Below are 52402 nucleotides of genomic sequence, written 5' to 3'. Positions count from 1 at the left end.
GCGCAGTGTGACGGGATGGTCCACCAAGATCGTCGCCATGACTGACGCCCTGGGCAATCTGGTCCGCTTTACGCTTATCCCCGGCCAGCATTACGACACGGTCGGGGTCGCGCCTCTTCTCGAACCAGCGGATTTCGAGGGACTTCTTGCCGACAAGGCGTTCGATGTCCACTGGATCGTGGACACCATACGCGCGCAAGGGGCCTGCGTGGTCATTCCCCAGCGCAAAAACCGCCTCGACAGACGCCCGTTCGATGGAGCCATGTTCAAGGCACGCCACCTCATCGAGAACTTTTTCTGCAAGCTCAAGGAGTTCAAGCGTATCGCCATGCGGAGCGACAAGACCGACAGATCATTCGCAGCGATGATTTATCTCACCGCCGCAATCATCAATTCGCGTTAATTCCCAACAGACCCCAAAAAGCTTCGAAAGACGCCGCCTTTTTCGATCAAAAGGCGGCACCCGGAAACTTTTATTCCTTTTTCTTATTCTGCCGGGGTCTGCGGCGTCTCGCGCGTGCGGGTACGCATGGTCACGAATTCCTCGGCCGAGGTCGGGTGGATGCCGATCGTGCGGTCCCAGTCCTGCTTCGTCAGGCCGGCCGTCACCGCGATCGCCAGTCCCTGCATGATTTCCGGCGCGTCATCGCCCAGCATATGCGCACCAAGCACCTTCTGGCTGGCCTGATCCACCACCAGCTTCATCACCGTGCGCTGCGGACTGCCGCCAAGCGTGTTGCGCATGGGGCGGAACCGGCTGAGATAAATATCCACCGCGCCCTGATGCGCCGCTTCCTCCTCCGTCAGGCCAACGCTGGAGACGGGGGGTGAGAAGAACACGGCCTTGGGTGTCGTGGCGAACGACCATTCGCGCACATGATCCGCAAACAGGTACTCGGCCAGGATATGCCCTTCGGCAATGGCGACCGGCGTCAGGTTGAGCCGGTTGGTCACGTCCCCGATGGCATAGATCCCCTCCACCGAGGTCTGGCTGTGGCGATCCACCACGATTCGCCCGCCAGAAACCGTTTTCACGCCCACATCCTCAAGCCCGAGCTGCGCGATTTTCGGCCGCCGCCCGGTGGCGAAGAAGACGCAGTCCGTCTCGATCGCCGCCCCATGGTTGAGGGTCACGACAAAGCTGCCATCGCTCCTGCGTTCGATCGCGGTGGGCGTCGTGCCACGGTGCTGGCGGATGCCGCGCAGGTCGATCGCCTCATGCAGGGCGGTGCGCAGGTCCGCATCAAATCCGCGCAATGGCTGGTGCGGGCGATAGACAAGGTCAACCGTGGAGCCAAGCCCTGCGAAGATCCCCGCGAATTCCACCCCGATATACCCGCCGCCAACAATGCAGACCCGTTCGGGCCGCTGCGGCAGGTGGAACGCCTGATCGGATGTGATGGCATGTTCGATGCCGGGGATGTCGGGCACGAAGGGCGTCGATCCGACGGCGATCACGATCCGCCGGGCCGTGACGCGGCGGGGTGCGGCATCGGGGTCCAGCGCCGACGGCCCGATGGACAGGGTGTGCGCATCCTCCAGCCGGGCATGGCCGGTAAACAGCCGCACCCCGGCCTTTTCCAGCATGGAGACATAAATGCCGTTAAGGCGCGAAATCTCGCGGTCCTTGGCGGCGATCAGCGCGGCCCAGTCATGGTGCCCGCGCTGCGTGTCCCAGCCAAAGCCATGGCTGTCATCCACATCCGCGCCATACTCGCTGGCCTGCACCATCAGCTTCTTGGGCACGCAGCCAAGGTTGACGCAGGTGCCCCCCCAATGGCTGCTTTCGGCCACGCCGACACGCGCGCCATGCGACGCCGCGACACGCGCGCACCGCACCCCGCCGGAGCCTGCGCCAATCACAAACAGATCAAAATCATATGCCATGGGAAGTGCTGCACACTGCTGGAAAAAGGCCGCGCAAGAAAGATAAAAAGTTTTTGGTGAAGCTTTTTCCAAAAAGCTTCGGGAAACGTCGCCTTTTTGGAAAAAGGCGACACCCAAAAACTTTTATTCTTATCAAGAGAGTGTTCAAAAACAGTCTCTTATGGCCGGATGCACAATCTCAGCACATCCGACAGGCCGCAACCGCCTCCCCCGCGCAACAAGGGAGAAGGTCGCGGCCATCGTTCAATCAGCGCTCCGCGAACGCCTTTTCAACGACATAGGCACCGGGCTTCGAGTTGTTGCCCTCGTCAAAGCCACGCGCCTGGAGCATCTTTTCCGTATCGGCCAGCATTTCCGGCGAACCGCAGATCATGACGCGGTCATGTTCGGGGTCGAGTTCGGGGATGTTGAGATCCTTGAAGATCTTGCCCGTCTCGATCAGCTTGGTGATGCGGTCGGTCACGGCGAACGGTTCACGCGTGACGGCGGGGTAGTAGAGCAGCTTGCCCGACACATCCTCGCCCAGGAACTCGTGATGCGGCAGTTCGTGGCGGATATGGTTGGAATAGGCCAGCTCGCCAGAGATACGAACCGTGTGGCTCAGGATCACATGGTCATAGCGCTCATAGCATTCCGGGTCCTTGATCAGGCTCATGAACGGGGCGAGGCCCGTGCCCGTGGACAGGAAATACAGGTTGCGGACCGGACGCAGGTTGTCCAGCAGCAGGGTTCCCACCGGCTTGCGCCCGATCAGGACCTTGTCGCCCACCTTCACATGGCGCAGGCGCGAGGTCAGCGGGCCATCAGGCACGGCGATGGAGAGGAATTCGAGGTTGTCCTCGTAATTCGCGCTGGCGATGCTGTAGGCGCGCAGCAGCGGCTTCCCCTCGACCTCGATGCCGATCATCGTGAACTGCCCGTTTTCGAAACGAAGCGCGGGGTCACGCGTTGTAGTGAAGGAAAACAGGCGATCCGTCCAGTGATGGACCGTCAGCACCGTTTCCGCGTTCAGGTGGCCATATTCCTTGACCGGCGGGGCAAGATGATAAACCCCCGGCTGCCCCTCCACCGGTGCCAGACCGGACGGGACTGCATCAGCGGCGGGCGTGATCAACGTATCCGACATAAGGTCATTATTCTCCCGACTGACGCGGACGCGCGACAGGTTCCCCTGACATATGCGTCCGGCGACAATTTTTCCAAGGCGGGAATGTTTAGGCATCTGGCGCGTGGTATTCCAGCATAAACCTGCATAAATCGCCCCGCAGGAGGCAGAATTGCGTCTGATGCGACCCAGATGCGCCCCCAGCATGTGGATTTCATCCCGCCATCACACGCCCGGGGGCACGAATTCGCGGCCATGTTGCACGCACGCAACATTGTCGTGCGCGTGCGAATGACGCACATAGTCAGGCATGACATCTGATCTTCCCGCCCGTGCGGCGCCTGCCCTGATCGCCATGGACGCGGCCATCGCGGCCACCGGCCTGAATGTGGAAACCCGCGAACGCCAGAAGCTGGAACGCATCATCGCGCGCCTGCTGCAGCCGGGTGCGGAACATATCGACGCGGCCACGTTCCGCACCGCGCTGTGCACGCTGCGGCGCAAGCCGTGGGGGTCGCGCCTGATGGACATGACCCGCCGGGCGGGACAGGTCTGGGTCACCCGCGCGGATGCGGAGGCGGCGGCCACGACGCTGGACGATCCCGAACCCGACGATGCCCGCCTGCTGGCGGCCCTGCGCCCGGTCATCCGCGCGCGCCTGCGTGAACAGGGCGACAGCGCGCAGGCGGCGGTGGACAATGTGCGCACCGACCTGTTCGACGGGACGGGCCGCGTGCTGGCGGCCGCCGAACTGCGCACGCTTGCCCTTGCGGCGGCGGATGCGTTCGACCTGCCCGATGCCGAGGCCTTCGCCCGGCAGGTGGAGGACGCCGACAGCCGCACCCGCACCCGGCGCGAGGAAATCGAGCAGACCGCCCGCGCCCGCCGCAAGGAAGAGGTGCAGCGCCTGCGGGAGTGGGAGACGAAGCTTGTCCCCTTTGCCGAGGTTCCGGGCCTGCTGCGCTGCTCCCACCGTGAGGCGTTGCGCTGGATCGCGGAAAAGCGCCTGCCGGTCGCGCGCCGCGTGCCGCAGAAGGATGGGCAGGAACGCTGGGAATTCGACCCCGCCGAACTGATCGCCCTGCGCCCGCAGGTGCAGGCATGGCGGCAGGAACGCCCCGACCGTGGCACGCCCGCCCCCATCGCCCCCGACATGGGCGACCGGCGCGTGGGCAACGCCGTGATCGCGCAGGTCGCAGCCCTTGACCGCTATGCCGCGCATTTCACCACCGCACGCGCGCTCAAGCGCCGCATCACGCTGGTGACCGGCCCGACCAACAGCGGCAAGTCGCACACCGCGCTCGATGCGCTGGCACGGGCCGAAAGCGGTCTGGCGCTGGCGCCGCTGCGACTGCTGGCGCATGAATTCCGCGAATCCCTGACCGCGCGCGGCGTGCCCACCTCCCTTGCCACCGGGGAGGAACGCATCGACGTCCCCGGCAGCCGCCACCTTGCCGCCACGGTAGAGATGTGCCCGCTGAACAACCCCGTCGATGTCGCCATCATCGACGAGGCGCAGATGCTGACCGATCCCGACCGCGGGGCGGCATGGACGGCGGCGATCATGGGGGCGCCGGCGCGGCACCTGTTCATCCTTGGCGCGCCGGACTGCATCCCGATGGTCCGACGCATCGCCGAACTGTGTGGCGACCCGGTGGACGAGGTGCATCTGGAGCGCAAAAGCCCGCTTGTCGCCGCCGACACGCCCGTGCGCATCCAGGACCTGCAGCCGCATGACGCGCTGATCGCGTTTTCCCGGCGCGAGGTGCTGGACCTGCGCGCGCTGCTGCTGGCGCATGGCAAGCGGGTGGCCGTCGTCTATGGCGCGCTCAGCCCCGAAGTGCGGCGTGCGGAGGCCCAGCGCTTCAACCGGGGGGAGGCCGACATCCTGATCGCGACGGACGCGATCGGCATGGGGCTGAACCTGACCATCCGCCGCGTAATCTTCGCCGCCCTGCGCAAGTTCGACGGCACGCAGACGCGCGACCTCAATGCGCAGGAGGTCAAGCAGATCGGCGGCCGTGCCGGGCGCTTCGGCAAGCATGAAAAGGGCGTCGTCGCGGTGCTGGAAGGCGTGGGCAGCCCGTCCTTCATCCATGCGATGCTCGCCGCCCCTCCCGCCCGCCTTGATGATCTGCGCCCGCAGGTGCAGCCCGACGCGGACATCGTGCAGGCGGTGGCCGCCGAAATCGGCTCCGACAGCCTGTTCGGCGTGCTGGTGCGCATCCGCCGCGCCGTGCTGCGCCGTGATGACCCGAATTACCGGCTGGCCAACATGGAACATGCTTTCGCCATCGCAACCGCGCTCGAAGGGGTGGAGGGGCTGACGCTGGCGCAGCGCTGGGTCTATGCCATGTGCCCGGTCGATGACCGTGACAACGGCATACAGCGCCTGGTGGGCTGGGCCGCCGACCATGCGGCGGGCCATGCCGTGCCGCCGCCGGGCACCGGCCGCCTGCCCCCCGCCGAACGGGCGGAGCGCAGCGAACTGGAACGCGCGGAAAAGCGGCACAAGCGGCTGGTGGCATGGCGGTGGCTGGCGCTGCGGTTTCCCGATGCCTATCCCGACCGGGAGAATGCGGAGATCGCGACCACGCGCCTCAATGACTGGATCGAGGACGTCCTGCGCCAGCAGAGCACACGCACGCGCGCCGAAATGCCGCAGATGTCCCCGCGCCGCCGCAACCACGACCGCATGGATCGCGGCCCCCGTGCGGAGGACCGGCCCCGCGGCAGGTCACGACGGAGGAAATGAACGTCCTCCATGCACCGCAATCGGCGCATGGAACATCCGGGCTCTGCCCGGACCCGGCAGGGAGCGCGGCTCCCTGCACCCTGATTCGTTAAGAAGTCACGGTTTCCAAAGGGCAATGCCCTTTGGTGGGGGTTCGTGGGCAACGCCCCTGAGACGGTCGGCGCGTGCGACATCCGGGCTCTGCCCGGACCCGGCAGGGAGCGCGCTCCCTGCACCCTGATTCGTTAAAAGTCATGGTTTCCAAAGGGTAATACCCTTTGGTGGGGTTTCAGGGGCAAAGCCCCTGAGCGAAACCTACTTCGCGCCGCCCCTGATGACGTCCGTCCCTCCCATATAGGGCCGCAGCACCTCCGGCACCGTGATGGAGCCATCCTCGTTCTGCCCGTTTTCCATCACCGCGATCAGGGTACGCCCAACAGCAAGCCCGGACCCGTTGAGTGTATGGACAAAGGCGGGCTTGCCATCCGCCGCGCGGTAACGGGCATTCATGCGGCGGGCCTGAAAATCGCGCGTGGTCGAACATGACGATATTTCGCGCCATGCCTTCTGCCCCGGCAGCCATGCCTCGAGATCGAAGGTGCGGGCAGCGCCAAAGCCGGTATCCCCCGCGCACAGCAGCATCCGGCGATAGGGCACGCCAAGGCGTTCGAGCACCATCTCCGCACAGCGGGTCATGCGTTCATGCTCCGCCTCGCTGTCCTCCGGCGCGGTGATGGACACCATCTCCACCTTCTGGAACTGGTGCTGGCGCAGCATGCCGCGCGTGTCACGCCCCGCCGCCCCGGCCTCGCTGCGGAAGCACGAGGACAGGGCCACCATGCGGCGCGGCAGCGTGTCGGCGGCAAGGATTTCACCCGCGACGGAGGCCGTCAGCGGCACCTCCGCCGTGGGGACCAGCCAGCGACCATCGGTGGTGCGGAAGGACTGGTCCGCGAATTTCGGCAGCTTGTCGGTGCCGTACATCGCCGCGTCATGGACCAGCACGGGGACAGAGGTTTCATCATACCCGTTTTCGCGCACATGCAGGTCCAGCATGAACTGCCCCAGCGCGCGTTCCATCCGTGCCAGCGCGCCACGCAGCACCACGAAGCGCGCACCCGACAGGCGCGACGCGGTTTCGAAATCCATCAGGCCCAGCGCCTCGCCCAGTTCGAAATGCTCCTTCGCGGGGAAAGCCATCTCCGGCACGCTGCCCCATGTGTGGCACACGACATTGCCGCTTTCGTCACGCCCGTCGGGCACGTCCGCCGCCAGCCGGTTGGGCAGGCATTCCAGCGTCCCGCGCAGCTTCGTATCCAGGTCGGCCACCTGCGTGGACAGTTCCTCCATCCGCGCGCGCAGGGCGGCGGATTTTTCCTCCACCGCCGAACTGTCGGCCCCGGTGCGACGCAGGGCGCCCACTTCCTTCGACAGCGTCTTGCGCTGGGCCTGGCATTCCTGCAACGCGGTTTCAGCGCCGCGCCGTTCGCGGTCCAGTTCGAGGATGGCGCTCGCGACAGGCGGTTCGCCCCGGCGCTTCAGGTCGGCGTCGAACGCGTCGGGATCGGCGCGAAGGGCGCGCAGGTCGTGCATCAGGAATCCTCCTCGGTCTCATCCGCGCGGCGGGGTGCGACCATACGCGCGCAGACGATGGAAATTTCGTAAAGCCCGATCATCGGCACCGCCAGACCGGTCTGGGTAATCACGTCGGGCGGCGTCAGGATCGCAGCAATCACGAACGCCCCGACATAGGCATACCGCCGCACCCGCGCCAGTCCGTCCGCCGTCACCAGTCCCACGCGCGCCATCAGCGTCAGCACGACCGGAAGTTCGAACGCGGTGCCGAACGCCAGGATCAGCTTCATCACCAGCGACAGGTATTCCGACACCTTGGCCTGCAGTTCGATCTGGATGCCATCGGCCCCGTGCCCGCCCGTGCTCTGGAAGGAAAGGAAGAACTTCCACGCGGCGGGAAAGACGAAATAGTACGCCAGCGACGCGCCCAGCGCGAACATCACCGGCGTCGCCACGAGGAACGGGGCAAAGGCGCGCTTCTCGCTGCGGTACAGGCCCGGCGCGATGAAAATCCATGCCTGAATGGCCACCATGGGAAAGGACAGGCACGCCGCGCCGAAGAACGCCACCTTCATGTAGGTGAAGAACGCCTCCGCCAGCGCGGTATAGATCAGGTGCGGCTGTTCCCCCTGCTGGCGCATGATGTCGGCCAGTGGCCGGGCAAGGAACATGTAGATCTGGGTCGAATAATAATAACAGATCGCGAAACAGACCGCGAAGGTCACGACCGACCACAAAAGCCGGCGTCTGAGTTCCACCAGATGCTCAAGCAGTGGCATGGGCTGGTCATCAAGCGTATCGTCGTTCAGCGTCGTATCCCCCGGCATGGGCCAGACATTCAGGAACTGGGCGTATCGGCCGCACGCGCCGGGGCGACGCGGTGGCCTGCATGGATCACGCGCACCGGCGGCAGAAACGCCGGCGGGTGCAGGCGCGCACGTTCATCGGCAATCCGGCGCGCGACCTGCGGCGGCACGAAATCGGGCGCGGGCGGCCCGGCCATCACGGGCCATGCGACAGGTTCATCATGCAGCGACGGGATCGTCGGCGTCCCGCGATAACGCGACGGCATCGCCACCTCGTCCAGCGGGGGATGCGCCGCATCACCTGCGGGCGGCGGCGGGGTGATGGTGGGCGGCGACAACGCCGTTTCCGCATCAAGCGGGCGTTCATCAAGCGTCCGGCGCAGGCTGCCATCGCCATCGACCGCGCGCATGATCTGGTCACGCACATTCATCCGGCGCAGGCGCCCCAACTGGTCGCGGGCCTCCGTCAGGTCGGCCTCACGCACCATTTCATCGACATGGGTCTGGAATTCGGCGGCCATCTTGCGCGCCTTCTTGATCAGGCCGGTCACCGTGCGGATCGCCACCGGCATGTCCTTCGGCCCGATCAGCAACAGGCCCACGGCCCCGATCAGGGCGAATTCAGACCACGCGAAATCGAACATGACACCCTGCCCTCTCCTGCCCCCGCACGCGGCACAACCGCCCGCCTGGACCAGAATTCCACCAACCCGTCGCATTGCGCGAAAAACCTGTCCGCAGACCTATCACGCATCGGGCGGGGCGCAAACCGCATCGTCGGTTCCCTCCTGCGCGCCGTCCTCCTCCGCGGCGTCGGATCCTGCATCGAACATGTCCCCACTTGCCTGCCCCCCGCCACCCGGGGGCTGCAGGTCGGGCACATCGACCAGCAGTTCCTCCCGACGGGGCAGGTCACGCAGGTCACGCAGCCCGAAATGCCGCAGGAACCCGGCCGAGGTCCCCCACAGGATCGGTCGGCCCGGCACCTCCTTGCGGCCAAGCGGCACCACGAGTTCGGCCTCCAGCAGGGTGTCGAGCACCTGCTGGCTGAGCGAGACACCGCGTATCCCCTCGATTTCCGCACGGGTGCAGGGCTGGTGATAGGCGATGATCGCCAGCGTCTCCATGGTGGAACGCGCCAGCCTGCGCGGACGGCGCAACACGCGCGTCAGGCGCGGCGCAAGGTCGGGCGTGGTGCGGAACTGCCACCCGCCCGCGACCTCCACCGGCATGACGCCGCGCCCTGCATACAGCGCCAGCAGCGCATCGAGCGTCGCGCGGGTATAGGCCGCAAGGTCATCGACACCGGCCGGGATCTCCCCCTGCGTTTCCAGCAGTTCCGCAATCGCGCGTTCGCTGACAGGTTCGGCGCGCGCGAAAATCAGCGCCTCGACCAGGCGCACGGACATGTCCGACACCACCATGTCCACCAGGGCGGCACGGGCCGCATCCACCGGCGCGGCCTCTGGCTGCGGGGCCTCCGGCAGGGGCAGTTCGGGGGTCTGGTCCCCGTCGGGCGGGATAGTCGTCATGCCGTCTCCACTCCTGTTTCCACTCCTTCGGCCTGCGGGTTGCGGCGCAGTTCGATCCGGCCGAATTCCTCGTCCTGGCGCAATTCTATGACGCCGCTCTTGGCCATTTCCAGCGAGGCGAGCAGGGTGCCCGCCACCGCCGCACGCTGCTGCGCGCGGCGTTCGTCCTCCCGCGCCGCATCCATCCGCCCCGCCTCATGCACACTGGGCAGGAACGCATCGAGGCTGCACCAGTCGGGCACCATGTCCGCACCCAGCAGGTCGCGCAGGCGGCGCAGCGCATCCTGCACCGTCCAGAAATGGAACTGGCGCGGGCGATAGGCGCGTTTGCGCGCGTGCCGCCGCATGGCCGTCATGTAGCCACGCATCAGTTGCGCGATATCCACCGCAAGGCCGGAGCGGTCGATTTCCACCAGGTCCTCGGCCTCCCCGCGTTCGAACACGTCATGGCCAAGGCAGGGCCGCGCCGCAAGCCAGCGCGCCAGCAGCCCGATCCGTTCCAGTTCCACCAGACGCGCCTGCAGCGCACCCGCCGCCTCTTCGGCGTCGAGGGCGTCTTCCTCATGCGCGGGCAGCAGCAGGCGTGATTTCAGCCACGCCAGCCATGCCGCCATGACCAGCCAGTCCGCCGCAAGTTCCAGCCGCAGGCCGCGCACGGAATCGACGACGGCCAGATACTGTTCCACAAGCTGGAGGATGGAAATGCGCGCAAGGTCCACCTTCTGCGCACGCGCCAGTTCCAAAAGCAGGTCCATCGGCCCGTCGAACCCGTCCAGATGCAGGATCGGGGCCATGACGGACGGGACGTGCGCCTGTGCGGTGTCCTCAGCGGACATGCGCACGTCCCCGGCCACCGGCATGAAAAACGGTCATGGCCCGGGGCTCAGAACCGGACCGGGTTACAGGCCAGTCCGTGCGCCTTGACCTGCTGGCAGAAGGCGGAAGCCTGCGCGGTGGAGGCAAATCCCTTCACCCGCAGGCGGTAGAACACCGTTCCGTTATGTTCGGCACGCACGATCGCAGGCTGCCGGTCCCCGAACAGGGAGGCATACTGGCGTTGCAGGCGGCCCCAGCTTTTCTGGGCCGCGGCCTCGCTGTCGAGGGCGGCAAGCTGCACCCCGTACTGCCCGCCCGCCGCATGGGTGGCCGCGGCGGCATGATGGGCGGCCGGTGCCGGGGCGGGCGCATGCTCGTCCTCATCCGGGGATGCCTCCTCCTGCGTGGCCTCGGCCTGCGGTGCGGGGGCGCCCTGTGGCGGCGGGACGGGTGCGGGTGACGGGCCTGCATCCGACTGGGCCGAGGCTAGGGGCTGGGCCTGTACGCCCGGTGCCGCAGGACCGGCCTGCGCGGGGGCCGCCCCGTCGCCCGCTGCCGGGGCCGGTGTCTCCGCCTGCCCGTACTGGCGGGCCATGTCGTCGGGTCGTGGCTGTTCCGGGCCGGGGGCCATGTGCGCGCCATCGCCGCCATCGCCCGCGCCCGGACCATCGGCGCCAAGCACCTGCATCCCGCCCGGATCCGTCGGTTTGACACGCAGCGGCCCCGGCGGCGGCCCGATCACGGGAATGCCGTTCTGGTGATGGCCAAACAGCGACCATCCGCCCACGAACACGATCAGGAGCCCCCCAAGGCCCGCAGCCCCGAGCAGCAGCTTGCGCGTCATGGGATCGTTGCCGCCCAGCAGCCCCGATCCCACGCGCGTCAGGGAGGACAGGATCCCGCGGCGCCCCCGGCCCGTGGGGCCATCGGCGTCAGTGGGCTCCATCGGGGTGCGTGGCCCGATATCGTCGTCCTCATCATAATCGCGGCTCATACGCTCGCGCTGGCGGTTCAGCCGGTCTTCGGGCGGGGTCCGATCGGTGGGGTCTGCTGCGCTCATCGCATCTCCTTGACCGGCTCGACGCCAAGGACGCGCAGACCCGACCGGATCACGCTCGCCGTGGCTTCGACCAGTGCCAGTTTCGTACGCGTCAGTTCGGCGTCATCCTCATGCAGGAAACGCAGGGCGGCATCGTCACGCCCACGATTCCACAGCGCATGGAAATCCGCCGCCAGTTCCTGCAGGTAGAAGGCGATGCGATGCGGTTCATGCGCGATGGCGGCACTTTCGACCACGCGCGGCCACTGCGCCATACGGCCCAGCAGCGCGAGTTCCGCATCCGACGACAGCCCCGACAGGTCAAGGGCGGACAGCGCCTCCACCGACAGGTCGCCCGCAAGCCTGCCCGCCTGCGCCAGTTCGGCCGCGCCACGCAGCACGGAGCAGCAGCGTGCATGGGCATACTGCACGTAGAAGACGGGATTGTCGCGGCTCTGTGCGACGACCTGGTCGAGGTCGAATTCCATCTGCGCATCGGCCTTGCGCGTCAGCATGGTAAAGCGCACGGCATCGCGCCCGACCTCGTCAATCAGATCGCGCAGGGTGACGAAGGTGCCCGCGCGCTTGGACATGCGCACCGGCTGCCCGTCGCGCACGATGCGCACGATCTGGCACAAAAGCACGTCAAGCTCGGGCTTCCCGTCCTGTCCCAGCGCCGCAACCGCGGCCTTCATGCGCGTGACATAGCCGCCATGGTCCGCGCCCCACACGTCGATCAGCACATCCGCGCCGCGCGCGATCTTGTCCGCGTGGTAGCCGATATCGTTGGCGAAATAGGTGTTCGACCCGTCGGACTTGCGCAGCGGGCGGTCCACATCGTCGCCGAATTCGGTGGAGCGGAACAGCGTCTGCGGCCGGGCCTCCCAGTCCTCGGGCAGCTTGCCCTTGGGGGGCTCCAGCACGCCTTCGTAAATCAGGCCCTTCGCCGCCAGCCGGTCGATGGCGCGGTCGGTCTCCCCATCGGCAAGGATCTTCGCCTCGCTGGTGAAGACGTCGTGATGCACGCCAAGGGCTTCGAGGTCCGCGCGGATCATGGCCATCATGCGCGCGACCGTCTCGGTCCGCACGGTCTTCATCCACACATCCACCGGCGCGGGGCGGCCGCCTTCGGCCGCAAGCGACGTGCCGTGGCGCTGTGCCAGTTCCTCGCCCACCGGCACGAGGTAATCACCGCCATACTGGATGCCGCCGGGGACGAGGGCCGCGAATTCATCCTGCGTCAGGGGCGTGCCGATCGCCTGCAGGTACCGCCAGTACGCCGCCCATGCCAGTGCGGTGACCTGCGCGCCTGCATCGTTGATGTAATATTCCTTGGTCACGCCATAACCCGCCTTCGACAGCAGGTTCGCCAGCGCGTCGCCCACCACCGCGCCACGGCAGTGCCCGACATGCATCGGCCCCGTGGGATTGGCGGAGACATATTCGACATTGACCGTGGTGCCCGCGCCCACCTGGCTGTCGCCATAGGATTCGCCCGCGCGCAGCACCTGTGCCGCGACCTCCTGCAGGACCGACGGCGCAAGCTTCAGGTTCACGAATCCCGGCCCCGCCGCCTGCGCGGAGGCCACGCCGGGCACGGATTCGAGCACGCAGGCAAGGTCCGCCGCGATGTCTGCGGGTTTGCGCCGCGCGACCTTCGCCACCAGCAGCGCCGCATTCGTCGCAAGGTCCCCATGCGACGGATCGCGCGTGGGCGTGACCTCCACCCGCGCCACGATGGCGGGGGGCAGGTCGGGCACGACCTGGCCCAGTGCCTCGCGCACATGCGAAAGATAGCGGACGAACAGACTGTCAGACATGTGGTGCGGTTTCCCAAAATTGACACCCGGAGCCACAGGCCCGGAAAACAGAACGCGGCGGAGCGGCCACATCCCGGAATGGAACATGGCGGCATGATGCCATGCTGTTTCACCCCGGCGAGGACAGGTCCGTCAACCGCCGATATTCCTCCATCGCGAGGCGGTCGGTCATCCCGGCTATATAATCCGCCACGACGCGGTGCGCATCGGCCAACTTTTCGGCGCTCTGCGCGGCCAGCGCCTGTTCACGCCAGCCATCGGGCAGCAGCGTCATGTTTTCCGACAGGATGGTGAAGATCGATTCGACCGTCAGCCGCGCCTTGCGCGTCATGCGGTTCACCCGCCAGTGGCGGTACAGCCGTGCATACAGGAACTTGCGGATCTCCAGGTTCGCGGCGCGCATGGCATCGCTGTATTCCACCACGGGCCACGGCGCATGGCGGATGTCGTCGGCGCAGGTGGGGGAGAGGCGTTCAAGGTTGCGCTGCGTCTGCGCCGTAAGGTCGGTGGCCAGCACGTTGATGACCCGGCGGATCGTCTCGTGCCGCAGGCGCGGGTCGTTCGCGCCGCACCGCTCGGCCCCTACCTCGCGCTGGACCTGCCGCGCCTGGGCCAGCGCCTCACCCACCACGGGCAGGTCCTCGAGGTCGGGCAGATGCAAAAGCCCCGCGCGCAGCCCATCGTCAAGGTCATGCGCGTGATAGGCGATATCGTCCGACTGCGCCGCGACCTGCGCCTCCGCCGAGGCGAAGCTGTCGAGTTCCAGCCCATGGCGGGCGGCATATTCGGCGACATAGGCCGTGGGATGGTCCACCGGCCCGTTATGCTTGGCCAGTCCCTCCAGCAGTTCCCATGTCAGGTTCAGCCCGTCGAAGGCGAAATAGTGCCGCTCCAGCGTCGTCACCAGCCGCAGGGACTGCGTGTTGTGGTCGAACCCGCCCCATGGCTGCATCGCCGCCGACAGCGCTTCCTCCCCCGCATGGCCAAAGGGCGTGTGGCCGACATCGTGCGCCAGCGCCAGCCCTTCGGTCAGGTCCTCGTCCAGATTGAGCCTGCGGGCGATGGAGCGCGCGATCTGCGCCACCTCGAGCGAATGTGTCAGGCGGGTGCGGAAGAAATCGCCTTCGTGGTTGAGGAAGACCTGCGTCTTGTACTGCAGGGTGCGGAAGGCGGCCGAATGGACGATCCGGTCACGATCACGCTGCCATGGCGTGCGCGTGGGGGCTTCGGCCTCCTCATGGAGGCGGCCACGTGCGGTCGCGATCTGGACAGCATAGGGAGCGACACTCATATATACCTCTATCCCGCATGAAGGCCGGGCGCGATGGCCGCGCATCCGTCCTTTGTCCGATAACCCGCCCCGGGCGCGAAGGCCACCATGCTGCCGCGTCCGCCGGTTTCGTCACACGATGGTGATACCCGATGGACAAGACCGCCGACCACCCCACTTCCACCCGCTTCCGCGTCTCTGACGGTGCGGTCAGGCGCCTGCGCGAAATCATTGAGGAACAGGACGATCCCACCCCCACGCCGCCGGGCCTGCGGGTTTCCGTGCTGGCGGGCGGGTGCAACGGGTTCCAGTACAAATTCGCGCTGGAACGTGACCTTGCCCCCGATGACATCCTGATCCCGGCGGGGGAGACGCATGTGATCGTCGATCCCGCCAGCCTTGACCTGCTCGATGGCGGGGAACTCGATTTCAAGGACAGCCTGATGGGCGCGCATTTCACCATTCACAACCCGCAGGCCACCTCCTCGTGCGGGTGTGGCACCAGTTTCTCGGTTGACTGACGCGCAATGAAATTCGCCACCTGGAACGTCAATTCCATCCGCCAGCGGCAGGATCATGTCCTGCAATGGCTGGAGCGTGAACAGCCCGACCTGCTGGGCCTGCAGGAACTCAAATGCACCGAGGAGCAGTTCCCCGCCGACATGTTCCGCAAGGCCGGGTATGACAGCGTCGTCGTCGGGCAGAAAAGCTATAACGGTGTCGCCATCCTCTCACGCGTGCCGTTCACGGTGACGCACCGCACGCTGCCGGGATGGGAGTGTGACCCGCCGCAGGCGCGCTATGTCGAAATCCGGACCGGGGCGCTGACATTCGGCAACCTCTACCTGCCCAACGGCAATTCGGGTGGGGATGCGGGCTATGCCAACAAACTCGCCTTCATGGCGGCACTGGCGGAACATGCGCGCGGCCTGCTGCATGCGGGCACGGATTTCGTGCTGGCGGGGGATTACAATGTCTGCCCCACGGACGAGGACCTTGCCCCCGGTGCGCTGCCGCCAGATGACGCGCTGGTGCGCCCGGCATCGCGCGCGGCCTTTCGCACGCTGCTGTGGCTGGGGCTGACCGACGCCCTGCGCGCGCTGCATCCGGTGGGACGTTTCTATACCTTCTGGGATTACCAGGCCGGCGCATGGCAGCGCGACAGCGGGTTGCGCATCGACCACGCCCTGCTCTCCCCCCGCCTGGCCGAACGGCTGCTGAGTGCCACCCCCGACCGGGAGGAGCGGAACATGAAACAGCCCTCCGACCATGTGCCGCTAATCGTCACGCTGCGCGACGGGGCCGCCTGAACTGTTTTCGAGCGTGCGATGCCGTCGCCTGTATGAAACATCCGGGCGCTGCCCGGACCCGGCAGGAAGCGCGCTCCCTGCACCCTGATCCGTTTATGAAGTCATGGTTTTCAAAGGGTAATACCCTTTGGTGGGGGTGCGGGGGCAAAGCCCCTGAGCGTGCGAGGTCATTGGCGTATGGCACATCCGGGCTCTGCCCGGACCCGGCAGGGATCGCGATCCCTGCACCCTGATTCGTTTATGAAGTCATGGTTTTCAAAGGGTAATACCCTTTGGTAGGGGTGCGGGGGAAAAGCCCCCGGTCATGCCCGTCAGTGGGGTTTCACCATGACCGAGCAATGACGCGGTGCGGGCAGCGGGGTAAAGGTGCGCAGCGTGCCGCGCATGCGGAATTCCCCGAAATTCATGTCTAGCCGATCGGACACGCCATTTTCAAAATACCGCATGCCGATATCGAAATCCGGCGGCATGTCATGCGTCGCATGGTCGTAATAGGCCACATGCGTCCCGACCGACCCCAGATGTACCAGCGCGGGGATGTCCGTCTGTGTGGGCGAGGGCTTCCATCCCATCAGGACGATGAAGGTGTCGATCGCCCCCTTTTCGGTCGTGCCATCGAACAGGGCGGGTTCGATCGTAGCCTGTCCCGCGCGACCGGCGGCGATGATCGCACGCGTATGCGCCACGGGAAACAGCGTGCCCGCCGCCAGTGGGACAACGCTCACGCCGGGCTGGGTATAATGCACCTGCCCGCCGGTGGCGGCCATCGTCGCCTCCCCGCTGATCTTCTGCTCCGTCACGCCACTGCCGTACTGGTGGGTGCGAAAGACCATGTGACCGCCGTCCTTGTCCTCCAGCACGGCGTAATCGGTGCGGATTTCCGTCTGCGCGCCACTGCGGGTAGCGGTCTGGAGGTTGAGTTCCTGCTGCGTGGACCATGCGGAACACGCATCGGACAGCACATAGGTCATGCTGCCACTGGCGGAGACGATCTGCCCGCCACTGACGGATTCCAGCGTCAGGTCATACACCGCGCGATGCGGCGCAAGCGGCGTCGGGGCCTCCGCCCGGGCCACAGGCGTCCCCATGGCCAGCAGGACGGCGCCCATGCACAGCCCCCGCCAGCGTGGCGCGTTCATGACGCAGGCACGGATGGCGGGACGCATGAGGGCTCAGTCTTTCTTCGCGGTGGCGGCAGTCTTCACGACCGCGGGCTTCGGCTTGGGCAGGTCGAGCGCCAGCGACAGTTCCTTCAGGCGCGCGGCCTCCACCGGGGCGGGCGCGCCCATCATCAGGTCCTCGCCCTGCTGGTTGAGCGGGAAGAGGATGACCTCGCGGATGTTGGGTTCATCGGCCAGCAGCATGACGATACGGTCCACGCCCGGCGCGGACCCGCCATGCGGCGGCGCGCCATAGCGGAAGGCGTTGAGCATGCCGCCAAAGCGGGCCTCGACCTCGCTTTCGGGATAGCCCGCGATCTCGAACGCGCGGATCATCACGTCGGGACGGTGGTTGCGGATCGCGCCCGACGACAGTTCGATGCCGTTGCACACGATATCGTACTGGTAGGCCTTGATCGTCAGCGGGTCCTGCTTCTCCAGCGCTTCCATGCCCCCCTGCGGCATGGAGAACGGGTTGTGGGAGAAGTCGATCTGCCCCGTGTCCTCGTTACGCTCGAACATCGGGAAATCCGTGATCCAGCAGAAGCGGAATGAATTTTCCTCGATCAGGTCAAGCTCGGTCGCAACGCGGGTGCGCACAAGGCCGGAGAACTTGGCGACCTCATCGCCCTTGCCCGCCGCGAAGAAGACCGCATCGCCTGCCTTCAGGCCCGTCTTGTCACGGATGGCGGCGACACGTTCGGGCTCCAGGTTCTTGGCGATCGGTCCCTTGCCGCCATCTTCGGCGAAGATGATGTAACCAAGGCCACCGGCACCGGCTTCACGCGCCCAGGCATTGAGCTTGTCAAAGAACGCGCGCGGCTTGTCCCCTGCCCCCGGCGCGGGGATGGCGCGCACCTGCCCGCCATCGGCGACGATGCGCGCGAACAGGCCGAACCCGGAGTCCGCAAAGGACTCCGTGACGTCGGAAATCTTCAGCGGGTTGCGCAGGTCGGGCTTGTCACTGCCATAGACTTCCATGGCGGTGGCATAGGGAATGCGCTCGAACGGGGCCTTGCTGACGGTGCGGCCACCGCCGAATTCGCGGAACACCCCTTCCATCACAGGCTCCAGCGTCGCGAACACGTCTTCCTGCGTCGCGAACGCCATTTCGAAGTCAAGCTGGTAGAACTCGCCCGGCGAACGGTCGGCACGCGCGGCCTCGTCGCGGAAGCACGGCGCGATCTGGAAATAGCGGTCGAAGCCCGCGACCATCGCCAGTTGCTTGAATTGCTGCGGGGCCTGCGGCAGGGCATAGAACTTGCCCGGATGCATCCGCGCGGGCACGAGGAAGTCGCGCGCGCCCTCCGGCGAGGACGCCGTCAGGATCGGCGTCTGGAATTCGACGAAGCCAAGGTCCGTCATCCGCCGCCGCAGGCTTGCGATCACCTGCGCACGCAGCATGATGTTGCGATGCACCTTCTCGCGCCGCAGGTCGATATAGCGGTAGGTCAGGCGCAGGTCCTCGGGGTAGTTCTCGTTCCCCGCGACCTGGAACGGCAGCACGTCGGCGGCGGACTGCACGTCGATCTGCTGTGCCCGGACCTCAATGTCGCCGGTCGGCAGGTTCGGGTTCTTCGTCGCGGCGTCACGCAGCACGACCTCACCCGTCACGGTCAGGACGCTTTCGACGCGGATCTTTTCCGCCAGTTCCAGCACGGGGGAACCTGCCGGGATCACGATCTGGGTCAGGCCGAAATGGTCACGCAGATCAATGAACAGCAGGCCGCCGTGGTCCCGCTTGCTGTGTACCCATCCGGAAAGGCGGGCCGTCTGCCCGGCGTCGCTGGCCCGCAGGGCCGCACAGCTATGGGTACGATAGGGATGCATGATCTCGTCCTGTCCAACCTGTTTCAGGGTTCCGGGCGACCGTCACAGCCGTCCGTTCCCGCAGGCGCGACAAAGCCAATCTGGCCCCGCGCTGTCAAGTTCGGACACCCGTGTAACGCCGCACGGACGCTTTTTTTCATTTACACATATTCGGGGAACAGGTCGCACAACCCGTCCGCCGTGGCGCTGCAGCGGCCACGTTCGGTAATCAGTCCGGTCACAAGCCGCGCGGGCGTCACGTCGAACGCGGGATTGGCGGCGTGGCTGCCCTTGGGCGTCAGTTGCACGGTTTCCACCTGCCCCGCCCCCGTCAGGCCGGAAATGTGCGTGACCTCCGCACTGGCGCGTTCCTCGATGGGGATTTCGCGCACGCCGTCGGAAATGCTCCAGTCGATGGTCGTGGACGGCAGCGCGACCCAGAACGGCACGCCATTGTCCGCCGCCGCCAGCGCCTTGAGGTAGGTGCCGATCTTGTTGGCGACATCGCCGGTGCGCGTCACGCGGTCGGTGCCCACGATCACGAGGTCCACCTTGCCATGCTGCATCAGGTGGCCGCCCGCATTGTCGGCGATGACCGTATGCGGCACGCCATGGCTGCCCAGTTCCCATGCCGTCAGCGACGCGCCCTGGTTGCGCGGGCGCGTTTCGTCCACCCATACATGCACGTCGATGCCCCGGTCATGCGCCATGTAGATGGGGGCCAGCGCCGTGCCCCAGTCCACTGTCGCGATCCATCCGGCGTTGCAATGGGTCAGGATGTTGATCGGCCCCGCCGCGTCGCCCCGCAGGGCGCGGATTTCCTCGATCAGTTCCAGTCCAAGGCGGCCGATGGCCTCGTTCTGGATCACGTCCTCGTCGCAGATGCGCCCTGCCTCGTCATAGGCGGCGGCGACACGGTCCGCAGGTGCAAGCAGGCGCAGGCGCGTCAGCATCCGCCCGATGGCCCAGCCAAGGTTGACCGCCGTGGGCCGTGTCGCCGCCAGCATCGCCGCGTCACGCTCCATCGCCGCGTCGGATGCATCCACCCGCAGCGCCAGCGCCAGTCCATAGGCCGCGACCGCACCGATCAGCGGCGCGCCACGCACCTGCATGGTGCGGATGGCATGGGCGACCTGATCGCAGTGTGTCAGGCGCAGGATATCCAGCGCCCACGGAAGTCGGGTCTGGTCAAATATCCGCACCGACCATCCGTCCTCGGGGTCAACCCAAACGCTGCGATACGAGACATCGTTGATTTTCATGCGTCGTTTGCCGTTGTCAAAATCAGGAACTTACCATTCTTCAGGGGCGTGCAAGGAAGCATCCACGCGACATGTATTCAAGTCCCGATCATACCAGCCGGCCATGATCGCACATGATCGCCACACCCGTGCCCGGATTACCATGATACCGCCCACCCGGCATCGTACAAATAATGAAGAAGTTTTTGCCGAAGCTTTTTTCAAAAAGCTTCAGGAGACACCGCCTTTTTGAAAAACGGCGGCAGCCGGGAACTTCTGTTCCATCAATATATCATCGCAAACCTGCGGGACAAAAAAATATCCCGCCATGCACGGCGGCATGACGGGATATCGCAACGACGGACCGCAAAGGCCGCGTCAGTCCGCCTTGACGGCCACCTTCGACAGCAGCGTCGTCAGGCGCTGGGCAAAGCCGGTCGGATCCTTCGGGCTTTCGCCATCCTGGATGCGGGCCATGTCCATCAGGATCAGGGCGAGGTCGGTGATCGACTCCCCGGCCTTCACGCGCTGCGCGAGTTCATGGATCAGCACATGGCGCGGATTGACCTGCAGGACCGGCGCGGTATTGGGCACGTCCTGCCAGCTGCGCCGCATCAGGCGGATCATCTGCAGGTCGGGGCCGTTTTCGGCCGCACCCAGCACGACCGCGCTGTCCACCAGGCGATTCGTCGCCTTCACGTCCGACACCGCATCGCCCAGCGCTTCCTTCAGCGCGGGGAGGACGGATTCAAGGTCGCTCTTTTCCTCCGCCGTTTCTTCCGGCGCACCGAACTTCTCAAGGTCGGCGTGGAACTGGCTGATGTTGCGCAGCGGCGTGTCCTTGTAGACGCCAAGACGGTCGGGCCAGAAGGAATCCACCGCATCCGACAGCAGCAGCACCTCGATCCCGCGCGCGCGGAACCCTTCGAGCTGCGGCGAGGACGGCAGCATTTCCGTGCGATCCCCCGTCAGGTAGTAGATCGCCTCCTGCTCCGGCTTCTTGCGTTCCAGATACGCATCGAGCGTGGTCCAGCCGTCCTGCGTGCTGGAACGGAAGCGCGCGATGGTCGCAAGTTCGGTGCGGTGTTCGGCGTCGTCACAGATGCCTTCCTTGAAGGTCGGGCCGAAATTGTCCCAGAACTTCTCGAAATCCGCCTCGTCCTTGGAACGGGTCTTGAGTTCGGAGATCACGCGGTTGGTCACGGCCTTGCGGATGCGCGCCAGCACCGGGGTCGCCTGCAGCATCTCACGCGAGACGTTGAGCGGCAGGTCCTCCGTATCGACGACGCCGGTCACGAAGCGCAGCCATGGCGGCAGCAGCCCGGCCTCGTCGGTGATGAACATGCGCCGCACATGCAGGCGGATCTGGCTTTCACGCACGGGTTCGCCGAATTCGAACGGCTTGCTGCCCGGGATGAACAGCAGGGCGGAGAATTCCAGCGTGCCTTCGGCATGCCAGTGCAGGGTCGCCCATGGCGTGTCGAAGTTGTGGCTGACGTGACGGTAGAACTCGTTAAGCTGTTCCTCGTCAATCTCGCCACGGCCCTTGCGCCACAGGGCCGTGCCCTTGTTGGCGGTGCTTTCCTCGCCATCCTTGACGATGCTGATGGGCCACGAGATATGGTCCGCCCACTTGCGCACGATCGTCTCAAGCTGAAACGAATCAAGGAAATCGTCGGCATCTTCCTTGATGTGCAGGATGATGTCCGTGCCCGCCTTTTCCCGCGTGGCGGGGGAAATGGTGTAGTTGCCCTTGCCGGTCGATGACCAGCACCAGGCTTCGTCGCTGCCGGCGCGGCGCGAGATCACGTCCACGCGGTCCGCCACCATGAACGCGGCATAGAAACCGACGCCGAACTGCCCGATCAGGCTCGGCTTTTCTTCCGGCTTGGCCTTCTGCAGTTCCTCTCCGAACGCACGGGTGCCCGAACGCGCGATGGTGCCGAGGTTGCGGGCCAGTTCTTCCTTGCTCATGCCCGCGCCATCATCGCTGATGGTCAGCAGGCGCGCATCCTTGTCGGGATTGATGCGGATTTTCGCGTCATCCGGCAGGGCGCGCGCACCGTCGGTCAGGGCCTCGAACCGGCGCTTGTCGGTGGCGTCGGCGGCATTGGCGACGAGTTCGCGCAGGAAGATTTCCCGTTCGGAATAAAGCGCATGCACCACAAGGTCGAGAAGCCGCCCGACCTCGGCGCTGAATTCATGCTGTTCGCCGCCTGCTGCGGCGGGCGCGGCTGTCTGTTCTGTCATCTTCTTACCTGTTCTCCAGCTTCAGTAACGGCCGAAATATCTTGTGATTGGATATGGAAATGTTTGCGCCCGATTTCAATGGGCTATGTCCGCTCCATGACACAGTGTGTTACGTGCGTTGTGTTACGTGCGTTCAGTCGCACCATGTCGGCAGGGCCGGATTGGCGGCGTAATCGAACATCGCGTCGATCTGCGCATGCAGCACGCGGCCAAGCGACAGGTCCTCGGGGATCGCATCGCGCGCGAACCAGCCGATTTCCGATGTCTCCGTGCTAGTCGTGGGCGTGCCACCAAGCAGTTCACATATGAAACACAGCGTGTAACAGGAAAACGGCCCCGGCGGATGCGCCTGCCGCGCGCGGTCCCATACCGCGGCCAGGCGCGTGACACGCACGATATAGCCGCTTTCCTCCCGCACTTCCTTGATGGTGTTTTCCACCGTGGACAGGTTCACGTCCGCCCATCCCCCCGGCAGGGTCCAGCGCCCGTGGTCCAGCACCTCGCGCACCAGCAGGATGCGCCCCTGCGCATCGAACACCGCGCCGCGCACTGTGGCCTTCGGCGTGGCGTAACCGCGCTGCCCCGCGAACAGGTCCGCGATCCGGGGCGCGGGTTCATCGCTGCCCATCGCCATCATCTTCGATGCGATGTCACGCACCGCCTCGTAACGCTCCCGGTCGAAGGGGCTGCCATCGGCATAGGCAAGGCCGCTCTGCGCGATGGCCTGGAGTTCACGGGCCAGGACCAGCCATTGCGGTTCATCCGTCATCATCACATCCTTCATCACGAGTGTCCTGCCTGCGTCCCTGCGGGGGACCAGCCTGGCGGGGCGAGTTCAAAGCGTTCGAACAGGAAGGCGGGTGCGACGATGCACGCCACCAGGGACCATCTCCCCATGCTTTCGGCCGCCTGCCATGCGCCTGCGGGGACCACGGCCTGCAACACCTCCCCCGCATCAGGGCGCGGGCCAAGGGTGATGACCTGTTCGGCCTGCCCCCCGGCCGCGATGCGCAGGCGCAGCGGGCCGCCCGCCTGCCAGCACCAGATTTCCGCCGCATCGACACGGTGCCAGTGCGAGCGCTCCCCCTCGGCAAGGAGGAATTCGATCGTGCTGACGCTGCCACGCCCGCCATCGGCACGCGCCTCACGCCAGACCTCGCGATAGCTGCCGCCCTCCGGGTGCGGGGCCAGCGACAGGGCGGCACGGACCCGCGCGGCATCCAGTCCCGGGTCGCGCAGGTCCAGCGCCGTGCCGTGCGTGGGGGGAGTTTCGGTCATGGGAACACCTCCTCTGCCTGAATGGGAAAACGATGCGCAACCGTGCCCGAGCAGGCGGCGGGCGGCAAGGCAACGCACCCCCATCGTGCCCGGGGCGCGCCTTCATGGTGGATTGTGGGTGTCGGGGATGTTGCTCGGGGCCTCGCCCTGAAACCCGCCAAAGGGCATTGCCCCTGGGAACCATGACTTTGCCGCATCTTCACGCTGGCGGCGTGAATTCCAGTATCGCGCCGGTATAGGTCTCCACCACCTCGCTGAACGCCACGCCATCATGGCGCGACAGGACCGCACGGTTGCGCAGGATCTCGCCCGGGACCACGATCGCGCCCGATGATGCGGGCGGCAGCGCCTGTGCCTCCCACCCTGCGGGCAGCGGCGACCACAAAAGGGTCGAATCCAGCGTGCGCCGGGTAAACCCCAGATCCGCGACGACATGGCCGAACGGCACGTCCGTCTGCTCCAGACGCGCATTCATCGCAGGCGTCAGGCGCGCGGGCACATACCAGTTATCGGCAAGCGACAGGACATGCGACCCGCACGACAGGGCCACGCGGCGATGGCGCACGGGTTCATCCGCCCCCACGCCAAGGTCCGCGCGCACCTGCGCCGGGATGGCCATCCGTGTTTCGGGCAGGCGCCGCGCCAGCACCCGCGCGGGCGTGGCCATGGCGTGACGGGCGCACCAGTCCTCCAGCGTGACGGTCGCACTTGGCTGCGTCAGCAGGGCGACCTGCAACGTGCGGATTTCGGCCTGCATCCGCATCCGCGCCATGGGCGTATCGGGCCAGTCCGCGGCCATGGCCGTCCCTCCCCCTCCGAACAGCAATGCCGCGCCCAGCACGATGGCCAACAGGCGTGAACGGGGCGGGCCACCACGATGCCCGTCAGGTTTCCATGCGGTCCCCCGCCCCATGCGCGCGCCCCTCATGCTCAGGGCGCCATTTTCCGGCCGCCGAGGTGGATCGTGGCCTGCTGCGACTCATCCGTGGCGGACGATCCCAGCCAGACGCGGTATGTGCCTGACGGCATGCTCCAGCGGTCATGCTTCTCATCGAAATGCGCCAGCACGCGTGGCTCCAGCGTGACCGACAGTTCGCGGCTTTCGCCCGGTGCCAGCGTCACGTGCTGCCATCCCGCCAGACGCCGTCCCCCGCCATCGGGCAGGCGGACATAGACCTGCGGCACATCCACGCCCGGCCGCGTGCCGGTATTGCGCACCGTAAAGGTGGCGATGACATCATCCCCATGGTGCCGGACCCGCAGGCCGTCATGGACGAAGCTGGTATAGGTCAGGCCATAGCCGAACGGAAACAGCGGTTTTGCGTGCGTCCGGTCGAACCAGCGATAGCCGACCTCGCTGCCTTCGTCATAAACCAGTTCCTGATCGGTATGGAACTGCATCTCGAACACGTTGGTGGCCGTCACACCCGCGATGTCGGGATGGGCCAGTTGCGCGGGCGATGCGGGGAATGTCATCGGCAGGTGGCCGGCCGGGGCGACCTTGCCATACAGCAGGCGGGCGATCGCCGCGCCACCGCCCGAACCGGGATACCATGCCTCCATCACCGCGCCGACACTGTCCAGCCACGGCATCATGACGGGGTTGCCCGTTTCCATCACCACCACCGTGCGCGGATTGGCGCGCGCGACCGCAGCCACCAGCGCATCCTGGTTGCCGTCCAGCGTCATGGCGTTGCTGGTGTCCATGCCTTCATAGGAAAACTGCGTCACGAACACGACCGCCACATCCGCCCTGCGCGCCGCATCCACCGCACGGGCGATGTCCGTGCCGGAGGTATAGGTCAGGCGCGCGGACGGGGCTTCGGCCTGCATCATGCGATAGGGCGCGGACGGGAAATAGACGGGATCGCCCGGCCATTCCTTCTTGCCCGGTCCCTTGACCACGCCGATCGCGGGCGCACCGATCGGATCGACCTGGCTGGACCCCCCGCCAGAGATCACGCCCACATCGGCATGCCCGCCAATCACGGCCACCCGCGCGGTGGGCGACAGCGGCAGCAGGTTTCCACTGTTCTTCAGCAGGACCGCGCCTTCTTCCTCGTCCCTCTGGGCGGCGAGCGTATCGGTCACGACGTCAAGTGGCTGCATGACCGGCGGATGGTCCACCATCCCCACGTCATACATGCTGCGGATGATGCGCTGCGCCATGTCGTCCACGCGGCTGGCGGGAACGCGGCCCTCCTTGACGTCACGCGCCAGGATCTCGCGGAAATAGGGACGCGCGTCGGCATCGTCACCCGACGATTCCTGGTCCAGTCCCGCCAGTGCGGAGCGCGCGGAGGAATGGGTCGCCCCCCAGTCGGACATGACGAAGCCGGGATATTTCCAGTCCTGCTTGAGCACCTTCGTCAGCAGGTACGGGTTTTCGCAGGCATAGACATCGTTGACGCGATTGTACGAACACATGACCGAACCGGGATGCCCGACCTCCAGCGCGATCTCGAAGCCGAGCAGGTCGCTTTCACGCATCGCCGCATTGTCGATGTCCGCGCTCATGGTCATGCGCGAGGTCTCGAGGTCGTTCATCGCGAAATGCTTCAGCGTGGAAATCACATGCTGCGACTGGATGCCCGCGATGGTCGCCCCGACCACACGCCCCGTCAGCAGCGGGTCCTCGCCAGCATATTCGAAATTACGCCCCCCGCGCGGGTCGCGCGTCAGGTCCGCGCCGCCGCCCAGCAGGACATTGAGGCCCTGCCGCCAGGCCTCGCTGCCGATCATCGCCCCCCCCTGCCGGGCCATGTCCGGATCCCACGTACTCGCGGTGGCAAGGCCGGAGGGCAGCCCGACCGCCTGCCCGTGCGGACGTACGTGCGAGGGATTGCGCAGGCCGAGGCCGGCGTCACCGATCTGCAGCGGCGGCAGGCCCGCCGGGGTCTTCAGGTAGGCGGCCGAGCCCAGCCCACCGGGCGGGATCGGGGCATTGCCCATCGTGCCGCCCCCATCAATGGTGAAAACCATCGACAGCTTGTCCTGCAGCGTCATGCGGGACAGCAGGTCGCGCGCACGGGTATCGGCCGTGGCCGGGGCGTCATGCCCGTGCCGCGCCTGCGCGCCGGGAGACAGCGCCACCAGACCGCCAAGCGCCACCGCGGACAGCAACACCAGTTTACGAGACATCGTCATGTGCCGATCATCCTCCCCATACCCATTGCAGAACCCGAAGACGCTGACACCAGACGCTGGCACGCCGCCCCCATTTGATCCCGAAGATGAACACCCCCCCGCCAAAAGTGCATGACCTATCGCAATGTCGGTCAGGAAAAATCAACGAATGGGACGTTATCATCAGGGACAGCCGATACAGACCTGCCCCATGGCGCAATCCCCGCAGACAGCAAAAAGCCCGGCCATCCCGAAGGGGGACGACCGGGCCGCCATGACTGGCTGGCAGTTATCGCGCCGGGTGCTGCTGCATCCCACGCGACCGCAGAGGCCTGCCTGATAAACAGCGGCGGACCAGACCGCCGTTGTCGCGCCTCAGTTCGCGGAACTACGCACGCGCATGTACATGATGATCGTCTGGCGCGGAACCGCGTTGAGGTCTTCGGCATCAACGTCGCGCGTCACGACATAATCACCGAACGCACCCGCCTGCGACGTGACCCAGCGGCCATACAGGCCTTCGAGCACCGGGGCCAGCCACGTGCCCGACGGCTCACCCGCGCTGCCGACCTGCGGCAGGTTTTCATGCACGATGCGCAGGGACTGGTCCTCGGGCAGGAGTTCGAGCGTCACGGTGCCCCAGCCAATCATGGCCAGCAGCGCGTTCAGTTCGATCTGCAGCTTGTCAACGGTCTGGCACGGCGGCGGCATGATGCGCGTGCCCATGCCCCGTCCAACCTCACGCAGGAGTTCGTTCCTGACCTCGATCCCGACCTGATCGTCAATTTCCCAGGACAGGGTCTGAAGAAACAGGGTGAAGTCCGGTTTTTTCTCATAAATTGTCATTACTGGTCCATAATAAGATAGTGAGCCGAGATCATGGCGCCGCCCTCATCCCAGTTGCCAGCCTTCTGGAAACGACCGGACAGGTCAAGGCGCAGCGAATGGCTGACGCGATAACCCACCAGTCCATCGAAACCACCAACAAGGCTGCCGACATCATCGCCAGGATACCGGGCCGATTCCAAGGATAGTTCAGCAGTAGATACCACCCGCCAGCCCGTTCGCAAGGGTCTGATACAGCGGATTGGTCGGGAAGAAGGCCGAGCTGTGCTCATGGAACAGCTGATAGCCGATGGATCCGGTGACATCCCAGTCGAACAGGCCACTGTGACCGGAGTAGCGGACAGGCACCGTTGCCGCAAAGTAGGACTGCGGCGAGAAGTAGCCACCCTGCCCGTAGGTGTAGAAGTCCTCGTTATGCTTGTACCCGAAATAGGTCAGGTTCACGCCCACGCGGACTTCATGCTTGCGGTTGCGGTAGACAAGGGTGTTGGCCCCGAGCCCGCCTTCCACTTCGGTATTGCTCTGGACATGATGGCCGGTCTGGATGGCATAGCCACCGCCACCGTACAGGATCGTATTGCCCAGCGTGGCCTCGACCTGGCCATGGAAGTGGTTGGTGACGACGCCACCCCACTTCTTGCCGGTCAGGGCATCGGTCATCCCGCCATAGGACAAGACGCTGTTGGTGATGGAACGGCGTTCCCCACTGACACGGAAGGTCACCGGCCCGACACGCGGGGCGAATTCGACGCCGCCGATCACGTTCGGCAGCGTGAAGCCCAGCGGCGAGGCCCCGACATCCGCGCTGACCCAGTTATTGGCAAAACGCACATCCGGCGCCACACCCGCCTCGCGCCCGATCGTATCGGTATTGATGCGATGCTCCGCGCTGTTGTTCTGGTCCTGCAGGTTCCGTTCCAGGGCGAACAGGTTGGTGCCGAAACGCGGGATATCATACCCGGTCTGCGGCAGGTGCCCCGACGTCAGGAAGGTTGGCGTGGCGGTGAAGGTCAGCGCCGACGTGCCCGCCTGCAGCGGAATGCGCCCGACGATCGGCACCGAGGCCTCCGTCAGCGCCCCCATGCCGCGCGTGCCGGAACGGACGCGGAAGCCAAGCCCGGCATCGACGGACGGCGCAAGGTCCTCCGACAGGGTATGGATCTGCCCGTTGATGGACGACAGCATCTGGTCCGAAATCTCGGGCACGCTGCCCGCCGTGCTGTAGCCGTTTTCGCCCGGAGGCGCACCAAGCTGCAGCGCATGGCCATACGCATCACGGCGGAACGGGTTGGCTGTCGGCGGGGCGGTCGCCTGCGTCTCATCGCTGGCGGTGGCTTCCCCACGACTGATCTTGAGCTGCTGGAGGCGCAATTCGTAGGCACGGCGCAGGTCGGACAGCGTACGTTCGCCATGCCCCGCCGCACGGTCCGCAACCGCCATGGCAAGCCAGCTACGCGCATCCATCGGCGACTGCTGGACCCCATCCTGGGCCAGTTGCATGGCCAGCCCGTCCTTGTTGTCGTTCGCTGCGGCCTGCACGGCGGCCTGCCGCGCGTCAAGATCCTGCGGGTTGTGGCGCAGGACGGACAGGTCGATGTCCAGCGCATGCCCGTACTTGCCGCGCCCGTTATACAGCCGCGCCAGCGCGAGCTTGGGCGAGGTGGCTTCCGGGTCGGCCTGCAGGGCGGGCGCAAGATGGTCATAGGCCGCGGCCTGGTCACCACGCTGGTTCAGCAGGTCCGACTGCGCAACCGAAATCCCCATCCGCAACTGGATCAGCGTCTGGCGCTGGTCGGGCGACATCGCCGAACCGGTCGCGGTCCCGCTGCCATCGCCAAGTGGGGCGAGAAGACGCGCGGCGGCAACCGGGTTGCTGATCTTCATGTATTCGGTGGCATAGGCCAGCCGCTGCTCGGTCGTCAGGTCCGCCGTATGCGTGGAGGCGATGCGCAGCGCCATGTGCGCATGCAGCATGTCGCCCCGCTGGCGGAACAGGTCGGCCACGGCCACGCCACGCGCGCCCGTCGGGTCCGGCACGGCCAGCGCCTCGCGCACGAGCGGGGTGGGGTTGGACACCATCGACAGGCGGGCGGCAAGGTCGGCCTTGATCGCCATTTCATCGGCGATCGTGCGGATGGCCGGTGAATACTCATCCGGCGACAGACCGGCCAGAAGCCGGCGCGTCAGGGTATCGTTGCCATTGCCCGACGCATACAGGATTGCCGCCTGGTAATCGTCCGGCGTGCGCGGACTCGTCAGGAGCGGGCGCATGACGTTCGACGCTTCGGCACTGTCACCCTGCTGCTGCAGCGCGTTGGCAAGGTTGATGCGCAGCCACGGATCATCCGGATCCTTGGCCATGGCCTGCCGCAGCAGGCTGACCTTCTGTGCGGAATCGGTGGTGCGGGCGGCTTCGGCCATGATACCCGAAACCTCGATCTGCTGCACCTGCGTGCTGTACCGGCCACCAAGGCGCGACAGCAGGGCGTTGGCTTCGCTCTCCTGCCCCTCGCCCATCAGGACGCGGGCCAGCCCCATCAGCGCGATGGGATTGTCGCCATTGCGCGCAAGGACCGCACGGTAATTGCGTTCCGCCTCACCCGTCTGGCCGGTCGTGCGCTGCAGGTCCGCAAGCATCAGCGTCGCGCCCTCGGACTGTCCGGGCTGGCGTGCCAGCGACATCAGGCGCTGCTCGGCTTCCTGCGTCTGCCCGCTCGCGATCAGGCGGCGGACGGTGCCATATTCCTCGCCCACGGCCATGCCGGCCAGGGCCGGGCGCCAGTGCCCCGCACTCTTGGGATCGGCGGCGATCGCCTCCTCAAAGTAGCGGTGCGCTTCATCGTTATGGCCCCCGCGCATGGCGACAAGGCCGAGGCCGCCGAGTGCATCGGCATCCTTCGCATTCAGGTTCAGCGCGTTCTGGAAGTCCGCCTGTGCCGCGGACAGCCGCCCAGCATTCAGCGCCTTGAACCCGTCCTGCCGCGCCAGCGCGCCCTTGTCAGGCGGCCCGCCCGACGGTTCCGTCATGTGGGTCCGCAGCGCGGTGTCCGACGGATGCGCATCCAGCCACTGCTGCATCAGCGGCAGCGTCTCCGGCGTGACCGGCAGCCACGACAGCGTCTGGCGATATGATTTTTCCGCGGTCGCGGCTTCCACCGGGGCGGAGGCACGGTATTTCTCCAGCGCCTGGAGACGCTGCAGCCCCTCCATCCGGGTGGCGGGCTGGTAGGTCAGCACCTGCGCCAGCGCAAGCTGTGCACGGAAATCCGAAGGATTGGTCTTGACCAGGCTGACAAGTCCGTCACGCGCGGCATTCGCCTGCCCCGGGACGCCCGCCAGCGTCTGGTAATATTCAACCGCCAGCGACGGCGTCGGCGTGGGGCCGTTGAACAGGTGCTGGTACACCTCCACCGCCTGGTCGCTATGGCCCGATGCCGCAAGCGAGCGCGCATGCGCAAGGTCAGGCTGCGAAATCGCCTGTTCATGCAGCAGGTCGTTCAGGCGGCTTTCATACGCACTGCCGGGTGCGGCCTGATGCAGGCGGCGCTGCGTATCAAGGGCGGCGTCGCGATTGCCGATCCGCGACTGGTATTCGCCCTGCGCTTCCAGCAGGTCGATCGAATCCGGTGCAAGGCGCGCGGCACTCTGCAGGGACTGGCGCGCATTGTCGTACTGGTGCTGCTGCATCCAGAAACGGGCCTGCTGCACCAGCCTCTGCACCACGGCGGCCTGCCCGCTCTGGACGGGGGTCACGGCCCCCGCCTGCATCATGGTGGTATTGGCAGGAGCCTGCTCCGCTGCCTGCTGTGCCCGTGCACCGTTCGCCTGCAGCAACAGGCCTGCAGCGCAGGTCGTTGCGAGAAGACCGGCGGACAGGGACGAAGCATATCGTTTATGGGTCACGACTTGCGCCTCTCATCCTCAAGCTGCTTGAAACGCCGGGCAGCATGCCGCGCCAGGGCCCGTGCAAGGACACTGACAATCAGAACACATCCCAACAGGCCGACAAGCAGCACATGAACCGGCCTGTTGTGCATATACCAGTCAGGCCACAGCCAGACCGGCAGGGAACCGATCGTATAGACCGGCGAATTACGGAAGGACGAAAGCTCCTCACCGTGCGCAAGGACCAGATCCCCCTGGAACTTGGCCTGTTGCTTGCGCTCTCCCATCATCTGGAGAAGGTTGTTCAGCCCCGCCCCGTCGGCGGACAGCAGCGCCAGAACCGTACGGCCCGCTGTCAGGGGGGATTCCGCCTCGACCATCGCACCGACGCCACCCGTCAGCGGGCTGTCGACATCCTGCGGCTTGCTGTCACGTTCACGATACGCCGTCAGCGGGTCATCAATCGCCTTCAGGACAGTATCCAGCGTGGAGACATGCAATGCCGTGCGCAGGTGGCCATCCGAAATCTCGTAGGACGAGCGCGACAGCAGCGGGGCGATCTCGGCACCGGACGCCAGGGTCGAGATGACCAGCAGGTTGCGGTCGGCCACGTCACTGACATGGTCGGCCGACACGATGTCCACGCCCGCGACCGGATACCATGTCGCCGCCCCCATGAAACCCATCAGGTCAAGATAGGCCCCGACCACGGCCGCGTTCGGATGTTCCGGCAGCACGACCGCCGTATGCGACAGGTCCGCATAGGTCGTGAAAGGGAAGCCGACCGTCGCCATGTAGGCAAGATTGGGCATCTGGGCGATGTGATAGGCGCGGGAGAAATCGATGGTGGAGTCCGGATCGATCCCGAGATGGAACGCATTGCTGGCGGCGCTGCCCTGGCAGACACAATGGGCCAGGGACAGGGCATTGAAGTAGAAATGCAACTGGTCCTGACCGAACACGGTCCAGGGCGGCACGTCGAGGTCATGCACCTGCATGCCGGCCGAGGGGTGGACAAGGCCGATATTCTGCAGGATGCCGTTCGGTTCACGCAGCCCATAGGAATGCAGGTACACATCGTTGATGCCGACATCGAGACGGGCTTTCTCGACATCCTTCTCCGCACCCGCCGGCGAACGGAAACGCACCTGCATCTTGTACGGGCGGTCGCGCCACGTATAAAGGTCGGGCGAGATACGGAACGGAACCGACAGAACACCGGACGTAAAGCCCGTTTCCTGCAGCTTCTCGGGCGTGACAAGGTCCTTGAAGCGCACCGGATGGTTCATCGCGATGAAGGAGGGCGCATCGTTGGGCTTGCTGGGCGCGACGTCCACCGGCGCCACGTTCATGTGGCTGTCAGCCGGCAGGGGCGCGGAACTGAAGGCGATGCCCTTGCTCGCGGTGATGACCTCGTCGCGGTCACGGCCGGTCACCACCAGGATCGTGGCATTCGTGTCTGACGGGTTCGGCAGTTCAAGGATGGCCGGACCGGTCACCTGTGGCTGCCCGAGGCTGGTCGGCAGTTCGTCGGCCACGCCAATCAGGATGGCATTGCCAACCTTCGGAATGGTGGAGGAAACCGGGAAGTTCACGCCAAGGAAGTCGGTCTGCTTGCCAAACCATGATGCGAGGATACCGGCGGCCTTGAGGATCTGCGGATCATAGGTCTGCGCCAGAATCATGGGAACCGTGACGTGCTGGTGCACGTTCTTGTCATAGAACGGCTGCGGCAGACGCGATAGCAGGCGCCGCGGCGGCAGTGCGATGGTCGTGATCTGGAGTTGCGAATTCTCCGAGATCGTCGCCCACATCGTATCGTTCGTGATGTCCGAACATCCCTTCGACCCGGAGGCGAAGTTGAAGTTCAGGCGGTTGCCACTGACGAAGAAGATCGGGTTGATCTCGAACGAGATGGGACCGAATGTCGGGTGCGCCGGATCGGGGCGCAGCGTGCCGATGAACTGTTCGTTCAGCGTCATGGTCACGGAATTGGTTTCCGGACGCAGGTTCGGCGACATCGAACCCGACAGCACAAGCCGTGCCGAGGTCACAAGCTGGTCGGCAGGAATGCCGAACTCGATCCCCTGCAGCGGTGCAAGGCCGCGCATCGTGATGGAGCCTGCGGCGCCAAGGTCCCTGAGCGTATAATTATGGACCGTCGCCGTGTCGGGCGTATTTTCCGCATTGTCCACCATCGCATCCGCGCTGTCCGCCGCAAGCGGCTGCCCCGTGGGGCTGCCGGGTGCCGCGGCCGCCGGATCGGACTGGCCCGCGCCATTATTGGTCGGCAGCAGGGCCGGCAGCGGCGGCAGGTCGGTGGTTTCGGGCTGATGGACCGGCGCCTTGGCGGCGATCGCCTTGCTGGCTGCCGGCGCGGCCTGCGCCGAGGACGCGAATGTCAGCAGGGCCAGAAGCGAAACCATTTTCACGGTTCCCTTCAGCATGCGCTCCTGACGGTCGGACTTGTTCGCATCATCCGGCATGGCATTGCCCTTGTTGGCATCGCCACCGCGGGCCGGGCCCTTGCTGTGGACGATGTCGCCGCTGGAACGGAACAGGCCCTTGACGCTGAGCACCATGTCCAGAAAGCTGAGCAGGGGACGGTCAGGCTTGTAGTTGCCCCAATCGACCCACGCATCGGCACGGCCGAACACCATGCGGATGACCGCGAATTCCTGCTGCAGGTTATCGATGCTCCAGATGAAGATGCTGCGCCCGCTGGAACTGCTGATGAGCTTGGCCGGAAGGTTCAGTTCCTCCCCATCAAGGACCGTGCGGACATATACGGGCGTGGGACCGGAGATCTTGCCGGGCCAGGACATCTTCACCGCCGCACCACCCATGGACAGGTCCTCGGTCAGGCCGGTGGTGACGATGGCGCCATCTGCGCTGGAAACCTCCACCGGGATGACGGCGGGAATACGGTGACTGTTGCGCTTCTGCTGGGTTTCACGCCCCACCGCAATGGCCGCGAGGATGATGATCAGGCTGAGTAGCGCCCATGCGGAGTTCAGCAGGTAGGCGCGTTCCGCGATCTGGTCGAGATGGCCAAAGGACAGTTCATAGATACCGCGCACCAGGCCACCGAACATGATGATGCCAAGGATGACGTTCGGATAGACGGCGCCAAGGTCGAAATAACCTTTTTCAAGCAACCCGCCCTTGTCCGTCACGTTGAACTTGCCGCGCGAGGGGCTGAGCAGGGTCACGATCGTCACGCGCACCAGGAACAGCGCCATCGTGGTTTCATAGACCTCACTCCAGAAGGAGTAGCGCCAGCCCTTGTTGATCTTCGACGCCGTGCCGACGGCATGGAACATGTGTGGAATGGCGTAGGCAAGAAGCGCCAGCGGGGAGGCCGCGATGATGTTCTGTCCCAGGAACAGGAACGCCAGTGGCGAACTGAGGAAGATGACGCGCGGCACCGCGAACAGGAACGACGTCATGGCCGACAGGTAACAGAGCCGCTGCCCCCATGACAGTCCCTTCCCCAGCAACGGATTGTCGATGCGGAAGATCTGCAGCATGCCACGCGCCCAGCGCACGCGCTGACCGATATGCAGGATCAGGCGTTCCGTCGCGAGGCCACCGGCAAGCGGGATGCGAAGATAGGCCGTGGACCATCCCAGACGCTGCATCTTGAGCGCGGTATGCGCGTCCTCGGTCACGGTCTGGGTCGCAAACCCGCCGATCTGTTCAATCGCGGTGCGACGCAGGATCGCGCACGATCCGCAGAAGAAGGTCGCATCCCAGAAGTCGTTGCCGTCCTGCACCACGCCGTAGAACAGGTTGCCTTCGGGGGGGGTGCGGTAGCCGGCGGACAGGTTCCGCTGGAACGGATCGGGGGAGTAGAAGTGATGCGGTGTCTGCATCAGTGCGATCTTCGGATCCTCCACCATCCAGCCCATCGTCAACTGGAGGAAGGCGCGGGTCGGGACGTGATCGCAGTCAAAGATCAGGATGTAGTCGCCATCCGTATGGTCGATGGCGTAGTTGAGGTTACCGGCCTTTGCGTGTTCGTTGGTGGGACGGGCGATGTAATTCGCGCCACACTCCCTGGCGAACTCCGCGAATTCGGGACGGCGGCCGTCATCGAGGATATGGACCCGCACCTTCTCGGGCGGCCAGTCAATGCCAAGCGAGCCCAGCACCGTCAGGCGTACAATGCTCAGTTCCTCGTTATAGGTCGGGACGAAGATGTCGACCGTCGGCCATTCATCGATATTCGCCGGCAGCGGCAGCGGCGCACGGTGAAGCGGCGCAATCGTCTGGAAATAGCTGAGGAACAGCATCATCAGGGCATAAAGTTCCGCCAGGAGGAGCATTGTCCCCAGCAGGCCCTGCAACCATGTATCAAATGAAAGCGTTTCAGTCAGACGCCACGTCAGGTAACGCAGCGAAACCAGACCTGACAGTACCTCGAGGAAAATCTGTGACCGGCGGCTGGGCTTGTGACCGACAACAAAAAAGATCACGACACATACAAATGCCACAATCAACTGCTGTTCTGGCGGCAGGGTTACGGACGTAGCCGCAATCAGCGCACACAAGCCAAAAACACCGATAAGCAGTCCCACACCACGAATGGAAAGAATTTTTCCCACCCAGCGGGACATTCCTGACTCTGACTGCGTTGACGACCGAACCTCTGGCATAAACAACTCGTCCGAAATGCTGTAAAACAGAAAGATTACGTCAAAAAAACCTGACCCCTACCATCTGTGGTCATGTCGGGGAAAAGCGGGCCCGCCCAGGCAGCAAAGCATCGCCGGGGCCAAAGACAGAACGAATCGTCGAGCCGATGCGAAGACCGGACTTCCCCTGCCGCCACCGTTTCATGGGTGGCCGCAGGGGCAGGTGATCTCCTGAACTAGCTGAACTCAGGAACCTTCTTCGCTTTCGCGACGGCGCAGCAGCGCCTCGCGCAACGTCGGCCGGGGGTTAAGCATCTCCGTCGCACGACCACCAAGCGTCATGAACACTTCCGTCATGGTGGGCGACCCGTCGGGGGACGGGATGGGGCTGCCGGGCTGGGAGGCCTGTGTGGAATTCGTGTCTGTCTTGGTCATGCTGGTCACCCTGGAAACATTGCTACGAACTGATCGCGTGGACGCCACGGGAAAGAATTTCCTTTCTTCGCGCGCTTCACGGACGCCCTGAAAGAAAAAGCTCAGGTCGCCGGGGCGTGGACGCTCCCGCGGGCTGAGGCGCGCCTTTGGAACAGGACTCCATTCATCGACGACACCCCTGTCCATCGGGTCCCCACTTATGGGCGATACCGATGGGCGGGGGGAAGAGTTCATTGAAAGCGAAGGCACACGTGAAGCCGCAGGTACCGTCCGCGCCGGACGCACCGGAGGACGGGAGAAGGGCTCCACCATGCGGGTCGTGTCCGGGCGCGGCTGCGCCGCCGGAGGGGCGACCGGCGCGGGGGCCGCAGGCGGCATCATGTTCGCATAGGGCACCGATGCCGGGTCCGGCGCGGCAGGCGGCGCCTGTTCGGCAACCGGCGGAACAGGCGGCGGCACGGTGTCCTGCACCGGCGCCTCGGGCGCAGGGGACGGGGCGGCGGCAACGGGGGCCGCAGGTTCGGGCTGTGCCGGCGTGGCCGCAACAGCAGAGGCCGGCGCGACAGGGGCTGGTGCTGCAGGGGCGGGAGCCACCGGCTCTGCCGGAACCTCGGCCGCGACCGGGGCCGGCTTCACCTCGGCCGGGGCAGGCGCAACCGGCTCGGCCTCAGGCTGCGGCGCGGACTGGGCCGCGACATCGGCATCAGGCGTGGAGTCGCCCGTTTCCTCTACCTTCTCTTCATGTTCCAGTTGATCCAGCCGTTTTTCGACCTGCGGGGGCACCGTTGTCGGCTCAAAGGAACGGTCGACAAACGGCCGGTAGGAATAGCCCCCTCCCTCAACGCCGAAGGAACGCAGGACCCGCTGAAAATCCTGCGGACTTTCGGCCCGCTTTCCCCCAGCGACATCATCAGACCCTGAAGCACTCACTTTATAGTCTCCTCTGCCCGCGCGATGTAAACGAGCAGCGTCAACGCTGCAGAATAGTAATCGGGCGCATGGTCCAGTGTCGGGAGTTCCCCGGCAGAATCAAGCCCCGTACATTCGGCAACCGCAAGATATCCGGGCGGGGCGTTGTATGGCGAACGCGCCCCGGTCGTCAGGTCAACCCACCCCGGCAGGGCACTGGCCCCGAAATTGTTCCAGAAGCGGCTGAAATCAGCCAGCACGTCCGGCGCCAGCATATGCGCCCAGTAAAGGTAGAGCGGCACACGAATCGCATCATAGGAGAAGCGCGGCGGCCATCCCGACGCGATCGACAGCGCGCCGGTGGTGCGGTTGACCGCCAGCCAGTCGGGAGGCAGGCGCCATTGCCCGAAACGCCCGGCGGAGACAAGGCGCAGCCCGTCCTTCATGACCGTGCGCCAGCGCGGGTCCGCCGTCAGGTCGAACGCCTGCAGCAGCGAAGGCATCACGTAATAGGACAGATTGAGGATCACGCTGTCCTTTTTGATGAACCCGGTCTTGCCGGGCATCAGGACGACATACGGCCCGACCTTCATCGTCATCAGGTTCACGACATCGCCGTAGATGGCCATGGCATCCTGAACGAAGTCGGCACGCTTGAACCGCTTGCCCGCCCGCCCCAGCGCCAGCGCGATCAGCAGGTCGCCATCGGTTGCGTTGTTCTTGTCAGGCACCGGCGGCTGATGGCCGCTGAGGTAGCGCCAGGAAAACAGCTTGTCATCGGTGTGCTGCAGGTTGGTGCGTGCCCAGACCCATATCGCCTCGAACGCGGCGAGGTCCCCTGCCTCCGCGGCGAACAGCATGCCATAGCCCTGCCCCTCGCTGTGGGATTCGCCACCGTTGCCCGTATCAATGATACGCCCGTCGGAGCGCAGGTACTTGCTGCGGAAGATGGCCCACTGCTGCATGACCGGATCGGGGGCGGCATCGTCCGCGGATGCGTTGCCGGACAAAAGCATCTGAGCACCTCCCATCGCCGCCATGACCGACATAAAGGAACGCCGCCCGACCCCGCGTGCGGTCGGAGAATTCTTTTCTTCAGTCATCATGGAAATCAACTGCATCAGACCTTACATATCCTCAAAGACGCGCATCCAGGGCACCACAGAAACCGGTCGCCAACACCATGGAACCATGATGGGCAGCGGACGCCGCCCCTGCGGCGGATCCATGCATGCCCCTTACGGCTCCCGAAAAATATCCGGACCGGATACAGCACAATTCCCGAAAAGCATCCCCGGTCATGGATTTACTTGGGATATCGCCTGCACCGCGCTCCGATCATAATCATCGCCCCGCCCTTGGCAAACAATGGCAAAGCCCATGCCACGATACGGCCCGACGGAAGTTGTAATTTTATCACAAGCCCCGATCCCGCAATTCCCGCACCATGCAGGAACCCGCACCGGGGACCTTCCCTCACCAGGGCAGGTGCTGCCTGAACAAACCAGACGCCCCATACCCGAAAGCTTAAGTCGGTGTAATAATATTCTTACGTTCGAAGAAAATTGGAAACCCGAAAGATATTTAAAATTTCAATCCGGGTTGATGCAGATCAATGACACTCATCTGCTGGCAAGTGGCGACGTGCCAATTTTGTATTATATTTACATCTTTACGGACAACAATGGAAAACAGCGGGACAGGAACCTGAAAAAGCAAGTAAAGCGCGCCCCTGCCCCTTTTGTGTGCCCGCTGGCATATCTGCCGGACAGATCCTGCCGCAGATTACGGCAGGCGCTCGTCAAGGGTGGCATCATTGGTGATGAACAGCCGCCGCATCATGTCATCGCGCGCGGACATCTTCAGGATATCGGCCAGCGTCCAGCGGTCCAGCACCTCCATGAACGCATCGAGCGCTGTGCCAAGGACGAAGTAGAACTGGCAGAATCCGCTCAGCACACATTCCTCGGCCTCGGTCTTGGGGCGCATGCACGATACCAGTTGCCGCTCTTCCTCGGTCAGGCGCACGACCGCGCCGATCCGGATCTCGTCCGCGGCCTGGCCCAGTTCGATCCCGCCGCCACGGCCGCGCACCGTGCGGATCAGGCCCGCACGCCCCAGCTTGTGGACGACCTTGACCATGTGGGTTTCCGACACCCTGTTGGCCTGCGCCACCTCACGTATCGAAACGCGCGTGTCGGGACGCAACGCCACGTAAAGCAGAACCCGGAGGGCATAATCGGTATGCAGGGTCAAACGCATCTAATCTGTTCGCATCTTCCGAAATGAAGGCGGGACATTACCACACGGCGTAATGACGGCCGCATTCCGCCCTGAAGCGTAAAAAACGATAATATTCCACACCCTACCGAAAAAAGCTTCCGCTATATTTCCATATAAGATTTATTGTGTTTTGTATATATTGCGCACCACATGCAATATTGGCCAATAACCGGGAACTGTCCGGCACAGGACTTAGGCCAGTGGGCGCATGGATTGAAAAGGTGAGAAGGCACGAACATGCCACTGATCCCGGCAGAAACGTGCCGCAGAACCAATGGCGTCCCGTACGGGATTCGAACCCGTGTTGCCGCCGTGAGAGGGCGGTGTCCTAGGCCTCTAGACGAACGGGACATGGCCGAAGGCGCTTCTAGAGGATTGCGGCCACCGACACAAGCGGACGAATCCCCCAAAATGCGATCTGCATGCTTTTTTCTTCCGCGATGGCCGGTTTCAGGGCGAAACCTGCAGGCGCCCGATGATGCGGTTACGGGCAAGGTCCCAGATGATGACACGGTCCGCCCCACCACCCGTCAGCGCCACCGCCAGCGTCGTGTCCCCCTGCCGCGCAAGCGAGGTGACATGCGTGCCCGCAGGTTCATCCAGCACCAGCCGCCCCAGATCCTGCGGCAGCACGGCCTGCGCGCCCGTGCCGGCCGCAGCCTGCACCGGTTCCGGTGCGCTGTCGCGGGGATGCGAAATCCGGTGCACCAGCACACCCACCAGCACCAGCGATCCCACCGCCAGCAGAACCCCCATGCCGATCACCGCCGCAAGCAGCGCGCGCGACCCCTGTTTTTCCATCGTGTGCTTTCCGTTTCCGAACGCGAGTTTTTCCATTACATGGACGCCCCATGACCCAAGACATCCAGCCTGCCCCCGTCATTGCCACCGTCGGGGATGCAGGGCAACGCACCGACCGCTTCATGGCCGACACGATCGGCACATTGTCGCGTTCGCGCATCAAGTCCCTGATGGAGGCCGGGCACCTCCTGCGCGATGGCGTGGTGCTTCGCGATCCGGCCGACCCGGTGCGCGCGGGCATGCGTTATGAACTGCGGGTGCCCGCCGCCGACCCGGCGACACCACAGGGGCAGGACATCGCGCTCGACATCCTGTTCGAGGACCGCGACCTGATCGTCATCGACAAGCCGGCGGGACTGGTGGTGCATCCCGCGCCGGGGAACGAGGACGGGACGCTGGTCAATGCGCTGCTGGGCCATTGTGGCGACAGCTTGACGGGGATCGGCGGCGAACGTCGCCCCGGCATCGTGCACCGGCTGGACAAGGATACATCGGGCGTCATGGTGGCGGCCAAGACCGAACTGGCGCACCAGGCGCTGTCCGCCGCCTTTGCCAGTCGCGATATCGAACGTGCCTACCAGGCGGTGTGCTGGGGTGTGCTGACCCCCACTACGGGATCGTTCGATGGCGCGATCGGGCGCGACCGGCGCGACCGCAAGCGCATGGCCGTCATCAGCAATGGCGGCGGCAAGCATGCCATGACCCATTACCGCACGCTCGATACCTTCCATGGCAGCCTCAGCCATGTGGAATGCAAGCTCGCGACCGGGCGCACGCACCAGATCCGGGTGCATTTCGCCCATGCGGGACACGCGCTGGTGGGGGATCCGACCTACCTGCGGCGCATTCCCGCCGCCGCGCGCGGCCTCCCTGCCGACGCCCGCGCCGCGGCACTGGATTTCCCCCGCCAGGCGCTGCATGCCGCGCGCCTTGGCTTCGTGCATCCACGCACGGGCGAACACCTGCTGTTCGAGACGCAGCCCCCGCGCGATTTCCAAGACCTGCTTGCCGCGATTGGCTGATATTAAGGCGGTTTAATGCGGCTTTCCTTGACGCCACCGCCAAGGGACAGTATCGCTTGGAACTGTTCGCCGGGGCCGACGCCCCCAGGCTAACTGGACGTCCTGCACGATATCGCCCATTCCGGGGATGTCCTGTGGGGACGACAACAAGTCCAGTCGTGCGTCTCTCGGAAAACGGCTGCAACCCGTCGGTCGCCTGCTCGTTACAGACTGACCCCGCCAGCTTGTTTATCCGGACACAGGAGTCCGATTCTGATGGCCTCTTCTTCCGCAATTCTATCCGGTCCCGAACACAACCTGTCAAAGTACCTTCGGGATATCCGCAAATTTCCGATGCTCTCCCCCGAGGAAGAGCTGAAACTGTCGCGCCTGTGGAAGGAAAAGGGCGACACGGAAGCAGCACATAAACTGGTCACCTCCCACCTGCGTCTGGTGGCAAAGATCGCGATGGGCTATCGCGGTTATGGCCTGCCGGTGGGCGAACTGATCAGCGAAGGCAACATCGGCATGATGCAGGCCGTGCGCCGTTTCGATCCCGAACGCGGGTTCCGTCTGGCCACATATGCCATGTGGTGGATCCGCGCCGCAATTCAAGAATACATCCTGCACAGTTGGTCGCTGGTGAAGATCGGCACCACCGCCGCGCAGAAAAAGCTGTTCTTCAACCTGCGTCGCCTCAAGGGGCAGATGCAGGCCATCGACGATGGCGACCTGCAGCCTGAACAGGTGGACAAGATCGCAAAGTCGCTGGGCGTTCCGGAACAAGACGTCGTCAACATGAACCGGCGGCTGTCCGCCCCGGATCACAGCCTGAACGCCCCCCTGCGCGCCGACAGCGAAGGGGAATGGCAGGACTGGCTGGTGGATGACCACGACAACCAGGAACAGACCCTTGCCGAAAACGAGGAATATTCCGGGCGCAAGGCGCTGCTGGCCAATGCGATGAAGTCCCTGAACGAGCGTGAACGCCATATCCTGACCGAACGCCGCCTTAAGGACGATCCGGCGACCCTCGAAGACCTGTCGCACGTCTACAACATCTCGCGCGAACGGATGCGCCAGATCGAGGTCCGCGCCTTTGAAAAGGTGCAGAACGCGATGAAGGCCGAAGTCGCGGCCCGGCGTGAGGAACATGAAAAGGCCCACAAGGGCTGAAACAACGCTGGCGGAACCATGAAAAACGGCCCGGGAGAGCAATCCCCCGGGCCGTTTTCATTATATTCCTGAAATCAATAAAAGTTTTTGGATGCCGCCTTTTTGAAAAAAGGCGACGTCTCTTTGAAGCTTTTTAGAGCAAAAGCTTCACCAAAAACTTTTATCCTTCTTCCTCAATCCTCGAACGGATCGCGCATCAGGATCGTGTCGTCACGTTCCGGGCTGGTGGACAGCATGGTGACTGGCGCCTCCACCAGTTCCTCGATCCGGCGGACATACTTGATCGCCTGCGCGGGCAGGTCCGCCCAGGAACGCGCGCCATGGGTCGTGCCTTCCCAGCCCTCCATCGTCTCAAACACCGGGCGGATGCGCGCCTGTGCGGCGGGGGCGGACGGGAAATGCGTGGTCTTCACCCCGTCGAGTTCATAACCGACGCAGATGCTGATCTCCTTGAGGCCATCGAGCACGTCAAGCTTCGTCAGCGCCAGTCCGTTGACGCCCCCGACGCGCACGGCGCGACGCACCAGCACGGCATCGAACCAGCCACAGCGGCGCGGACGACCGGTGACGGTGCCGAATTCATGCCCGCGCTCGCCCAGCGTGCGGCCCATCTCGTCATGCAGTTCGCTGGGGAACGGCCCCTCGCCCACGCGGGTGGTGTAGGCCTTGGCGATACCCAGCACGAAGCCGACGGATGTCGGGCTGACGCCGCTGCCGGTGCCTGCATTCGCCGCGACCGTGTTGGAGCTTGTGACATACGGGTAGGTCCCGTGGTCCACGTCAAGCATGACGGCCTGCGCGCCCTCGAACAGGATGCGCGACCCGGCGCGGCGGCTGTCGTCAAGCAGGTCCCAGACGGGGGCCATGAACGGCAGCACACGCGGCGCGATACCGGTCAGGAACGCCATCAGTTCGTCCTTGGTGAAGGTCGCGGCCCCCAGGCCACGCAGCAGCGTGTTGTGGTGCAGCAGCAGTTCGTCGAGCTTCCAGTCCAGCGTCTCCGGCTCCGCAAGGTCGCACAGGCGGATCGCACGGCGCGCCACCTTGTCCTCGTACGCGGGGCCGATGCCACGGCCGGTCGTGCCGATCTTGCGCTCGCCACGCGCGGCCTCACGCGCGCGGTCAAGCGCACCATGCACCGGCAGGATCAGCGGCGCGTTCTCCGCGATCTTCAGCGTGTCGGGCGTGACCTTCAGGCCCTGCGCCGTCACACGGTCGATTTCCTTGAGCAGCGCCTCGGGATCGACGACGACGCCGTTGCCGATCACACCCGTCTTGCCACGCACCAGCCCCGAGGGCAGCAGCGACAGCTTGTAGGTCTGATCGCCAACCACCAGCGTATGCCCGGCATTGTGGCCGCCCTGAAACCGCACGACGATGTCCGCGCGGCTGGCCAGCCAGTCAACGATCTTGCCCTTGCCCTCGTCACCCCACTGGGTGCCGATAACGGTGACGTTGGACATGTACTGCTCCTCGCTCTGCTTCTCTGACGATCCGGATGCGCATCGTCAGGCGCGACCGGAAGGAAATCCATGATGATGAAAGAAAAAACTCAGTCCGCCTGACCCGCGCCCTGCACCGGCTCCAGCTTTCCGCCAACCGCGACGAAGGCACAGCCAAGGCGGTGCGCCTCCGCCGCCGGGTCGGCAATCTCGCCCAGGGCCGCGACCGTCGCATAACCCTGCGCCCGCAGCGCCTGCCCCACACGCGGGTCCATCCCCCACGGCACGAACACCCGCATGCGCCGCGCACGCGGGGGGGCCACACGCAGGATCACGTCCGGACGCAGCGTCAGCCCGCAGGCGGGTTCATCGTCATTGGAACGATAACGCCCACCCCGGCCAAGTTCCTCCTGCCGGCCCAGCGCGTAAACGCTGACGCACACGCCGGTATGGTACTGCCACCCGCGGAATTCGACCGGATCGACCGTCAGGCGGATGCCCGGCACCCGCTTTTCAATGGCTGCAACCGTGGCCGCCAGACGGTCACTGTGCACGCGCGCGGCACCAGGCAGGCTGACCCGCGACAGGACATCAAGCGCACGATGCGCCGACCCCGCCGCATGCAGCAGTTCCGTCAGCACCGGGGCCAGCGCCCCGCCATGGCGCGCCACGGCGGCCGCGTCCTTGCGGTCCAGCGCGCGCAGCAGGGCGGAACGGGCCACCGGGGTCAGTGGCTCCGCAGCCAGCAGCGCGGTCGTCAGCGGCGGCATCGTCAGGTCGAAGGAAACATGCGGCACGCCCAGCACCTGCAATGCCTCGGCACCCAGCGCCACGATTTCCGCATCCGCGACGGGCGTGTCGGGACCGATCAGTTCGATCCCCGCCTGCAGGATCTGCCGGTCGGTATCGCGCGCAGGCCCGCCCATCATCACGCACGCCCCGGCATAGGACAGGCGCAGCGGCCGGGGTTCATTCGCAAGGCGGGTGGCCGCGATCCGCGCGATCTGTGGCGTCATGTCGGGACGCAGCGCCATCATCCGGCGCGTGTCGGGATCCATCAGGCGGAAGGTCTGTTCCGCGACGGCCGCCCCCGACCCCGTCAGCATCGTCTCCTCGAACTCCAGCAGCGGCGGCGAAACCCGGTCATATCCATGGGTGGCGAACACCCGCATCAGGGTTTCAAGTCCGCTGGCCTCCGCCTCTGCCGCGGGGGGCAGCACATCGACGAAACCGGCAGGCAGCAGCGCGGGATTGAGGGGCGGGTCATCCGTCATGGTTCGGGCCTATGTCTTGGCGTGCGCGCATCAGGCGGCAGGACGTGGCGCCATGCACCACGCACACGGGGCGGAAAAGGGATCAGATATAGGTCGCGCGGACCTGCGCATGCGCCCAGTCGAGCCACGGCACGACCGCCGCAAGGTCCGAGGACTCCACCGTCGCCCCACCCCACAGGCGCAGGCCCGGCGGCGCATCGCGGTAGCTGCCGACATCCATCGCCACACCTTCGGCCGCCAGCAGCGCCACGATCTCCCGCGCGGCCTTCGTCTGCGTCTCATGGTCCAGCGCGGTGAACCACGGCGCGACGATACGCAGGCAGATGGCCGTGCTGGAGCGATGGCGCGGCGACGCGGCAAGGAAGGAGGCCCAGTCGCTGCGTGCCTCCCATTCCTCGATCACGGCGAGGTTGGCGCGACTGCGCGCGATCAGTCCCTTAAGGCCACCGACATGCTCCGCCCAGCGCAGTCCGTCGAGCGCATCCTCCACACACAGCATGGAGGGCGTATTGATCGTATCGCCGTGGAAGATACCCTCGATCAGGCCGTTCTTGTTCGTCAGGCGGAAAATCTTGGGCAGCGGGCGCGGCGCGGGCTGCGAGGTCAGGCGTTCGACCGCGCGTGGCGACAGGGCGAGCATGCCGTGCGCGGCCTCCCCGCCCAGCACCTTCTGCCACGACCATGTCACGACATCGAGCCTGTCCCACGGCAGGTCCATCGCGAACGCGGCCGATGTCGCGTCACAGATCACCAGTCCCTCGCGCCCGGGGGGGATGGCGTCGCCATCGGCAAAGCGCGCGCCAGACGTCGTGCCGTTCCATGTCAGGACCACATCGCGCGACCAGTCCACGTCCGCAAGGTCGGGCACCTCGCCATACCCCGCCTTCAGGACGCGGGCATTGGGAAGCTGGAGCTGCGCGATGATGTCATTGGCCCATGTGGCCGAAAAGCTTTCGAACGCCAGGACATCGACCGGGCGCGGACCCAGCAGCGACCACAGCACCATCTCCACCGCACCCGTATCGGACGCGGGCACGATGCCCAGACGCCAGTCGGCCGGCATGCCAAGGATGTCGCGCGAACGGGTGATGACCTCGTCCAGGCGTGCGCGCCCCTCTTTTGAACGATGCGAACGCCCCACCAGCGCCGAGGACAGCGCCGCCACGGACCATCCCGGCCGCTTGGCGCAGGGGCCGGAGGAAAAGCACGGGTTGAGGGGCCGTGCCGACGGCTTTTCGATCTGGATTTCGGGCAAGGAAAACATCGTCCTGTTCGCAACGCGGGCAAAAGGGACGGCGCATCACGACACGATATGATGCGCCAACTGGTACGAGAGGGGGGATTCGAACCCCCATGCCTTGCGGCGGTCGATTTTGAGTCGACTACGTCTACCGTTCCGTCACTCTCGCATGCTGGCCTGCTTAACAGTAAAACAGGGCCGGTGGCAATTCATCGCACACCGCGCAGGCCGCGCGGGCGCACATATCATATCCCAGGCGTGCCCTCCAGCCCCAGCATCAGGGCGATATTCTGGATCGCGGCCCCTGACGCCCCCTTGCCAAGGTTGTCCAGGCGCGCGGTCAGCACTGCCTGGCGATGCGCCTCGTTCACATGCACGCGCAGTTCCATCCGGTCCGTCCCCGCCAGTGTATCGGCGCACAGGCTGCTGCAGGCCTCCGGCACGCTGATGCGGTCCGACCCACGGTAATGCGCCGCCAGCGCCGCATGCAGGTCCGCGCCCCGCACGCCATGGCCCAGCAGGTCGAGGTGCAGCGGGATGGACACGATCATCCCCTGCGGGAAATGCCCGACCGACGGGACGAACACCGGCACGCGCGACAGGCCGGAATAGAGCTGAGCCTCCGGCAGGTGCTTGTGCTGCAACGCCAGTCCATACAGTTCGAACGCCGGGCCGCCATCGCGCTCATGCGCCTCGATCATTGTCCGCCCCCCGCCGCTATAGCCACTGACGGCGTTGACGGTAATGGGGTAATCCGCAGACACCAGCCCCGCCGCGACCAGCGGGTGCAGGAGGCCGATAATGCCCGTGGGATAACAGCCCGGATTGGCAACGCGCGGGGCCTTGCGGATGGCCTGCGCCTGCTCCGCGCGCATTTCGGGGAAGCCATAGACCCAGCCGGGCGCCGTGCGGAACGCCGTGCTGGCGTCGAGGACGCGCGGCGCATGATGCCCCCCCGCCGCGAGTTCATCGACCATCGCCACCGCATCGCGCGCGGCCGCGTCGGGCAGGCACAGCACCACGAGGTCCACCGCCGACATCAGTTCGCGCCGGGCGTCAGGGTCCTTGCGTCGCGCGGCGTCAATGGAGCGCACATCCACCGGCAGCCCCTCAAGGCGCGTGCGGATCCCCAGGCCGGTCGTGCCTGCTTCCCCGTCAATGAATACCGATGGCCGTGCGTGCGTGTTCATATCCCTGTTTCCCGGCAAGATCCGTCCGACATTGCGTGGACTGGCGGACTATACAATCATCACCCGCCGCCGCAACCACAACAGGAGCGCACGATGCCCGACACCCCCACCACTACGGCCACGCCCGACACGCCAGAGGCACGGCTCGCACTTGGCAGGCTGCTCGACATCATGGCGCGCCTGCGCGACCCGGTGACGGGATGCCCGTGGGACCGGGAACAGGATTTCGCCACCATCGCCCCCTACGCGATCGAGGAAGCGTACGAGGTCGCCGACACCATCGCCCGGCAGGACTGGGACAGCCTGCCCGACGAACTGGGCGACCTGCTTTTGCAGGTGGTCTATCACGCGCAGATGGCGGCGGAGGCCGGGATGTTCGACTTCGCCACCGTCGCGCGCCTGATCGGGGACAAGATGGTACGCCGCCATCCCCATGTCTTTGGCGATGCGACACTGGCGCAGGGACAGTGGGAGGACGGCAAGGAACGCGAACGCGCCGCGCGTGACCGTCGCGGTACGCTCGATGACGTGCCGGTCGGCCTGCCCGCCCTGCTGCGCGCGCGCAAGCTGTCGGCACGTGCGGCGCGCGTCGGCTTCGACTGGGACAACGCGGCCGATGTCATGGACAAGGTGGACGAGGAAGTGGCCGAACTGAAGGCCGAACTCGACAGTGGCGACAGGGCGCGGATGCAGGACGAACTTGGCGACGTGCTGTTCACGCTCGCCACACTCGCGCGCAAACTCGACCTTGATCCCGAAGCCTGCCTGCGCCACGCCAACGCCAAGTTCACCCGCCGTTTCACGGAAATGGAGCATGACCTCGCGGATCGCGGGCTGGCCCTGCGCGATGTCGATGTCGGCGTGATGGAAGAAGGCTGGCAGGTGGTGAAACGGCGCGAACGCGGGGAGATCTGAACAAATCAAAGGTTTTTAGTGAAGCTTTTTCCAAAAAGCTTCGAAAGACGCCGCCTTTTTCGATCAAAAGGCGGCACCCAAAAACTCTTATTCGTTTACCTGCCACCCGGCACACTGAACAGCAGGTCATGCAGCGCCTGCCAGCCTGCACGGTCCGGGGCATAAAGCAGGCCCCCCTCGCGGTCCGTCACACGATAGGGGGTGCCATCGAAATGCGCGGCGTATCCCCCGGCCTCCTGATGGATCAGCCATCCCGCCAGGTGGTCCCACGGCAGGGTGCGGTTGAACAGCAGGAAATGGCATTTCCCATCGACCAGCATCAGGTATTCATGCGCGGCACAGCGAAAATCCCACGATCCCATCACCCGCGGCAGGTTATGTGTCACGGTGTCACGCAGGTCCGGCGCAAGGTAGCGCCACGACGCATTGCCCGACATCTGCTGCGGTGGTGCGGGGGACGCCACGCGCATCGGCCGCCGTCCACCATCCCGGTCATGCAGCCATGCCCCCTGCCCCCGCGCCGCCACCGCCGCGACATCGCAGACCGGGTCGAGGATGACACCACCCACCACCTCGCCGTGTGCCACGGCGGACACCATGACGCCAAACAGCGGCACACCGGCGGCATAATTTGCAGTGCCGTCGATCGGGTCGATCACAAAGGCCAGCGCCGCCGTCCCCAGTCCGGACAGCAGCGCGGGATTGGCGGCAACCGCTTCCTCCCCCACCACCAGCGCATCGGGATACAGGTCACGCAGGGCACGGGTGATGGCGCGTTCCGCAGCCTCGTCCGCCGCCGTCACGACATCCAGCGCGGATGTCTTGGTGCGGATATCGGCATGATCCAGCCGCCGGAAACGTGACATGACCTCGCTACGTGCGGCATCACGCATCAGGCCAAGGATCGTTTCCATATCCCCGATGCCAATCCGGTCCGCCATTGCCCGCTCCTCCCTGTCCTGCGCAGGACAGTCTTGGCCCCGTCACGGCCCGAACGCCACCCCCATGCCGGTCACACAACGGTCATCACAATGGGGAGCGTTTCAAAAAGCAGAAGTTTTCTGGAGGCCACCTTTTTTCAAAAAGGCAGCGTTCCCTGAAGCTTTTTGAAAAAAGCTTCACCAAAAACTTTTATTATTTTAACGCAATCCCTCAGCTATCCAGACAGGTGACGCCATCGGCGTGCTGCATCTCGAACCGCGCGCGATTGGCGGGCGACAGGCGCACGCGCATGTCCACCGCATCCTCATGGTCCGTACGCTCGATCACCTCGCCATGTTCATACAGCCATGCCATCGCCGCCCCGTCGGCAGGCGGCACGCGATAATGCACCAGTTCCATCGCATGCGTCAGGCGTTCGTCAATGGCGGCGAGCAGGTCGGGCAGGCCATCGCCGGTGATCGCGGAAATGACGATCGCGCCGGGACGCGCGCCCACCGCCTCGCGCCCGCCCATCAGGTCGGCCTTGTTCAGCACCTCGATCACCCGCGACTGCCAGTCGGGTTCGATCGTGCCACTATGGGCCATGCCTTCGAGAACCTCGATCACATCGGCGCGCTGCGCCGCCGTCTCCGGGTGAGAGGCGTCACGGACATGCAGGATGATGTCGGCCTCTGCCACTTCCTCCAGCGTCGCGCGGAAGGCGGCGATCAGTTCGGTGGGCAGGTCGCTGATGAATCCCACCGTATCCGACAGGATGATCTGACGCCCCGACGGCAGGCGGATGCCGCGCATCGTGGGGTCCAGTGTCGCGAACAACTGGTCCTGCGCATAGACGCTGGCCCCGGTAAGCGCGTTGAACAGCGTGGACTTGCCCGCATTGGTGTAGCCGACAAGGGCGACGACAGGGAACGGCACGCGCTTGCGCGCCTGGCGGTGCAGGCCGCGCGTGCGGCGCACCTGCTCAAGCTCCCGCTTGAGGCGCACGATACGGTCACCGATCATGCGGCGGTCGGCCTCGATCTGGGTTTCGCCCGGGCCGCCGAGGAAGCCGAAGCCACCGCGCTGGCGTTCCAGATGGGTCCATGTCCGCACAAGGCGGCTGCGCTGGTATTCAAGGTGCGCGAGTTCGACCTGAAGCGAGCCTTCCTTCGTCGCGGCGCGTTCGCCAAAGATGTCGAGGATCAGCGCCGTACGGTCGATGACCTTGCAGCCAAGCGCGCGTTCAAGGTTGCGCTGCTGCACCGGGGTCAGGCGGGAATCGATGATGACGACGGTAATATTGTCCGCCCGCACGGTCGCATGCAGCGACTCGACCTGCCCGCTGCCCAGCAGGGTGGCCGGACGGCGCGCGCGCAGCAGCAGCACCGCCTTGCAGATGATGACCAGCCCGATGGAGGCGGCAAGCCCCACGGCCTCTTCCAGCCGGGCTTCGGCGGCGCGGCTTTCATCCTGCCGGTCGGGACGTTCCCATGGCAGGATGACGGCAGCGCGCGTCATGACCGGTCCGGGCGTCGATGTCACAGGAATTCGCCGCTACCGGCCATGGGGGCGGCGTCCTCGCCCTCGGCGGCGGGGGGTTCGAACAGGGTGACGGGACTTGCGGGCATCACGGTGCTGATCGCGTGCTTGTACACCAGCTGCGTATGCCCATCACGGCGCAGCAGGACGGAAAAATTGTCGAACCATGTAATGATTCCCTGCAGCTTTACGCCATTCACAAGGAAAATCGTAACAGGGGTCTTGGATCGACGGACGTGGTTCAGGAAGACATCCTGAACATTCTGCGAAGGGTCTTTTGCCACGGCTGGGCCTTACTTTGTTGCTGTTGGGCGGTTCACACAACATGGGCGCACCCATGTCCGTGCTACGGCGTTGCCACCGTCCGTATCACGGTTCATTGTTTAGCAGGCCTGCGATCATGGGGCAAAATCTCAGGCAGGGTTGCGGTCTTCCGATGTGACGCCAAGCTGCTTGAGCTTGCGATGCAGGGCGCTGCGTTCCATGCCCACGAAACCGGCCGTACGGCTGATATTGCAGCCAAAGCGCAACAGTTGCGCCTGCAGGTACTGGGTTTCGAACAGGTCGCGCGCCTCCCGCAGGGGCAGGCCCATCACATCCTCGTCGGAATCGAATTTCAGCAGCGCGGGCGCACCATCGCCCACCCCCGATGGCAGCATGTCCGCACGGATCGGGTCGGTGCCGTTGCCCGGCATCATGATCAGCAGGCGTTCCATCAGGTTGCGCAGTTCGCGCACATTGCCCGGCCATTCGTAATTCTGCAGCGCCGCGATCGCATCGCCCGACAGTTCGCGCAGCGGCAGGCCCGCATTTTCCGCCGCCCGGCGCAGGAACAGGCGCGCAAGGTCGGGAATGTCCTCGCGCCGTTCGCGCAGGCCCGGCACACGCAGCGGCACGACGGCAAGGCGGTAGTACAGGTCCTCGCGGAAGCGGCCGGCGGAAATCTCGGCCTGCAGGTCGCGATTCGTCGTCGCCAGGACGCGCACGTCCACCTTTACCCGGCGTGAACCGCCCAGACGCTCGAACGTCTGGTCCTGCAGCGCGCGCACGATCTTGCCCTGTGTCTCCAGCGGCATGTCCGAGACCTCGTCGAGCACCAGCGTCCCGCCATGGGCCCGCTCCAGCACGCCGGTACGACGCCCCGCGCCAT

The 52402-nt window shown here is 65.2% G+C and carries 42 protein-coding genes and 2 tRNA genes (1 of these 44 only partly in view); 8 read left to right on the top strand and 36 right to left on the bottom strand.

The features are described 5' to 3' along the window. The coding region (locus CFR72_RS01985; RefSeq protein WP_146220635.1) for a transposase at window positions 1-403 on the top strand (403 nt) is incomplete at its 5' end. 83 nt (window positions 404-486) lie between these two features. Here CFR72_RS01985 and gorA read toward each other — a convergent pair. Then, window positions 487-1887: a glutathione-disulfide reductase gene (gene gorA / locus CFR72_RS01980; RefSeq protein ID WP_110912367.1), complete on the bottom strand. Its 1401-nt coding sequence runs from the start codon at window positions 1885-1887 to the stop codon at window positions 487-489. A 247-nt stretch (window positions 1888-2134) separates the two neighbouring features. Next, window positions 2135-3013, bottom strand: a complete 879-nt coding sequence (locus CFR72_RS01975; protein WP_110912408.1) for a ferredoxin--NADP reductase — start codon at window positions 3011-3013, stop codon at window positions 2135-2137. Between the two features lie 289 nt (window positions 3014-3302). Between CFR72_RS01975 and CFR72_RS01970 the strand changes: the two genes are divergently transcribed. Then, window positions 3303-5747, top strand: coding sequence for a helicase-related protein (locus CFR72_RS01970; RefSeq protein WP_110912366.1), 2445 nt, complete (start codon window positions 3303-3305; stop codon window positions 5745-5747). 294 nt (window positions 5748-6041) lie between these two features. Here CFR72_RS01970 and serS read toward each other — a convergent pair whose 3' ends face one another. The 8 genes from serS to CFR72_RS01930 all read right to left on the bottom strand — a co-directional run bounded on the left by serS (window position 6042) and on the right by CFR72_RS01930 (window position 14605). Continuing rightward, a complete protein-coding gene (serS, locus tag CFR72_RS01965; RefSeq protein ID WP_110912365.1) occupies window positions 6042-7319 on the bottom strand; it encodes a serine--tRNA ligase in 1278 nt (425 codons plus the stop codon). Continuing rightward, window positions 7319-8128 (bottom strand): twin-arginine translocase subunit TatC, encoded by an 810-nt coding sequence (gene tatC, locus CFR72_RS01960; RefSeq protein ID WP_110912364.1) that lies wholly within the window; start codon window positions 8126-8128, stop codon window positions 7319-7321. Before tatC ends, serS begins: the two co-directional genes overlap by 1 nt. Before the next feature lie 11 nt (window positions 8129-8139). Continuing rightward, entirely contained in the window at window positions 8140-8751 is a 612-nt protein-coding gene (tatB, locus tag CFR72_RS01955) for a Sec-independent protein translocase protein TatB (protein WP_110912363.1), read from the bottom strand. A 102-nt stretch (window positions 8752-8853) separates the two neighbouring features. Continuing rightward, on the bottom strand, window positions 8854-9531 hold the full coding sequence (gene scpB, locus CFR72_RS01950; RefSeq protein WP_110912407.1) for an SMC-Scp complex subunit ScpB: 678 nt from the start codon (window positions 9529-9531) through the stop codon (window positions 8854-8856). A gap of 104 nt (window positions 9532-9635) precedes the next feature. Beyond that, the gene (locus CFR72_RS01945) at window positions 9636-10475 is read right to left on the bottom strand and encodes a segregation and condensation protein A (protein ID WP_110912406.1); all 840 of its coding nucleotides are present in this window, start codon (window positions 10473-10475) and stop codon (window positions 9636-9638) included. A 47-nt stretch (window positions 10476-10522) separates the two neighbouring features. Then, entirely contained in the window at window positions 10523-11515 is a 993-nt protein-coding gene (locus CFR72_RS01940) for an SPOR domain-containing protein (RefSeq protein ID WP_110912362.1), read from the bottom strand. After that, window positions 11512-13314 carry an arginine--tRNA ligase gene (gene argS / locus CFR72_RS01935; protein ID WP_110912405.1) on the bottom strand — a complete coding sequence of 601 codons (1803 nt, stop codon included), beginning with the start codon at window positions 13312-13314 and terminating at the stop codon, window positions 11512-11514. The genes CFR72_RS01940 and argS overlap by 4 nt, the downstream gene beginning before the upstream one ends. Window positions 13315-13423: 109 nt before the next feature. Beyond that, window positions 13424-14605, bottom strand: coding sequence for a deoxyguanosinetriphosphate triphosphohydrolase (locus CFR72_RS01930; RefSeq protein WP_110912361.1), 1182 nt, complete (start codon window positions 14603-14605; stop codon window positions 13424-13426). Between the two features lie 131 nt (window positions 14606-14736). On the opposite strand from CFR72_RS01930, the gene CFR72_RS01925 reads away from it, so the two are divergent. Together CFR72_RS01925 and CFR72_RS01920 are read left to right on the top strand one after the other, a co-directional pair. Continuing rightward, window positions 14737-15105: a HesB/IscA family protein gene (locus tag CFR72_RS01925; RefSeq protein ID WP_110912360.1), complete on the top strand. Its 369-nt coding sequence runs from the start codon at window positions 14737-14739 to the stop codon at window positions 15103-15105. A 6-nt stretch (window positions 15106-15111) separates the two neighbouring features. Beyond that, window positions 15112-15894: an exodeoxyribonuclease III gene (locus tag CFR72_RS01920; protein ID WP_110912359.1), complete on the top strand. Its 783-nt coding sequence runs from the start codon at window positions 15112-15114 to the stop codon at window positions 15892-15894. 311 nt (window positions 15895-16205) lie between these two features. Here CFR72_RS01920 and CFR72_RS01915 read toward each other — a convergent pair whose 3' ends face one another. The 8 genes from CFR72_RS01915 to CFR72_RS01880 all read right to left on the bottom strand — a co-directional run bounded on the left by CFR72_RS01915 (window position 16206) and on the right by CFR72_RS01880 (window position 26779). Then, the gene (locus CFR72_RS01915; RefSeq protein ID WP_110912358.1) at window positions 16206-17060 is read right to left on the bottom strand and encodes a cell envelope integrity EipB family protein; all 855 of its coding nucleotides are present in this window, start codon (window positions 17058-17060) and stop codon (window positions 16206-16208) included. A 6-nt stretch (window positions 17061-17066) separates the two neighbouring features. After that, a complete protein-coding gene (gene aspS / locus CFR72_RS01910) occupies window positions 17067-18884 on the bottom strand; it encodes an aspartate--tRNA ligase (RefSeq protein ID WP_110912357.1) in 1818 nt (605 codons plus the stop codon). A gap of 140 nt (window positions 18885-19024) precedes the next feature. Beyond that, the gene (mtnA, locus tag CFR72_RS01905; protein ID WP_110912356.1) at window positions 19025-20125 is read right to left on the bottom strand and encodes an S-methyl-5-thioribose-1-phosphate isomerase; all 1101 of its coding nucleotides are present in this window, start codon (window positions 20123-20125) and stop codon (window positions 19025-19027) included. A 357-nt stretch (window positions 20126-20482) separates the two neighbouring features. Further along, complete coding sequence (htpG, locus tag CFR72_RS01900) at window positions 20483-22354, bottom strand: molecular chaperone HtpG (RefSeq protein ID WP_110912355.1); 1872 nt, start codon at window positions 22352-22354, stop codon at window positions 20483-20485. Window positions 22355-22487: 133 nt separating this feature from the next. Then, window positions 22488-23138 carry an NUDIX hydrolase gene (locus tag CFR72_RS01895; RefSeq protein ID WP_244182116.1) on the bottom strand — a complete coding sequence of 217 codons (651 nt, stop codon included), beginning with the start codon at window positions 23136-23138 and terminating at the stop codon, window positions 22488-22490. Next, a complete protein-coding gene (locus CFR72_RS01890) occupies window positions 23138-23632 on the bottom strand; it encodes a cupin domain-containing protein (protein WP_110912354.1) in 495 nt (164 codons plus the stop codon). The genes CFR72_RS01895 and CFR72_RS01890 overlap by 1 nt, the downstream gene beginning before the upstream one ends. A 199-nt stretch (window positions 23633-23831) precedes the next feature. Beyond that, window positions 23832-24560, bottom strand: coding sequence for a hypothetical protein (locus tag CFR72_RS01885; protein ID WP_244182114.1), 729 nt, complete (start codon window positions 24558-24560; stop codon window positions 23832-23834). 2 nt (window positions 24561-24562) lie between these two features. Further along, window positions 24563-26779 (bottom strand): beta-glucosidase family protein, encoded by a 2217-nt coding sequence (locus tag CFR72_RS01880; RefSeq protein ID WP_110912353.1) that lies wholly within the window; start codon window positions 26777-26779, stop codon window positions 24563-24565. Between the two features lie 148 nt (window positions 26780-26927). On the opposite strand from CFR72_RS01880, the gene CFR72_RS17430 reads away from it, so the two are divergent. Further along, window positions 26928-27098, top strand: a complete 171-nt coding sequence (locus CFR72_RS17430; protein ID WP_167400271.1) for a hypothetical protein — start codon at window positions 26928-26930, stop codon at window positions 27096-27098. Window positions 27099-27133: 35 nt separating this feature from the next. On the opposite strand, the gene bcsD is transcribed toward CFR72_RS17430, so the two are convergent. The 9 genes from bcsD to CFR72_RS01835 form a co-directional block, all read right to left on the bottom strand. Further along, window positions 27134-27604 carry a cellulose biosynthesis protein BcsD gene (gene bcsD / locus CFR72_RS01875; protein WP_110095297.1) on the bottom strand — a complete coding sequence of 157 codons (471 nt, stop codon included), beginning with the start codon at window positions 27602-27604 and terminating at the stop codon, window positions 27134-27136. Then, window positions 27604-27786, bottom strand: a complete 183-nt coding sequence (locus tag CFR72_RS17925; RefSeq protein WP_244182113.1) for a hypothetical protein — start codon at window positions 27784-27786, stop codon at window positions 27604-27606. The genes bcsD and CFR72_RS17925 overlap by 1 nt, the downstream gene beginning before the upstream one ends. A gap of 7 nt (window positions 27787-27793) precedes the next feature. Then, a complete protein-coding gene (locus CFR72_RS01870) occupies window positions 27794-31507 on the bottom strand; it encodes a cellulose synthase subunit BcsC-related outer membrane protein (protein ID WP_244182112.1) in 3714 nt (1237 codons plus the stop codon). Beyond that, window positions 31504-36147, bottom strand: coding sequence for a UDP-forming cellulose synthase catalytic subunit (bcsA, locus tag CFR72_RS17920; protein WP_408869952.1), 4644 nt, complete (start codon window positions 36145-36147; stop codon window positions 31504-31506). The genes CFR72_RS01870 and bcsA overlap by 4 nt, the downstream gene beginning before the upstream one ends. Before the next feature lie 225 nt (window positions 36148-36372). Continuing rightward, window positions 36373-37491 (bottom strand): hypothetical protein, encoded by a 1119-nt coding sequence (locus CFR72_RS18235; RefSeq protein WP_110912352.1) that lies wholly within the window; start codon window positions 37489-37491, stop codon window positions 36373-36375. Next, window positions 37488-38576 (bottom strand): glycosyl hydrolase family 8, encoded by a 1089-nt coding sequence (locus CFR72_RS01850; protein WP_167400270.1) that lies wholly within the window; start codon window positions 38574-38576, stop codon window positions 37488-37490. The genes CFR72_RS18235 and CFR72_RS01850 overlap by 4 nt, the downstream gene beginning before the upstream one ends. A gap of 679 nt (window positions 38577-39255) precedes the next feature. Beyond that, entirely contained in the window at window positions 39256-39732 is a 477-nt protein-coding gene (locus CFR72_RS01845) for an RrF2 family transcriptional regulator (protein ID WP_110912350.1), read from the bottom strand. Between the two features lie 296 nt (window positions 39733-40028). After that, a tRNA-Glu gene (locus CFR72_RS01840) sits at window positions 40029-40104 on the bottom strand. 99 nt (window positions 40105-40203) lie between these two features. Continuing rightward, a complete protein-coding gene (locus CFR72_RS01835; protein ID WP_110912401.1) occupies window positions 40204-40554 on the bottom strand; it encodes a hypothetical protein in 351 nt (116 codons plus the stop codon). 50 nt (window positions 40555-40604) lie between these two features. Between CFR72_RS01835 and CFR72_RS01830 the strand changes: the two genes are divergently transcribed. Further along, the gene (locus tag CFR72_RS01830) at window positions 40605-41576 is read left to right on the top strand and encodes an RluA family pseudouridine synthase (RefSeq protein WP_110912349.1); all 972 of its coding nucleotides are present in this window, start codon (window positions 40605-40607) and stop codon (window positions 41574-41576) included. A gap of 255 nt (window positions 41577-41831) precedes the next feature. Beyond that, entirely contained in the window at window positions 41832-42731 is a 900-nt protein-coding gene (gene rpoH, locus CFR72_RS01825) for an RNA polymerase sigma factor RpoH (RefSeq protein ID WP_208629937.1), read from the top strand. A gap of 173 nt (window positions 42732-42904) precedes the next feature. On the opposite strand, the gene CFR72_RS01820 is transcribed toward rpoH, so the two are convergent. The 5 genes from CFR72_RS01820 to argC form a co-directional block, all read right to left on the bottom strand. Next, window positions 42905-44194, bottom strand: coding sequence for an adenylosuccinate synthase (locus tag CFR72_RS01820; RefSeq protein WP_110912347.1), 1290 nt, complete (start codon window positions 44192-44194; stop codon window positions 42905-42907). An 89-nt stretch (window positions 44195-44283) separates the two neighbouring features. Then, window positions 44284-45447, bottom strand: a complete 1164-nt coding sequence (locus CFR72_RS01815) for an ATP phosphoribosyltransferase regulatory subunit (RefSeq protein WP_110912346.1) — start codon at window positions 45445-45447, stop codon at window positions 44284-44286. An 82-nt stretch (window positions 45448-45529) separates the two neighbouring features. Continuing rightward, complete coding sequence (locus CFR72_RS01810) at window positions 45530-46711, bottom strand: phosphoserine transaminase (RefSeq protein ID WP_110912345.1); 1182 nt, start codon at window positions 46709-46711, stop codon at window positions 45530-45532. Between the two features lie 61 nt (window positions 46712-46772). Next, window positions 46773-46856 (bottom strand) — tRNA-Leu (locus CFR72_RS01805). A gap of 76 nt (window positions 46857-46932) precedes the next feature. Next, a complete protein-coding gene (argC, locus tag CFR72_RS01800) occupies window positions 46933-47877 on the bottom strand; it encodes an N-acetyl-gamma-glutamyl-phosphate reductase (protein ID WP_110912344.1) in 945 nt (314 codons plus the stop codon). Window positions 47878-47970: 93 nt separating this feature from the next. Here argC and mazG point away from each other — a divergent pair, with 93 nt between their 5' ends. Then, window positions 47971-48792 (top strand): nucleoside triphosphate pyrophosphohydrolase, encoded by an 822-nt coding sequence (gene mazG, locus CFR72_RS01795; protein WP_110912343.1) that lies wholly within the window; start codon window positions 47971-47973, stop codon window positions 48790-48792. 95 nt (window positions 48793-48887) lie between these two features. On the opposite strand, the gene CFR72_RS01790 is transcribed toward mazG, so the two are convergent. The 4 genes from CFR72_RS01790 to ntrX form a co-directional block, all read right to left on the bottom strand. Next, the gene (locus CFR72_RS01790) at window positions 48888-49733 is read right to left on the bottom strand and encodes an inositol monophosphatase family protein (RefSeq protein ID WP_110912342.1); all 846 of its coding nucleotides are present in this window, start codon (window positions 49731-49733) and stop codon (window positions 48888-48890) included. A 211-nt stretch (window positions 49734-49944) separates the two neighbouring features. After that, window positions 49945-51231 carry a GTPase HflX gene (gene hflX / locus CFR72_RS01785; RefSeq protein ID WP_110912400.1) on the bottom strand — a complete coding sequence of 429 codons (1287 nt, stop codon included), beginning with the start codon at window positions 51229-51231 and terminating at the stop codon, window positions 49945-49947. 20 nt (window positions 51232-51251) lie between these two features. Further along, window positions 51252-51536: an RNA chaperone Hfq gene (gene hfq, locus CFR72_RS01780; protein ID WP_110912341.1), complete on the bottom strand. Its 285-nt coding sequence runs from the start codon at window positions 51534-51536 to the stop codon at window positions 51252-51254. 129 nt (window positions 51537-51665) lie between these two features. Further along, a protein-coding gene (ntrX, locus tag CFR72_RS01775; RefSeq protein WP_110912340.1) for a nitrogen assimilation response regulator NtrX crosses the window boundary here: on the bottom strand, window positions 51666-52402 show its 3' portion. Its footprint extends 655 nt past the window's final position; only the last 737 of its 1392 coding nucleotides appear in the window; the start codon falls outside the window, past its right edge; the stop codon is at window positions 51666-51668.

Origin of the sequence: Gluconacetobacter entanii (assembly GCF_003206495.1) — a bacterium.
GTDB lineage: Bacteria > Pseudomonadota > Alphaproteobacteria > Acetobacterales > Acetobacteraceae > Novacetimonas > Novacetimonas entanii.
The sequence above is the reverse complement of the archived record's forward strand: the minus strand, read 5'-3'. Positions and strand labels throughout refer to the sequence as shown.

Bases quoted from the DNA above. Each gene is read 5' to 3' on its own strand.
- gorA (WP_110912367.1), bottom strand. From the start codon at position 1,887: ATGGCATATGATTTTGATCTGTTTGTGATTGGCGCAGGCTCCGGCGGG.
- CFR72_RS01975 (WP_110912408.1), bottom strand. From the start codon at position 3,013: ATGTCGGATACGTTGATCACGCCCGCCGCTGATGCAGTCCCGTCCGGT.
- CFR72_RS01970 (WP_110912366.1), top strand. From the start codon at position 3,303: ATGACATCTGATCTTCCCGCCCGTGCGGCGCCTGCCCTGATCGCCATG.
- serS (WP_110912365.1), bottom strand. From the start codon at position 7,319: ATGCACGACCTGCGCGCCCTTCGCGCCGATCCCGACGCGTTCGACGCC.
- tatC (WP_110912364.1), bottom strand. From the start codon at position 8,128: ATGCCGGGGGATACGACGCTGAACGACGATACGCTTGATGACCAGCCC.
- tatB (WP_110912363.1), bottom strand. From the start codon at position 8,751: ATGTTCGATTTCGCGTGGTCTGAATTCGCCCTGATCGGGGCCGTGGGC.
- scpB (WP_110912407.1), bottom strand. From the start codon at position 9,531: ATGGTGGTGTCGGACATGTCCGTGCGCCTGGTCGAGGCGCTGATTTTC.
- CFR72_RS01945 (WP_110912406.1), bottom strand. From the start codon at position 10,475: ATGTCCGCTGAGGACACCGCACAGGCGCACGTCCCGTCCGTCATGGCC.
- CFR72_RS01940 (WP_110912362.1), bottom strand. From the start codon at position 11,515: ATGAGCGCAGCAGACCCCACCGATCGGACCCCGCCCGAAGACCGGCTG.
- argS (WP_110912405.1), bottom strand. From the start codon at position 13,314: ATGTCTGACAGTCTGTTCGTCCGCTATCTTTCGCATGTGCGCGAGGCA.
- CFR72_RS01930 (WP_110912361.1), bottom strand. From the start codon at position 14,605: ATGAGTGTCGCTCCCTATGCTGTCCAGATCGCGACCGCACGTGGCCGC.
- CFR72_RS01925 (WP_110912360.1), top strand. From the start codon at position 14,737: ATGGACAAGACCGCCGACCACCCCACTTCCACCCGCTTCCGCGTCTCT.
- CFR72_RS01920 (WP_110912359.1), top strand. From the start codon at position 15,112: ATGAAATTCGCCACCTGGAACGTCAATTCCATCCGCCAGCGGCAGGAT.
- CFR72_RS01915 (WP_110912358.1), bottom strand. From the start codon at position 17,060: ATGCGTCCCGCCATCCGTGCCTGCGTCATGAACGCGCCACGCTGGCGG.
- aspS (WP_110912357.1), bottom strand. From the start codon at position 18,884: ATGCATCCCTATCGTACCCATAGCTGTGCGGCCCTGCGGGCCAGCGAC.
- mtnA (WP_110912356.1), bottom strand. From the start codon at position 20,125: ATGAAAATCAACGATGTCTCGTATCGCAGCGTTTGGGTTGACCCCGAG.
- htpG (WP_110912355.1), bottom strand. From the start codon at position 22,354: ATGACAGAACAGACAGCCGCGCCCGCCGCAGCAGGCGGCGAACAGCAT.
- CFR72_RS01895 (WP_244182116.1), bottom strand. From the start codon at position 23,138: ATGAAGGATGTGATGATGACGGATGAACCGCAATGGCTGGTCCTGGCC.
- CFR72_RS01890 (WP_110912354.1), bottom strand. From the start codon at position 23,632: ATGACCGAAACTCCCCCCACGCACGGCACGGCGCTGGACCTGCGCGAC.
- CFR72_RS01885 (WP_244182114.1), bottom strand. From the start codon at position 24,560: ATGAGGGGCGCGCGCATGGGGCGGGGGACCGCATGGAAACCTGACGGG.
- CFR72_RS01880 (WP_110912353.1), bottom strand. From the start codon at position 26,779: ATGACGATGTCTCGTAAACTGGTGTTGCTGTCCGCGGTGGCGCTTGGC.
- CFR72_RS17430 (WP_167400271.1), top strand. From the start codon at position 26,928: ATGGGACGTTATCATCAGGGACAGCCGATACAGACCTGCCCCATGGCG.
- bcsD (WP_110095297.1), bottom strand. From the start codon at position 27,604: ATGACAATTTATGAGAAAAAACCGGACTTCACCCTGTTTCTTCAGACC.
- bcsA (WP_408869952.1), bottom strand. From the start codon at position 36,147: ATGCCAGAGGTTCGGTCGTCAACGCAGTCAGAGTCAGGAATGTCCCGC.
- CFR72_RS01850 (WP_167400270.1), bottom strand. From the start codon at position 38,576: ATGATGACTGAAGAAAAGAATTCTCCGACCGCACGCGGGGTCGGGCGG.
- CFR72_RS01845 (WP_110912350.1), bottom strand. From the start codon at position 39,732: ATGCGTTTGACCCTGCATACCGATTATGCCCTCCGGGTTCTGCTTTAC.
- CFR72_RS01835 (WP_110912401.1), bottom strand. From the start codon at position 40,554: ATGGAAAAACAGGGGTCGCGCGCGCTGCTTGCGGCGGTGATCGGCATG.
- CFR72_RS01830 (WP_110912349.1), top strand. From the start codon at position 40,605: ATGACCCAAGACATCCAGCCTGCCCCCGTCATTGCCACCGTCGGGGAT.
- rpoH (WP_208629937.1), top strand. From the start codon at position 41,832: ATGGCCTCTTCTTCCGCAATTCTATCCGGTCCCGAACACAACCTGTCA.
- CFR72_RS01820 (WP_110912347.1), bottom strand. From the start codon at position 44,194: ATGTCCAACGTCACCGTTATCGGCACCCAGTGGGGTGACGAGGGCAAG.
- CFR72_RS01815 (WP_110912346.1), bottom strand. From the start codon at position 45,447: ATGACGGATGACCCGCCCCTCAATCCCGCGCTGCTGCCTGCCGGTTTC.
- CFR72_RS01810 (WP_110912345.1), bottom strand. From the start codon at position 46,711: ATGTTTTCCTTGCCCGAAATCCAGATCGAAAAGCCGTCGGCACGGCCC.
- argC (WP_110912344.1), bottom strand. From the start codon at position 47,877: ATGAACACGCACGCACGGCCATCGGTATTCATTGACGGGGAAGCAGGC.
- mazG (WP_110912343.1), top strand. From the start codon at position 47,971: ATGCCCGACACCCCCACCACTACGGCCACGCCCGACACGCCAGAGGCA.
- CFR72_RS01790 (WP_110912342.1), bottom strand. From the start codon at position 49,733: ATGGCGGACCGGATTGGCATCGGGGATATGGAAACGATCCTTGGCCTG.
- hflX (WP_110912400.1), bottom strand. From the start codon at position 51,231: ATGACGCGCGCTGCCGTCATCCTGCCATGGGAACGTCCCGACCGGCAG.